The organism is Erythrobacter sp. GH1-10, assembly GCF_045363165.1.
Lineage (GTDB): Bacteria > Pseudomonadota > Alphaproteobacteria > Sphingomonadales > Sphingomonadaceae > Erythrobacter.
On record NZ_JBJFLP010000001.1, the window covers coordinates 2,010,298 to 2,065,252 of the forward strand.

At 63.0% G+C, this 54,955-nt stretch carries 51 protein-coding genes, 3 tRNA genes, 1 other RNA gene and 1 pseudogene (2 of these 56 running past the window's edge); 22 read left to right on the top strand and 34 right to left on the bottom strand.

Going from position 1 to position 54,955, the window contains the following annotated elements:
* The 5 genes in view from ACI5KX_RS09975 to tkt are tightly spaced (at most 16 nt apart) and all read right to left on the bottom strand, a layout consistent with a single transcriptional unit that may run on beyond the window.
* Positions 1-348, bottom strand: the 5' portion of a protein-coding gene (locus ACI5KX_RS09975; protein WP_406810511.1) for a nuclear transport factor 2 family protein. 78 nt of this gene lie to the left of the window's left edge; the window shows 348 of its 426 coding nt (coding positions 1-348); its start codon is at positions 346-348; its stop codon lies beyond the left edge, outside the window.
* Positions 349-351: 3 nt separating this feature from the next.
* Complete coding sequence (locus ACI5KX_RS09980; RefSeq protein WP_406810512.1) at positions 352-1,551, bottom strand: phosphoglycerate kinase; 1,200 nt, start codon at positions 1,549-1,551, stop codon at positions 352-354.
* A gap of 16 nt (positions 1,552-1,567) precedes the next feature.
* Complete coding sequence (locus ACI5KX_RS09985; protein ID WP_406810513.1) at positions 1,568-1,897, bottom strand: hypothetical protein; 330 nt, start codon at positions 1,895-1,897, stop codon at positions 1,568-1,570.
* A gap of 16 nt (positions 1,898-1,913) precedes the next feature.
* On the bottom strand, positions 1,914-2,921 hold the full coding sequence (gap, locus tag ACI5KX_RS09990; RefSeq protein WP_406810514.1) for a type I glyceraldehyde-3-phosphate dehydrogenase: 1,008 nt from the start codon (positions 2,919-2,921) through the stop codon (positions 1,914-1,916).
* A gap of 15 nt (positions 2,922-2,936) precedes the next feature.
* Positions 2,937-4,913: a transketolase gene (tkt, locus tag ACI5KX_RS09995; protein WP_406810515.1), complete on the bottom strand. Its 1,977-nt coding sequence runs from the start codon at positions 4,911-4,913 to the stop codon at positions 2,937-2,939.
* 248 nt (positions 4,914-5,161) lie between these two features.
* Here tkt and ACI5KX_RS10000 point away from each other — a divergent pair, with 248 nt between their 5' ends.
* The 5 genes from ACI5KX_RS10000 (at position 5,162) to ACI5KX_RS10020 (ending at position 6,985) form a co-directional block, all read left to right on the top strand.
* Complete coding sequence (locus ACI5KX_RS10000) at positions 5,162-5,374, top strand: hypothetical protein (RefSeq protein ID WP_406810516.1); 213 nt, start codon at positions 5,162-5,164, stop codon at positions 5,372-5,374.
* Between the two features lie 10 nt (positions 5,375-5,384).
* Positions 5,385-5,876: a cell division protein ZapA gene (locus tag ACI5KX_RS10005; protein ID WP_406810517.1), complete on the top strand. Its 492-nt coding sequence runs from the start codon at positions 5,385-5,387 to the stop codon at positions 5,874-5,876.
* 11 nt (positions 5,877-5,887) lie between these two features.
* Positions 5,888-6,057: non-coding RNA, 6S RNA (ssrS, locus tag ACI5KX_RS10010), on the top strand.
* Positions 6,058-6,176: 119 nt separating this feature from the next.
* Positions 6,177-6,752 carry a 5-formyltetrahydrofolate cyclo-ligase gene (locus ACI5KX_RS10015; RefSeq protein ID WP_406810518.1) on the top strand — a complete coding sequence of 192 codons (576 nt, stop codon included), beginning with the start codon at positions 6,177-6,179 and terminating at the stop codon, positions 6,750-6,752.
* Complete coding sequence (locus tag ACI5KX_RS10020) at positions 6,752-6,985, top strand: DUF2842 domain-containing protein (protein WP_406810519.1); 234 nt, start codon at positions 6,752-6,754, stop codon at positions 6,983-6,985. The genes ACI5KX_RS10015 and ACI5KX_RS10020 overlap by 1 nt, the downstream gene beginning before the upstream one ends.
* On the opposite strand, the gene ACI5KX_RS10025 is transcribed toward ACI5KX_RS10020, so the two are convergent.
* Together ACI5KX_RS10025 and ACI5KX_RS10030 are read right to left on the bottom strand one after the other, a co-directional pair.
* Positions 6,982-7,509: an SRPBCC family protein gene (locus ACI5KX_RS10025; RefSeq protein ID WP_406810520.1), complete on the bottom strand. Its 528-nt coding sequence runs from the start codon at positions 7,507-7,509 to the stop codon at positions 6,982-6,984. The genes ACI5KX_RS10020 and ACI5KX_RS10025 overlap by 4 nt on opposite strands.
* Complete coding sequence (locus ACI5KX_RS10030; protein WP_406810521.1) at positions 7,502-7,834, bottom strand: ArsR/SmtB family transcription factor; 333 nt, start codon at positions 7,832-7,834, stop codon at positions 7,502-7,504. The genes ACI5KX_RS10025 and ACI5KX_RS10030 overlap by 8 nt, the downstream gene beginning before the upstream one ends.
* A 131-nt stretch (positions 7,835-7,965) precedes the next feature.
* Between ACI5KX_RS10030 and ACI5KX_RS10035 the strand changes: the two genes are divergently transcribed.
* Positions 7,966-9,402 (top strand): MFS transporter, encoded by a 1,437-nt coding sequence (locus ACI5KX_RS10035; RefSeq protein ID WP_406810522.1) that lies wholly within the window; start codon positions 7,966-7,968, stop codon positions 9,400-9,402.
* Positions 9,403-9,434: 32 nt separating this feature from the next.
* Here ACI5KX_RS10035 and ACI5KX_RS10040 read toward each other — a convergent pair.
* The 5 genes from ACI5KX_RS10040 to thyA all read right to left on the bottom strand — a co-directional run bounded on the left by ACI5KX_RS10040 (position 9,435) and on the right by thyA (position 14,546).
* Positions 9,435-9,511: transfer RNA gene (locus ACI5KX_RS10040), tRNA-Asp, on the bottom strand.
* Positions 9,512-9,597: 86 nt separating this feature from the next.
* The gene (locus ACI5KX_RS10045) at positions 9,598-10,872 is read right to left on the bottom strand and encodes a dihydrolipoamide acetyltransferase family protein (protein ID WP_406810523.1); all 1,275 of its coding nucleotides are present in this window, start codon (positions 10,870-10,872) and stop codon (positions 9,598-9,600) included.
* Positions 10,873-11,095: 223 nt separating this feature from the next.
* Positions 11,096-12,160, bottom strand: a complete 1,065-nt coding sequence (locus ACI5KX_RS10050; RefSeq protein ID WP_406810524.1) for an alpha-ketoacid dehydrogenase subunit beta — start codon at positions 12,158-12,160, stop codon at positions 11,096-11,098.
* Positions 12,157-13,473 carry a 3-methyl-2-oxobutanoate dehydrogenase (2-methylpropanoyl-transferring) subunit alpha gene (locus ACI5KX_RS10055; RefSeq protein ID WP_406810525.1) on the bottom strand — a complete coding sequence of 439 codons (1,317 nt, stop codon included), beginning with the start codon at positions 13,471-13,473 and terminating at the stop codon, positions 12,157-12,159. Before ACI5KX_RS10055 ends, ACI5KX_RS10050 begins: the two co-directional genes overlap by 4 nt.
* A gap of 116 nt (positions 13,474-13,589) precedes the next feature.
* Positions 13,590-14,546 (bottom strand): thymidylate synthase, encoded by a 957-nt coding sequence (gene thyA / locus ACI5KX_RS10060; protein WP_406810526.1) that lies wholly within the window; start codon positions 14,544-14,546, stop codon positions 13,590-13,592.
* A gap of 110 nt (positions 14,547-14,656) precedes the next feature.
* On the opposite strand from thyA, the gene ACI5KX_RS10065 reads away from it, so the two are divergent.
* Positions 14,657-14,733: transfer RNA gene (locus tag ACI5KX_RS10065), tRNA-Pro, on the top strand.
* Between the two features lie 39 nt (positions 14,734-14,772).
* On the opposite strand, the gene ACI5KX_RS10070 is transcribed toward ACI5KX_RS10065, so the two are convergent.
* A complete protein-coding gene (locus ACI5KX_RS10070; protein WP_406810527.1) occupies positions 14,773-15,240 on the bottom strand; it encodes a DUF3429 domain-containing protein in 468 nt (155 codons plus the stop codon).
* A gap of 77 nt (positions 15,241-15,317) precedes the next feature.
* Between ACI5KX_RS10070 and ACI5KX_RS10075 the strand changes: the two genes are divergently transcribed.
* From ACI5KX_RS10075 to ACI5KX_RS10085, 3 genes are all read left to right on the top strand, one after another.
* Positions 15,318-16,091, top strand: coding sequence for an SDR family NAD(P)-dependent oxidoreductase (locus ACI5KX_RS10075; protein WP_406810528.1), 774 nt, complete (start codon positions 15,318-15,320; stop codon positions 16,089-16,091).
* Positions 16,092-16,165: 74 nt separating this feature from the next.
* Complete coding sequence (locus ACI5KX_RS10080) at positions 16,166-16,408, top strand: YqaE/Pmp3 family membrane protein (RefSeq protein WP_406810529.1); 243 nt, start codon at positions 16,166-16,168, stop codon at positions 16,406-16,408.
* 109 nt (positions 16,409-16,517) lie between these two features.
* On the top strand, positions 16,518-17,885 hold the full coding sequence (locus tag ACI5KX_RS10085; RefSeq protein ID WP_406810530.1) for an ABC1 kinase family protein: 1,368 nt from the start codon (positions 16,518-16,520) through the stop codon (positions 17,883-17,885).
* A gap of 11 nt (positions 17,886-17,896) precedes the next feature.
* On the opposite strand, the gene ACI5KX_RS10090 is transcribed toward ACI5KX_RS10085, so the two are convergent.
* Complete coding sequence (locus ACI5KX_RS10090) at positions 17,897-19,729, bottom strand: DUF885 domain-containing protein (RefSeq protein WP_406810531.1); 1,833 nt, start codon at positions 19,727-19,729, stop codon at positions 17,897-17,899.
* A 67-nt stretch (positions 19,730-19,796) separates the two neighbouring features.
* On the opposite strand from ACI5KX_RS10090, the gene ACI5KX_RS10095 reads away from it, so the two are divergent.
* Together ACI5KX_RS10095 and ACI5KX_RS10100 are read left to right on the top strand one after the other, a co-directional pair.
* Entirely contained in the window at positions 19,797-20,270 is a 474-nt protein-coding gene (locus ACI5KX_RS10095; RefSeq protein ID WP_406810532.1) for a low molecular weight protein-tyrosine-phosphatase, read from the top strand.
* Positions 20,267-21,064, top strand: a complete 798-nt coding sequence (locus ACI5KX_RS10100; RefSeq protein ID WP_406810533.1) for a fructosamine kinase family protein — start codon at positions 20,267-20,269, stop codon at positions 21,062-21,064. The genes ACI5KX_RS10095 and ACI5KX_RS10100 overlap by 4 nt, the downstream gene beginning before the upstream one ends.
* Here the strand turns inward: ACI5KX_RS10100 and ACI5KX_RS10105 are convergent.
* A complete protein-coding gene (locus ACI5KX_RS10105) occupies positions 21,019-21,759 on the bottom strand; it encodes a hypothetical protein (RefSeq protein ID WP_406810534.1) in 741 nt (246 codons plus the stop codon). The two genes, ACI5KX_RS10100 and ACI5KX_RS10105, sit on opposite strands and share 46 nt — an antisense overlap.
* Before the next feature lie 75 nt (positions 21,760-21,834).
* The gene (gene recG, locus ACI5KX_RS10110; protein ID WP_406810535.1) at positions 21,835-23,895 is read right to left on the bottom strand and encodes an ATP-dependent DNA helicase RecG; all 2,061 of its coding nucleotides are present in this window, start codon (positions 23,893-23,895) and stop codon (positions 21,835-21,837) included.
* A 164-nt stretch (positions 23,896-24,059) separates the two neighbouring features.
* On the opposite strand from recG, the gene ACI5KX_RS10115 reads away from it, so the two are divergent.
* A complete protein-coding gene (locus ACI5KX_RS10115; RefSeq protein ID WP_406810536.1) occupies positions 24,060-24,338 on the top strand; it encodes a succinate dehydrogenase assembly factor 2 in 279 nt (92 codons plus the stop codon).
* 60 nt (positions 24,339-24,398) lie between these two features.
* Positions 24,399-27,890, top strand: coding sequence for a transcription-repair coupling factor (gene mfd / locus ACI5KX_RS10120; RefSeq protein WP_406810537.1), 3,492 nt, complete (start codon positions 24,399-24,401; stop codon positions 27,888-27,890).
* Positions 27,891-28,015: 125 nt separating this feature from the next.
* Here the strand turns inward: mfd and ACI5KX_RS10125 are convergent, their stop codons facing one another.
* Positions 28,016-29,062, bottom strand: coding sequence for an acyltransferase family protein (locus ACI5KX_RS10125; protein WP_406810538.1), 1,047 nt, complete (start codon positions 29,060-29,062; stop codon positions 28,016-28,018).
* Between the two features lie 208 nt (positions 29,063-29,270).
* Entirely contained in the window at positions 29,271-30,113 is an 843-nt protein-coding gene (locus ACI5KX_RS10130) for an EAL domain-containing protein (RefSeq protein ID WP_406810539.1), read from the bottom strand.
* Between the two features lie 116 nt (positions 30,114-30,229).
* Between ACI5KX_RS10130 and ACI5KX_RS10135 the strand changes: the two genes are divergently transcribed.
* The 3 genes from ACI5KX_RS10135 to ACI5KX_RS10145 all read left to right on the top strand — a co-directional run bounded on the left by ACI5KX_RS10135 (position 30,230) and on the right by ACI5KX_RS10145 (position 31,562).
* Positions 30,230-31,024 carry an NAD kinase gene (locus tag ACI5KX_RS10135; RefSeq protein WP_406810540.1) on the top strand — a complete coding sequence of 265 codons (795 nt, stop codon included), beginning with the start codon at positions 30,230-30,232 and terminating at the stop codon, positions 31,022-31,024.
* Between the two features lie 184 nt (positions 31,025-31,208).
* Positions 31,209-31,283 (top strand) — tRNA-Asn (locus ACI5KX_RS10140).
* A 123-nt stretch (positions 31,284-31,406) separates the two neighbouring features.
* Positions 31,407-31,562 (top strand): hypothetical protein, encoded by a 156-nt coding sequence (locus ACI5KX_RS10145; protein ID WP_406810541.1) that lies wholly within the window; start codon positions 31,407-31,409, stop codon positions 31,560-31,562.
* Between the two features lie 12 nt (positions 31,563-31,574).
* Here the strand turns inward: ACI5KX_RS10145 and ACI5KX_RS10150 are convergent, their stop codons facing one another.
* From ACI5KX_RS10150 to ACI5KX_RS10160, 3 genes are all read right to left on the bottom strand, one after another.
* A complete protein-coding gene (locus ACI5KX_RS10150; RefSeq protein ID WP_406810542.1) occupies positions 31,575-32,330 on the bottom strand; it encodes a sulfite exporter TauE/SafE family protein in 756 nt (251 codons plus the stop codon).
* A gap of 23 nt (positions 32,331-32,353) precedes the next feature.
* A complete protein-coding gene (gene secA / locus ACI5KX_RS10155; RefSeq protein ID WP_406810543.1) occupies positions 32,354-35,125 on the bottom strand; it encodes a preprotein translocase subunit SecA in 2,772 nt (923 codons plus the stop codon).
* Between the two features lie 122 nt (positions 35,126-35,247).
* Positions 35,248-35,523 (bottom strand): hypothetical protein, encoded by a 276-nt coding sequence (locus ACI5KX_RS10160; protein WP_406810544.1) that lies wholly within the window; start codon positions 35,521-35,523, stop codon positions 35,248-35,250.
* 99 nt (positions 35,524-35,622) lie between these two features.
* Between ACI5KX_RS10160 and argJ the strand changes: the two genes are divergently transcribed.
* Both argJ and ACI5KX_RS10170 read left to right on the top strand, forming a co-directional pair.
* Positions 35,623-36,849 (top strand): bifunctional glutamate N-acetyltransferase/amino-acid acetyltransferase ArgJ, encoded by a 1,227-nt coding sequence (argJ, locus tag ACI5KX_RS10165; protein WP_406810545.1) that lies wholly within the window; start codon positions 35,623-35,625, stop codon positions 36,847-36,849.
* Positions 36,850-36,859: 10 nt separating this feature from the next.
* A complete protein-coding gene (locus ACI5KX_RS10170) occupies positions 36,860-37,663 on the top strand; it encodes an inositol monophosphatase family protein (protein ID WP_406810546.1) in 804 nt (267 codons plus the stop codon).
* Here the strand turns inward: ACI5KX_RS10170 and trxA are convergent, their stop codons facing one another.
* The 8 genes from trxA to ahcY form a co-directional block, all read right to left on the bottom strand.
* Entirely contained in the window at positions 37,664-37,984 is a 321-nt protein-coding gene (gene trxA / locus ACI5KX_RS10175) for a thioredoxin (protein ID WP_406810547.1), read from the bottom strand.
* A 48-nt stretch (positions 37,985-38,032) separates the two neighbouring features.
* Entirely contained in the window at positions 38,033-41,533 is a 3,501-nt protein-coding gene (addA, locus tag ACI5KX_RS10180) for a double-strand break repair helicase AddA (protein WP_406810548.1), read from the bottom strand.
* Positions 41,530-44,553 carry a PD-(D/E)XK nuclease family protein gene (locus tag ACI5KX_RS10185; RefSeq protein WP_406810549.1) on the bottom strand — a complete coding sequence of 1,008 codons (3,024 nt, stop codon included), beginning with the start codon at positions 44,551-44,553 and terminating at the stop codon, positions 41,530-41,532. Before ACI5KX_RS10185 ends, addA begins: the two co-directional genes overlap by 4 nt.
* On the bottom strand, positions 44,546-45,262 hold the full coding sequence (locus ACI5KX_RS10190; RefSeq protein WP_406810550.1) for a nucleotidyltransferase family protein: 717 nt from the start codon (positions 45,260-45,262) through the stop codon (positions 44,546-44,548). The genes ACI5KX_RS10185 and ACI5KX_RS10190 overlap by 8 nt, the downstream gene beginning before the upstream one ends.
* On the bottom strand, positions 45,259-46,257 hold the full coding sequence (locus ACI5KX_RS10195; protein WP_406810551.1) for an aminoglycoside phosphotransferase family protein: 999 nt from the start codon (positions 46,255-46,257) through the stop codon (positions 45,259-45,261). Before ACI5KX_RS10195 ends, ACI5KX_RS10190 begins: the two co-directional genes overlap by 4 nt.
* The gene (gene tsaE, locus ACI5KX_RS10200) at positions 46,254-46,709 is read right to left on the bottom strand and encodes a tRNA (adenosine(37)-N6)-threonylcarbamoyltransferase complex ATPase subunit type 1 TsaE (RefSeq protein ID WP_406810552.1); all 456 of its coding nucleotides are present in this window, start codon (positions 46,707-46,709) and stop codon (positions 46,254-46,256) included. Before tsaE ends, ACI5KX_RS10195 begins: the two co-directional genes overlap by 4 nt.
* On the bottom strand, positions 46,706-49,063 hold the full coding sequence (locus ACI5KX_RS10205; RefSeq protein ID WP_406810553.1) for a PAS-domain containing protein: 2,358 nt from the start codon (positions 49,061-49,063) through the stop codon (positions 46,706-46,708). Before ACI5KX_RS10205 ends, tsaE begins: the two co-directional genes overlap by 4 nt.
* 110 nt (positions 49,064-49,173) lie before the next feature.
* Positions 49,174-50,592: an adenosylhomocysteinase gene (gene ahcY, locus ACI5KX_RS10210; protein ID WP_406810554.1), complete on the bottom strand. Its 1,419-nt coding sequence runs from the start codon at positions 50,590-50,592 to the stop codon at positions 49,174-49,176.
* Between the two features lie 173 nt (positions 50,593-50,765).
* Between ahcY and ACI5KX_RS10215 the strand changes: the two genes are divergently transcribed.
* From ACI5KX_RS10215 to ACI5KX_RS10225, 3 genes are all read left to right on the top strand, one after another.
* On the top strand, positions 50,766-51,245 hold the full coding sequence (locus ACI5KX_RS10215; RefSeq protein ID WP_406810555.1) for a peroxiredoxin: 480 nt from the start codon (positions 50,766-50,768) through the stop codon (positions 51,243-51,245).
* Between the two features lie 95 nt (positions 51,246-51,340).
* Positions 51,341-51,736: a hypothetical protein gene (locus ACI5KX_RS10220; protein WP_406810556.1), complete on the top strand. Its 396-nt coding sequence runs from the start codon at positions 51,341-51,343 to the stop codon at positions 51,734-51,736.
* On the top strand, positions 51,733-52,281 hold the full coding sequence (locus ACI5KX_RS10225; protein ID WP_406810557.1) for a hypothetical protein: 549 nt from the start codon (positions 51,733-51,735) through the stop codon (positions 52,279-52,281). The genes ACI5KX_RS10220 and ACI5KX_RS10225 overlap by 4 nt, the downstream gene beginning before the upstream one ends.
* Before the next feature lie 13 nt (positions 52,282-52,294).
* Here the strand turns inward: ACI5KX_RS10225 and ACI5KX_RS10230 are convergent.
* The 5 genes and pseudogenes from ACI5KX_RS10230 to folE all read right to left on the bottom strand — a co-directional run.
* Positions 52,295-52,447, bottom strand: a pseudogene (locus ACI5KX_RS10230) (GTP cyclohydrolase I); the annotation flags it as partial.
* A 98-nt stretch (positions 52,448-52,545) separates the two neighbouring features.
* Positions 52,546-53,787: a serine hydrolase domain-containing protein gene (locus tag ACI5KX_RS10235; RefSeq protein ID WP_406810558.1), complete on the bottom strand. Its 1,242-nt coding sequence runs from the start codon at positions 53,785-53,787 to the stop codon at positions 52,546-52,548.
* Complete coding sequence (locus ACI5KX_RS10240; protein ID WP_406810559.1) at positions 53,784-54,080, bottom strand: winged helix-turn-helix domain-containing protein; 297 nt, start codon at positions 54,078-54,080, stop codon at positions 53,784-53,786. Before ACI5KX_RS10240 ends, ACI5KX_RS10235 begins: the two co-directional genes overlap by 4 nt.
* Complete coding sequence (locus ACI5KX_RS10245) at positions 54,077-54,670, bottom strand: hypothetical protein (RefSeq protein WP_406810560.1); 594 nt, start codon at positions 54,668-54,670, stop codon at positions 54,077-54,079. The genes ACI5KX_RS10240 and ACI5KX_RS10245 overlap by 4 nt, the downstream gene beginning before the upstream one ends.
* Positions 54,671-54,810: 140 nt before the next feature.
* On the bottom strand, positions 54,811-54,955 hold the 3' portion of the coding sequence (folE, locus tag ACI5KX_RS10250) for a GTP cyclohydrolase I FolE (RefSeq protein ID WP_406810561.1). Its footprint extends 479 nt past the window's final position; the window shows 145 of its 624 coding nt (coding positions 480-624); its start codon lies beyond the right edge, outside the window — the gene reads right to left on this strand; it ends in the stop codon at positions 54,811-54,813.

Below are 54,955 nucleotides of genomic sequence, written 5' to 3' on the forward strand. Positions count from 1 at the left end.
CAGTTTCCATCCTCCGATTCGGAATTTGCGCCACAGGCCGGTGAGCAGGAAGCGGCCCGACCAGTCTTTCGCACCCAGCGATACTTCAAGCTCGGCCCCGGCGGTGAACCACGCTGTGCGGCCGTGCTGGCGGACGAGGTTTTCGCCAAGGCGAAAGCCGCTGCACCGCAAATCGCGTTCGATCGCCGCGACGAAGCTCGGACGGTCGAGAAGTTCGGGGGGGTTGGTGCCGAGGATCATCATGAAATCGCGTGCGGCAAGCTTGCGTATCGTCCCGGCGTCACGGTGCATCCACGCCTGCATCAGGCGCAATTCGCTGGCCTCGATGATTGGCGCGATTTCCGCCATGGATCAGGCTTCCAGCGCGGCGACGCCGGGCAGGACCTTGCCTTCCATCCATTCCAGAAACGCGCCCCCCGCAGTCGAAATGTAGGTCACATCCCCGGTCACACCCGCCTGCGCCAGCGCGGCAACGGTGTCCCCGCCCCCGGCGACGCTGATCAGCGAGCCTTCCTGCGTCAGCGCGGCGACATGGCGCGCGAAGGCCATGGTGGCGGTGTCGAACGGCTCGGTCTCGAACGCGCCGAGCGGGCCGTTCCACACCAGTGTGCGGCAGGTCTTGAGCACATCGGCGAGCGCCTCGGTCGCGCCGGGGCCGATGTCGAGGATCATCTCGTCCTCAGCGACTTCGTGGACATTGCAGGTGCGCAGCGACGGCGGATTGGGCGCAAATTCCTTCGAAACCACCACGTCATACGGCAGGTGGACGGTGCACCCCGCATGATCGGCCTCGTCCATGATCTTCGATGCGGTGCCGGTCAGGTCGTGCTCGCACAGCGATTTTCCGACATCGACCCCGCGCGCGGCAAGGAAGGTGTTCGCCATCCCGCCGCCGATGATAAGGTGCTGGACCTTGCCGACGAGGTTTTCGAGCACGGCAAGCTTGGTCGAAACCTTGGCCCCGCCGACCACCGCCGCGACCGGCTGTTCGGGGCTGCCCAGCGCTGCGTCGAGTGCTTTAAGCTCCTTCTCCATCGCGCGGCCCGCATAGGCCGGGAGGAAATGCGCGATGCCTTCGGTCGTCGCATGCGCACGGTGTGCCGCGCTGAACGCGTCGTTGACGTAGAAATCGCCATTCGCCGCGATAGCCTGAGCGAAATTCGGGTCGTTCGCCTCTTCGCCCGTCCAGAAACGGGTGTTTTCCAGCAAGCCGATATCGCCGTTGCGCAGGATCCCGATCGACTGTTCGACCACCGGACCGGCGACTTCGGGGATGAACATCAGTTCCTTGTCGATCACGCCTTCGACGTCGCCAACGACCATACTCGTCGAAAGCACGCTGGAACGCTTTCCGCCCGGACGCCCGAAATGCGCGAGCAGCAGGACCTTCGCGCCCTTCTCGCTGAGTTCGAGAATGGTCGGCTTGACCGCCTCGACGCGGGTGACGTCCGTCGCCGAACCGTCCTTCATCGGCAGATTGAGGTCTACGCGGACCAGCGCAACCTTGCCGGTCAAGTCGCCGAGATCGTCGAGGGTTTTGAAAGCGGCCATGGCCGTTTACTCCGAGCTAAATGGGCGATTTGCTGCAGGCGATGGTGGCTTCGAAACTTGAGGCTTCTGCGCGGCAGGTGCGCTTAGCACGTTCCCGTTCGAGTGCTTCGCCAACCGTCTCAGACGCGACTTCGGGCCTTTGCGAAAGGACCGTGTGCAGCTTGATGCGCTCCCACACTACCTTGTCATCACCCTCGAGGCGCCCTTCAATAACTTCCATCGCCTGCACATCATCGATGTCAGGCATCGCTTCATCACAGATGCTTTGCGGCCCGTTCTCACCGCATGCGAACACGGCCAGCGAAAGCGCGGTTATCAGGGCCAGTCGTGAGAGCTTGGACATCATGTCTTATGTCATTCGCTCAAAGGAACTTCGCCATCACGCCTGCAGTGTCGATCATGCGATTGGAGAAGCCCCATTCGTTGTCATACCACGAAACGACCCGGGCGAGCTTGCCTTCCATCACGCTGGTTTCGAGACTGTCGACGGTCGAGCTGGCCGGATGGTGGTTGAAGTCCGAGGAGACCAGCGGCTCGTCGGTGTAATCGAGCACGCCCTTCATCGCGCCGTCGGCAGCGGCCTTCAGCGCGGCGTTGAGCTCATCCGCGCTGGTGTCGCGCTTGGGCTGGAAGACGAGATCGACGAGGCTGACATTGGGGGTCGGCACCCGCACGCTCGACCCGTCGAGCTTGCCAGCCAGTTCGGGCAAAACCAGGCCGACGGCGCGCGCCGCGCCGGTCGTCGTCGGGATCATGTTCTGCGCCCCGCCGCGCGCACGGCGCATGTCGCTGTGCATCTGGTCAAGCATGCGCTGGTCGTTGGTGTAGGAATGGATCGTGGTCATGAAGCCGCGCTCGATACCGACGGTGTCGTTCAGCACCTTGGCCACCGGCGACAGGCAGTTTGTGGTGCAGCTGGCGTTCGAGACGATCACGTCTTCCGCAGTCAGCACGTCATGATTGACCCCATACACGATCGTGGCCGAAACATTCTTCGCCGGGGCCGAGATCAGCACGCGCTTGGCACCCGCCTTGAGATGCGGCTCGGCGGCTTCGTGGCTCTGGAAGAAGCCGGTGCATTCCATCACGATATCGATGCCCTGCGCGGCGTGCGGCAGATTGCCCGGATCGCGTTCCGAGGTCACCGCGATCGTCTTGCCGTTGACCACCATCGATCCGTCGGTCGCTTCGACCGTTCCCGGGAAGCGTCCATGGGTGGAATCGTATTTGAACAGCAGTGCGTTCGCCTTGGTGTCGGCGAGATCGTTGATCGAAACGAGTTCGAGATCGTGATCGTCGCGCTCGAGGATTGCACGAGCGACGAGGCGTCCGATGCGTCCGAAACCGTTGATCGCGACTTTGGTAGCCATGAAAGAAACTCCTGCTTAGCTGTTCAATTTGTTCTGGATTTTGGGGACGATCGCGTCCGTCGTAAAGCCGAAATGGGCGAACAGGTCCTTCGCGGGGGCCGAGGCGCCGAAGCTGTCGATGCCGATAGTGAGCCCGCCCTTTCCGGTGTAGCGTTCCCAGCCGAAGGTGCTGCCCGCTTCGATCGAAACGATGAGCGCATCCTCCGGGATAAGATCGGCGCGGTATTCGTCTTCCTGTTCTTCGAAGAGTTCGGTGCAGACCATGGAAACGACATCGGTACCGATACCATCGGCCTCGAGCGCTTTCGCGCAATCCATTGCGAGACCGATTTCGGACCCGGTGGCGAGGATAACAACCTTGCGGGTGCCTTCGGCGGCTTTGAGGCGATAAGCGCCCTTCGCCGACAGATTCTCCTCGGCCGCTTCGAGCCGGACCTGCGGCAGGCCCTGACGCGAGAGCGCAAGGATCGTCGGGCGGTCCTTTTGCTTGAGCGCGACTTCCCAGCATTCGGCCGTTTCGACCGCGTCCGCCGGGCGCATCACCAGTACATTCGGCATCGCCCGCAGCGACGCGAGGTGCTCGATCGGCTGATGGGTCGGCCCGTCTTCGCCAAGCCCGATGCTGTCATGCGTCATCACGTAGATCACGCGCGCCTTCTGCAGCGCGGACAGGCGGATCGCGCCGCGCGCATAGTCGGTAAACACAAGGAAGGTCCCGCCGTAAGGGATCACGCCGCCATGCAGCGCCATGCCGTTCATCGCCGCGGCCATGCCGAATTCGCGGATGCCGTAATAGACATAGCGACCCGAATAATTGTCGGCAGTGAAAGGCTCGATCCCGCCCGCCTTGGTGTTGTTCGAGCCGGTCAAGTCGGCACTGCCGCCGATAGTGTCGGGCAGGCGCGGATTGATCTCGGCCAGCGCCATCTCGCTTGCCTTGCGGGTCGCGACGCTTTGCGGGTCGGCAATGAGATTGGCGATATGCTGCTGCGCGGCGTCGCCGTGCGGAAGCTCGCCTGCCATCCGCCGCTCGAATTCGTCCTTGTGATCCGATCCCGCGAGCGCGGACTCCCATTGCGCCGACAGGTCACGCCCGGCATCGCCGGTCTTGCGCCAATCCATGAGGATTTCCTCGGGAACGACGAACGGCTCCGCTTCCCAACCGAGCATCTCGCGTGCACCGGCGACTTCGTCCGGGCCAAGCGGCGATCCGTGAGTGGAAGCCGTTCCCTGCTTGGTCGGCGCGCCCTTTCCGATCACGGTCCGGCAGGCGACCAGCGAGGGACGAAGCGCCTCCTTGGCCTCTTTGATCGCGCGTTCGATGTCGTCGAAATCGTGGCCGTCGCATTCGCACACGTGCCAACCCGTTGCCTCGTAACGTGCCTTGACGTCTTCGCTGGTCGAAAGGTCGGCGCTGCCGTCGATGGTGATGTTGTTGTCATCCCATAGAACGATCAGGCGACCGAGGTGGAGGTGGCCGGCAAGCCCGATCGCCTCGTGGTTGATCCCTTCCATCAGGCAGCCGTCGCCGGCGATCACCCAGGTCCGATGATCGACCAGATCGTCACCGAAGACCGCGTTGAGGTGCCGTTCGGCCATCGCCATGCCGACCGCCATCGCCAGGCCCTGACCCAGCGGACCGGTGGTGCATTCGACACCTTCGAGAAGGAAATTTTCCGGGTGACCGGCGCAGGGGCTGCCCAGCTGGCGGAAGTTGCGGATGTCTTCCATCGTCGGGCGCGCGTAGCCGGTGAGATGCAGCAGGCTGTAGATCAACATCGATCCGTGACCGGCAGACAAGACAAAGCGATCGCGGTCGGCCCAGTCCGGTCGTGCAGGATCGAACTTGAGGTGGTTCCTGAACAATACCGTCGCCACGTCGGCCATGCCCATCGGCATTCCCGGATGGCCTGAATTGGCGGCCTGCACCGCATCCATCGAAAGCGCGCGAATGGCGTTTGCCATGTTCTGCAAGCGGGCGGTGTCAGTCATGCGGGTCAAGTGCCTCCTGCTGGCGCGTGGCTCGATTGTTATATTGCCGTGCGCGCTGCCGACCTCAAGCGCGGTCGATTCGATCCGTATGCGATGCCATTGCCGAGCGGTATGGGGAGGTCAAGCGGTCCGCGCGCGTGCGCGAGCTTTGCTCCCCAGCGACCCGTCCGCCGCATAGCCCACACCACTTATCAACAGGAGCGCCCAAAGCTTTGCGTGCGAAGGGCAATCTTTATATAAATCTATCCATGGGCGAGAGCCGGATCGTAGAAGCGATGACGCGTATCGAAACCGCGATGGAGCGGATCGCCGCTGCGCGCGCCTCCGCTCCGGCGAAGACAGACGACACGGCAGGCTCGGCCAAGGTCATGGCGCTGGTCAACGCGCATGAGAAACTCCGCGAGGAAGTCGCTGAAACCATGCGGGAACTCGACGCGGTGATCGAGGAGCTGGAAAATTGAAAGCACATCGATGAGCCAGGTCACCCTTACCATCGGCCCCAAATCCTATGTGGTGAACTGCGCCGATGGCGAGGAAGAGCATATTGGCAAACTCGCCGCCATGATCGACGAGAAATACGCGCAACTCGGCGCCGCGCGCGCGCCGCAAGAGGCGCAGAACATGCTGTTCGCTGCGCTTTTCCTCGCGGACGAGCTTGCCGAGGCACGCAGGGCGACAGAGAGCTGCGAGCAGAACGCCGAGCACGAAAAGGTCCGGTCGGGCGGCAAGAAAGCCGAGTTGCGCGCCGAGATCGAGGTGCTGACCAAGGCAGAGGCGCGTGCGCGCGAGGAAGTGACGACGCTCAAGGCCGAACTGGCCAAAATGCGCGAAGCTGCCAGTCACCAGCACGACCTGTTCGGAGCGCCCGGTGTCAGCGATGCAGTGATCGAAAGGCTCGAAGCGCTCGCGGTTCGGGCCGAAGCGACCGCCGACACGCTTGAAGCGCAGGCTCCGGCCTCCTAAGTCCGTTCGCGGCGGGACTGCCCGGCACGAGCCGTTCGAATATCCCTGAGGCTATAAGCAATCCTAGGGAGCTGTCCCTGTCCCGGAGCACGGGTTCGTCCCGGGCTTCAGGATATACGGCGCCCACCTGACGTTTTGGCGTCAGAGGATTTCACTGGCAACGACCCATGGTGGTTCCGTCACTGTTTTTGCGCACGCCATCAGGCGCGCGATTTCCTCGCTCATGCGGCTTTCAGCCGCGTCGCTGCGGGCGGGCGGTCGCCCTTGCGGCCCTGCAGGCCGAAGACTACTTCGTCGTTGATGTCGCAATCGAAACCAGAACTGCGCAAGGCGCTGCGCAAGGCCCGGCGCGAGCATGTCGCGGAGCAGCCTGAGGCTATCCGCGCGCTATTGTTCCATCGCCCGCCTGCCCCGCTGCTGGCCAAGATCGGTGCCGACGCGGTGATCGGCGTGTATCGCGCGAACCGGAACGAAGCCCCGGCCGCCGGATATGCGAGGTACTTCCACGAACACGGCCACACCATCGCTCTGCCTCATTTCGCCGATGAGAGGGCTGCGATGACCTTCCGCGCCCACACCGATCCGTTCGGCGAGAGCGACCTCGAGCCGGGCCCGTTCGGGATCGCCCAGCCGAAAGCGGATGCGCCGGAAATCACTCCGGACGTCCTGTTCGTGCCGCTGATCGGCTTTACCGCCGAATGCGAGCGGCTCGGGCAAGGCGGCGGGCATTACGATCGCTGGTTGGCGGAACATCCGGGCCGCATGGCGATTGGTCTCGCGTGGGACGTGCAGCTTTGCGACACGCTCCCGTCCGAACCGCACGACATCGCTCTCGATGCGGTGATCACGCCCAGCCGGATGTACGGGATACATTGATGAGAGAAACACCCACCTGGCGAATTCCGATCGGGATCATCGGCCTGCTTATCGGGCTGACGGTCTACGGGGTGGTGATCGCCCGCTACGCGCCCGACATTATCGGCGGCTGGCCCACCTGGGTGCAGACGATCATCTATCTGGTGCTTGGCCTGATCTGGCTGCTGCCGCTGAAGCGCTTCCTGATCTGGATGGAAACCGGGCGCTGGTCACCCCCCGAATCCACCGACTAAAGCCGCTCTGCGTATTCAGCCTCTAGCTGTTGATCGCGCACCCAGAAATCCGTTTCCCGGTCACCGACCAGCACTTCGGCAAGCAAGTCGAAATGGCCGTGCCATCCGGCAAAAACGCCGATCCGCATGTCGCGTCCGACGATACCGGTGTGGACGAGGTGAAGCTCGGTCGTCGTCGCATCGATTGCGGTGAGCGTTATGTCGACCGTGCTTGCCTCTCCCCCGGCTGACTCGAACCAGGTAAAGACCAGCCTTCTCGGCGGATCGAATTGCAGGATCTCACCGCGATGGGTCGCGGTTTCCTCGCTGGCATATTTCTCCGGAGGAGGAGTGTCCGCGAGGCGACGATGATCGAATTGGAATACGATCTCTTCCCCGGCGCTGTCGCCGGTCGAGCCGCCGCAAAACCACAATTTCCGCTTTTCGGGATCGACCAGGAATTGCCAGAGTTTCTCGGCACTCGCCTCGAAGCGCCGCGTGAACTGGATTTCCGCCGGTCCGGTTTGCACGCCATAGTCACTCATCGCCATCCTCCTTCAGCGCGGTCTCAAGCGCATCGAGCCGCTCGTTCCAGAATTCCGTGTAGCGCTGCACCCAGTCGCGCGCTGACAGCAGGGCTTCGGGCTGCAGACGACAAACCCGCTCGCGGCCGCGTTTCTCGCGGGTGAGCAGCCCAGCCCGTTCGAGGACGCCGACATGTTTGGAAGCTCCCGCGAGTGTCATCTTGGCCGGTTCCGCCAGCTCTCCGACGGTCCGCTCGCCGCGCGCGAGGTCTTCGATCATGCGCAAGCGGGTCGGGTCGCCGAGCGCGCGAAAGACCCTGTCGAGTGAAGTCTCATCCTCAACCATCTGGTTGATAATACCGTGCCAGCCAAAAACGTCAACTATTCGGTTGAACGTCTCGGATCACCGCCTTCGCTTGAGGAAAGATTGCCAGCGCGCGGTCTCTTGCCTAGCCTTGCCCGGGAGAGAGGAACTCTATGGCAAGCACTGTCGGCGCAGCAGTCCCACCGGCTGCGGATCGCCCCTCCATCGGCGTGAAACTCGCCCACGGCTTTGGCGCCGCCGCGTTCGGTATTAAGAACAACGGCTTCGACTATTTCCTGCTGCTGTTTTACGGCACCGTTGTCGGGTTGGAACCGGGACTTGTGGGTCTGGCGATCCTGATTGCGCTCCTGTTCGACGCGGTCAGCGATCCGCTGGTTGGCTACTGGTCGGACAATCTCGAGTCGCGCTGGGGCAGGCGTCATCCCTTCATGTATGCCGCCGCTATCCCCGTGGCGGTTACCTATTTCCTGCTGTGGAACCCGCCCGATCTGTCGCAGACGGGTCTCTTCCTGTATCTCACAGTGATAGCGGTCCTGATCCGCACGTTGATCACCTTCTACGAAACGCCCTCCAGCGCCCTGATGCCCGAGCTCACCCGGGATTACGAGGAGCGCACCAGCCTGCAGGCCTATCGCCTGTTCTTCGGCTGGGTGGGCGGAAATGTCATGAGCATCCTGATATTCGGCGTTCTGCTTACAGGTCCATTGGGGCTGCGCGACCGCGAAGGATACGAAACTTACGGGATCATTGGCGGCGTGCTGATCTTCGTCGCGATCATGATCTCGGCGCTGGGCACTCATCACAAGATCCCCTCGCTTTCGAAACCTGTGCGCGCCACCGAACAATTCAGCCTCCGCCGGCTTTTCCGCGAGATGGTCGAGACGCTGAGCGAGAAGAGCTTCATCGCATTGTTCCTTTCGACTGTGATCTTCTCGATCGCCGCGGGCCTCCACGCTGCGCTCGCCTTCCTGCTGCTCAATTATTTCTGGGGCTTCAGCGAGTTCCAGATCTTCATCTGGACCATCACGGTCATCCTTTCGGCAGCAATGGCATTCGCGATCGCACCGTGGGCCACGCGCAGGCTGGGCAAGAAGAAGGCAACGATTTCGCTGGGGCTCCTCGCCTTTACGGTGCAGCCGCTCCCGGTCATTCTGCGGCTGTTCGGCCTTATGCCCGAGAACGGCGACCCGATCCTCTTCCCGCTCGTGCTCGGGATCAACATCATCGATCTCGCGCTGATCATCGCGGTGCAGACGGTCGCCTACTCGATGATCGCGGATCTGGTTGAATCCAACCAGGTGAAGACCGGCAGGCGCACCGAAGGCGTGTACTACGCCGCCATCACCTTCTCACGAAAGACGACGCAAGGCCTTGGCGTGCTGGCGGCGGGCATGATCCTTTCGATCGTAGCCTTTCCCGAGGGCGCAGCACCGGCGGATGTGCCCGAGGACACGCTGTGGTGGCTCGGCGCGCTTTACGCCCCGCTGCTGCTGTGCCTGTGGCTGGTCTCGCTCTACATCCTGTCGCGCTACCGCATCGACAAATCTCAGCACGAGGCGAACCTCGCAGCCCTCAACGAAAGGGGCTGATTCCGGCGACTGATTTTCAGGAATGTCCCAAGTGGCGCGAGTGACGGGACTTGAACCCGCGACCTTCGGCGTGACAGGCCGACACTCTAACCAACTGAGCTACACCCGCGCAGCCACTTGGGAGCCGCGCAAATAGGGCCGCCTGCATATGCTGTCAACGGCCCTGTACGCGAAAAACGAACTTTCTTTGGCGCTTCAATCCGACAGCAGCAGGACCGGCGTTTCGATCAGTTTTTTCATCTCCTGGATGAAGCTCGCCGCGTCGTATCCGTCGACCACGCGGTGATCGCAACTGATCGATATGTTCATCAGCTTGCGCTTCTCGATCCGCTCCTGACCGTCGGGTCCGGTGACGAACATCGGGCGTTCGATTATGCGGTTCGGCCCGATGATCGCGACTTCCGGACGGTTGATGACGGGCGTGGTCGCAACCCCGCCGAGCGGGCCCAGCGAAGTGACCGTCAGCGTCGAGCCCGAGAGCTCGTCCGACTTGGCCGAGCCGTCGCGCGCAGCCTCCGCGAGCCGCACGATCTCGCGCGCCAACTGCCAGATGTTGCGGCTCTGCGCGTCCTTGATCACCGGAACCATCAGGCCGTTGTCCGTCTGGGTCGCCATGCCGAGATGCACACTGCCATGGCGGGTGACGACATTCGCCTCGTCGTCATAGCGCGCATTGATCATCGGGAAGTCGGGGATCAGCTTGCAGATGGTCGTGATGAGCAGCGGCAGCATGGTGAGCTTGGGCTTGTCGCCCCGCCCTTCGTTGAGCTGCGCGCGCATGCGCTCCATTTCGGTGACGTCGCATTCTTCGACATAGGTGAAGTGCGGGATGTTGCGCTTCGCCGCGCTCATGTTCTGGGCGATGCGCTTGCGCAGGCCGACCACCTTGATCGCCTCGTCTTCGCGCGTCTTGCCCGCGGCTGCGAAGCCGCCGCCTGCATTGTAGGCGAGGAACTGGTCGAGATCGCCGTGCCGGATACGGCCGTCTTCGGCGGGTTTCACCTGCGCGAGATCGATACCGAGGTCTTTGGCGCGCTTGCGCACCGCGGGCGATGCGAGGACCTTGGTCGCCGCGGGTGCGGGTGCCGGCGCAGGCGCAGGAGCGGGCGCCGGTTCCGGGGTTGGTTCCGGTTCGGGCTCCGGTTCGGGGGCTGGCTCTGGCGCCGGCTCGGAATCGGCATCGTCGGCTACCGCCTCGTTCGCTTCCTCGACATCGTCGGGCACTTCGCCTTCGACCTCGATCACCAGCAGCATCGACCCGACCGCGATCGTATCGCCGACCTCGCCCGCGACCTCCAGCACCTTGCCGTCGACCGGGCTTTCGATGTCGATCGTCGCCTTGTCGGTCATCACGTCGACGAGATGCTGGTCTTCCGACACGGTGTCGCCGACCTTCACCTGCCATTCGACGATCTCCGCCTCGGCCACGCCTTCGCCCACATCGGGCATGTTGAAAGTGAATTTTGCCATCGTCTCAGGTCATCCTCTGGTGCGCCGCTGCGCCGGAAAGGGAAACTGACGAAGTTGACACCGTGTCATCCTGCATTTCGCCTCCTATCCCTTTCAATTCAAACATCATTTTACCGAAATCAGAAATTGACACTTGTCCGATTTCTTTTTCCGACCCTCGTCGCCGCCGATCTGCGCTGGCATAGCGGGACACGGGTAGGAAAGTCATTTTCGAGCCGCTCCGCTACTCCTCCAGGATCTTGTCGATCGCCTCGCCGATGCGGACAGGGCCGGGGAAATAAGCCCATTCGAGGCTGTGCGGATAGGGAGTGTCGAAGCCGGTCACACGCTCGACCGGAGCTTCGAGGTGGTAGAAGCAGCGTTCGGTCACGAGCGCTGAAAGCTCCGCACCGAAGCCACTCGTGCGGGTCGCTTCATGCACGATCAGACACCTGCCGGTCTTTTTCACCGACGCCTCGATCGCCTCGATATCGAGCGGGACAAGCGTGCGCAGGTCGAGGATTTCGGCATTGACGCCCTTCTCGCGGCACACGCTTTCGGCCACGTGGACCATCGTGCCATAGGCGAGCACGGTCAGCGCATCGCCTTCGGTAACGGTGCGCGCCTTGCCGAGCGGGATCTTGTAATAGCCTTCCGGAACGATGCTCGCCTCGTGCTTCTTCCACGGCTCGACCGGCTTGTCGTAAAAACCCGAAAACGGCCCGTTATAGATGCGCTTGGGCTCGAAGAAGATCACCGGGTCGTTATCTTCGATGCAGCTGATCAGCAGGCCCTTGGCGTCGTAGGGCGTGGACGGGATCACCGTCTTGAGCCCCGAAACGTGAGTGAAGATCGATTCCGGCGACTGCGAGTGGGTCTGACCGCCGAAGATGCCGCCACCGAAGGGTGAACGTACGGTCATCGGCGCGATATACTCGGTTGCCGAGCGGTAACGCAGGCGTGCGGCCTCCGAAATCAGCTGGTCGAGCCCGGGATAGATGTAATCGGCAAACTGGATTTCGGGGACGGGACGCAACCCGTACGCCCCCATGCCCACCGCGACACCGATAATGCCGCATTCGGAGATCGGCGTGTCGAACACGCGGGTCTTGCCATGCTTTTCCTGCAGGCCCGCCGTGCAGCGGAATACCCCGCCGAAATAGCCGACATCCTCGCCCATCACGATCACGTCCGGATCGCGTTCGAGCATGATGTCGAGCGCTTCGTTGATCGCCTCGATCATGTTGACCCGGCGCTCGGTCTTCTCCTCGGCGGGAGCGTCAGTCTTGGTCTTGGTCTCAGCGCTCATTCGTAGGGCCTTTCCTTGCCGAACTTGGCGATCCGCTCCCTGGTCGCCTGCTCGGCCTGTTCCTCGAGGTGCCACGGCAGCTCTTCGAACACGTCCTCGAACATGGTGTGGAACGGGTGATGCATTCCGTGGCCGAGGATGCCGTTCTTCTCGGCTTCCTTGGTGGTCGCCTTGACCTCCTCGGCGCAGCGCTGGTCCATTTCCGCCTGACGCCCTTCGTCCCACTCGCCGATCGCGATCAGGTGGTTCTTGAGGCGCATGATCGGATCGCCCAGCGGCCAATCCTCGCGCTCCTGCGCGCTGCGATAGCCGGAGGGGTCGTCCGAGGTCGAGTGCCCCTCGGCGCGATAGGTGAAGTATTCGATCAGCGTCGGACCCTCATTGGCCCTGGCGCGGTTCGCGGCCCAGCGCTGCGCAGCGTAACAGGCGAGCGCATCGTTGCCGTCGACGCGCAGACCCGCGAGGCCATAGCCCAGCGCGCGTGCGGCGAAGGTAGTGCGCTCCGCTCCGGCAAATCCCGAGAAGCTCGAAATCGCCCACTGGTTATTGATAACATTGAGGATAACCGGTGCATTATACACCGTCGCAAAGGTGCAGGCGCTGTGGAAATCGCCTTCCGCGGTCGAGCCCTCGCCCACCCAGGTCGCCGCGATACGGCTGTCACCCTTGATCGCAGAAGCCATCGCCCAGCCCACCGCTTGCGGGGTCTGCGTGGCGAGGTTGCCAGAGATCGAAAAGAAGCTGTGCTCGCGGCTCGAATACATGATCGGCAGCTGGCGACCTTTCAGCTTGTCGCCCTTGTTCGAATAGATCTGGTTGATCATTTCGAGCATCGGATAACCGCGCGCGATCAGGATGCCCTGCTGGCGATAGGACGGAAACACCATGTCGTCGCTCGCGAGCGCCATCGACGCGGCAACGCTGGTCGCTTCTTCGCCCGTGCACTTCATGTAGAAGCTGGTCTTGCCCTGCCGCTGGCCGCGGAACATGCGCTCGTCGAAAGCCCGCACCATCGCCATATGGCCGAGCATCGTGCGCAGCGTTTCGGGATCGAGCTTGGGATCCCACGGCCCATGCGCCTTGTTGTCCTCCCCCAGTACGCGGATCAGCCCGTAGGCGAGATCGTGGATTTCGGACGGGTCGACCGCTTCATCGGGACGCGGCTGCGCACCCGCTTCGCCGATGTCGAGACCCGAGAAATCGACCGGATCGCCGGGCCGGGATTTCGGCTCGGGCACATGCAGCTGGAGCGGCGGGCGGTTGTCCCCGGCCGCCCGGCCTGAAGGTTTCGGAGTGTCGGCCGGATCGGCCATGGCAGCGCTCTCCCTCTTGGAATCCCGGTCAGGGAAACCGCAATTTCGATGATTGCGTGAATACGTATTTTTATTTCACGCTGCGGGGCCGGTCAAGGATTCCCGCGGGATCGACGTCAAACCGCAACAGGTGCCTTGATCGGCGGCTGCGGTGCGTAATCATGCACCACGAAGTCCTCTATCCGGTAGTCGAATATTGTTTCCGGCGTGCGGGTGATCTCGAGCGTCGGCGCACCCGAAGGCTCGCGCGACAGTTGCTCGGTAATGAGGTGTTCGTGGTTGAGGTAGAGATGGACGTCCCCGCCCATCCACACCAGTTCGCCCGGTTCGAAGCCGGTCTGCTGCGCCATCATCCGAGTGAGCAGCGCCGCCGACCACAAGTTGAACGGCAAGCCCAGCGCGACATCGCAGCTGCGCTGATAGAGCAGGCAGTTGATACGGTCTCCGCTGACATGAAACTGGTAGGTCTTATGGCACGGCGGCAGCGCCATCCGGTCGAGCTCAGCGACGTTCCACCCTTCGATGATATGGCGGCGGCTGCCGGGATTGGTCCTGAGGCTTTCGACCACTTGTGCGACCTGGTTGATCCCCTCGCCTTTTTCGTAAAGCCCGTCCTTGCGATAGCGGTAGGTCGGCCAATCGACCCATTGCTTGCCATAGACCGGACCGAGATCGCCCCAGCGCTGCGCGAAGGCCTCGTCATCGGCAATGCGCTGGACGAAATCCTCGAGAGTGATCTGCTCGCCCGTCTCCTTGACGTAGCGCGCGTGCGGCCACTCGTTCCAGATCTTCACGCCCTGCAGCACCAGCGGGCGGATGTTGGTCTCGCCGGTCAGGAACCACAGCATCTCGCGGGTCGCGGTTTTCCAATAAACCCGCTTGGTGGTGAGCAGCGGCATTGCGCCATCGGCGAGGTCGTACCGCAGCATCGCCCCCGCGATCGAGCGCGTTCCCACGCCCGTGCGATCGACTCGCTCGCTGCCCGATTCCCAGATGCGGCGCATGAGGTCGAGATATTGCCGCTCGGGATGCGAGGCGGTGTTGATGGAATCGGAAATCGCGCTGCTGGCCATGGAGAAATCTATACGCGGCAATTGCCCGCTTGCCACCCCGCCCATCCACACCTATAGCGCGCGCCTTGCCTCGATCCGCGCGAATGATTCACGCGCAGGACCGACACGGTCGGGGAGTAGCTCAGCCTGGTAGAGCACTGTCTTCGGGAGGCAGGGGCCGGAGGTTCGAATCCTCTCTCCCCGACCAGTTTTCCAGCCGGAAGCGCGGGAGGCGGGATACGCCTCGCTACAGGATCGCCTGCGCCACTATCCCCGTCACGATCGTCAGCACGCCGAGTCCCACCGACAGGTGGATGCGCAGCCGCATGAAATCGGGCGTAGCATAGCCGAGCGCCCGGTCGACCAGCGGCGAGGCGAGGATGAAAGCGCCGAGATACATCATCGCAGGACCCGGCCATTCCCAGCCGATATTGTAGGGGATGAAGAACGCCACCGCGATCAGGCTCGGCAGCACGGCGAGGATGTAAGCCCCCGCCCCTGCATTGCCGGAGTACTTGGCGTTCTGGATCGCCTGCCCCCACCACACGCCGCCGAGAAAGCTGAAGATCGCCGCCGGATAGGCGAAGCCGAGGAACAGAGCGGTGTAGGCGTATTCGTGGCCGCTTGCGGCGAGGTACAGGCAGGCGATCTGCGGCAGCAGGCCGGCATAGCCGAGCCAGCGCGCTGCAGGTGTGAGTGTCGTCGGTCCATCCATACCGACCAAGCGTGCAAGCCTTGGCGCGGTTCCCGCGGAGCTTGCCCGTGGCCCGTGTTTGCGCCACCTAGCGGCGCATGGACCTGTTCGATCTTTCCGGCCGCGTGGCGGTCATCACCGGCGGCAATGGCGGCCTCGGCCTCGGCATGGCGCGCGGGCTTGTTAAATCGGGCGCGAATGTCGCGATCTGGGCGCGTAACGAGGCAAAGAACGCCAAGGCGCTGCTCGAAGTGCGCTCGTTCGGCACAGCGGAAGCGGTGGCGATCCCTTGCGACGTGGCCGAAGAAGCCGATGTCGAAGCGGCAATGGCGAAGACGCTCGAGATTTTCGGGCGGGTCGACGTGTGTTTTGCCAATGCGGGCATCTCAGGCGCAGGCACCGCCATCCCCGACATGACGGTGGAAGGCTGGGACCGGACGCTGGCGGTCAACGCGCGCGGCCCCGCCCTTACCTACAAGTACGTCACGCGCCACATGATCGAGCGCGCCAGGAACGGCGATCCCGGCGGGAAGCTGATCGTCACCTCCTCGGGCCAGTCGATCATGGGCGTGAACCGTTCGTCCGATTACGCCGCATCCAAAGCCGCCGTGAACGGCCTGACGCGCGGCGCGGCGTTCGAACTCGCGCGCTACCAGATCACCGCGAACGCACTGCTGTTCGGCTATTACGAGACCGACATCACCGCCAAGGCCGATCCCAAATTCGCCGCGTGGATGGAAAAGCGCATCCCGCTGCGCCGACCGGGCGATCACGAGGGGCTGGAAGGTCTCGCGGTGTTCTTCGCCTCGCCCCACAGCGACTACATCACGGGGCAATGCCTTCCCGTCGATGGCGGGCTGTGCATCAGCTGATCGCAGGCTGAGTGAATATCAACCTATTGGTTCCTGGACATATTTCGGAACGATCCACTCCGCCCACTCGTTGAATGAGCATATATCGGCGCGCTTCCGCGTCGCTGTCGCATCCCTCTCCGGAGACCGAAACCATGCTCGAACTTCTTACCCTCATCGCCACCGTCCTCCTGCCGCCGCTCGGCGTCGCACTGAAGAAGGGACTAGGGACCGATTTCATCATCAACCTGATCCTGACACTGATCTTCTTCGTGCCGGGACTGATCCACGCGATCTACGTCAACTATGTCGCCGGTGGGACGCGCGCGATCGCGTAAACCGAAACAACATTCTCTCGACGATTATCGAGCGGCCGGGCCCGGGGATATTTCCCGGGCCCGCGTCGTTTGTATGTTACGAGAAGCCGAAACGGACCAACGAGGAAAAATGCCAGACGACAATGACAACCGCGCAGACCGGGGACGCGAACGTTCGGTTCCATCCGGGCGGGTCTCGCGTTTTGCCAGTTTCGGCAGGCTCGCCAGCGGCGTCGCCGGCGGAATGATGGCCGAGGGAGCGCGGCGCCTCTCGCGCGGCGAGGGTATTAACACGCGCGACCTCATCCTTACCCCCGGCAATGCGCGGCGCATGGCCGACCGCCTCTCGCACCTGCGCGGCGCGGCGATGAAGATGGGTCAGATGATCAGCCTCGACGCGGGCGACTACCTGCCGCGCGAGCTTTCCGACATCCTCGCCACCTTGCGCGACCAGGCGAACTTCATGCCCGCACGCCAGCTCGACAAGGTGCTGAAGGAAGGATGGGGACCCGACTGGCGCAAGCGGTTCCGCTGGTTCAACCCGCGGCCGATCGCCGCCGCAAGCATCGGGCAGGTGCACAAGGCGCTGACCCGCGATGGCGAGGAACTGGCGATCAAGGTGCAATATCCCGGGATCGCCGGCAGCATCGACAGCGATGTCGACAACGTCATGACCTTGCTGCGCGTGGCGGGCTTCGCTCCGCCCGAGCTCGAAATCGACAAGCTGCTGGCCGAAGCCAAGAAACAGCTTCACGAGGAGGCCGATTATCGCCGCGAAGGCGAGCAGATGGAAATGTATCGGGAAAAGCTGGCCGACACTCCGGGCTTCGTTGTCCCGAAACTGTATGAGCCGCTGACGACGGACCGCATCCTCGCAATGAGTTTCGAAGAAGGAACGGGGATCGAGGAACTCGAGAACGAGCCCGACGAGCGGCGTGACGAAATCTACGCCCGATTGCTCCGGCTGGTCGCGCGCGAACTGTTCGAATTCGGGGTGATGCAGACCGATCCGAACTTTGCGAACTTTCGCTACCGGAAGGATAGCGGCGACATCGTACTGCTCGATTTCGGCGCGTGCCGCGAAGTCGATCCCGCGGTCTCCAATGCCTATCGCGCGATGCTCGAAGCCGGGATGGCGGGCGACCGTGAAAAGGTGAAGGAAGAAACCATTCGCGCCGGTTTCATGATGCCGATCGTGGTCGAGAAGCACGGCGAGCGGGTCGACCGGATGATCGATATCGTCATCAACGAAATGCGCGAGGACAAGCTCTTCGACTTCGGCGATCGCGCGTTCGTGCCGCTGCTGCGCGACGAAGGCTGGGAGATCGCGCAAGACAAGGACACCTGGGCCTTCCCCCCGATCGAAACGCTGTTCGTGCAGCGTAAAGTTTCAGGCACCGCGCTATTGGGCGCACGGTTGAAGGCGAAGGCCAATGTGCGGCGGATCACCGAGGAGGTGCTGGCCAGCACCGAGCCGATGGCGGCGAAGGCGGCTTAGCTCGCGTCGCTCTAGGGCGCCTCGGCTTCCTCGATAGCCGCGTAATGGTCCTGCTGCGCGGCAATCCACCGGTCGACATGCTCTTCGAGAACGTTGAGCGGAACCGCACCGTTTTCCAGCACCGTATCGTGGAATGTGCGCAGGTCGAAATTCGCACCCAGCGCTTCCTCGGCCCTCGTGCGCAACTCGCGGATCTTGAGCTCACCGATCTTGTAGGCGAGCGCCTGACCCGGCCAGGTCATGTAGCGATTGACCTCGGCGTCGATATTGGCGGGTGAAAGCGCGGTGTTATCGAGCATGTAGTCGACCGCCCGTTGCTTGCTCCATCCTTTCGAATGCAGCCCGGTATCGACCACCAGCCGCGTCGCGCGCCACATTTCGTAGGACAGGCGGCCCATTTCCTTCGCCGGCGTATCGTAAAGCCCCATCTCGATGCCGAGCCGCTCCGAATAGAGCCCCCAGCCTTCGACGAAGGCGGTGAAGAAGGTCCCGTTGGCGCGCAGCGGGTGGATGTCGAGTTCCTGCTGCAGCGCGATCTGGAGGTGGTGGCCGGGCACCGCCTCATGCACGCCGAGCGCAGGCAGCTCCCACAACGGGCGCTGGTCGAGCTCGGTCAGGTTGAGCCGATAGATCCCCGCCTGTCCGGTCTCGAGCGAACCCGGTTCGTAATAGGCGGTGGTGTTGCCCGGTGCGTTGGCAGCCGGAATCGGCAGCACGGTGTAAGGCTGGCGCGGAAGCGTGCCGAACAGCTTGGGCAGGAAACCGTCGATGTGCTTCGCAAGCGCCTGGGTGTAGCGCAGGTATTCCTGCTCGTCGGTCATGTAATATTGCGGATCGGTGCGCAGGTGCTCGATGAACGCCTCGCGCGTGTCGAAGCCCGCCTCGGCCGCGACCTCTTCCATTTCCGCACGGATGCGCGCGACCTCGGAAAGGCCGAGATTGTGGACCTCGTCGGGCGTCATGTCTGTGGTCGTGAACAGCTTCACCCGGTAGGCGTAGTATTCCTCCCCGCCCGGCGTCGCGAGAATACCCGGCGTGCCGGTACGGCAGTTGGGCGCGTATTCGTCCTCGTAGAAGGCGAGGAATTCCCGATAGGCGGGGAACACTTGCTGCTCGATAGCGACCCGCGCGGCCTGCCTGAGCGTATCCCACTCGGCTTCGTCGATCGCCGCCGGGCGCTCGCCCGCAAACGGCTGCCAAAATGGCGACTGCGTATAGTCGTCGACCAGCTGCTGTTCGATCCTGCCTTCGAAGCCCTGCATCGGTTCGCACGGCTGTGTCAGCCCCAGCTCCACGGCCTTGCGGCTGCGCGCGATGCCTTGCGCGTTCAATTCCCTGAAGGCGGCGAGGCGGGACACATAGCTCTCGTAATCCGCCTTGGTGAAGAACGGCGAGCGGTAGGGAAGCGAGGCGAAGCCGTTGAACCAGCCGCCGCGATTGGTGAACAGAATGTAGCGATTGTGTTCGAAATCCGCGCCTGCAACCGTATCTTCGAAGCCGCGCTTGAGGATCGCGTAATCGACCCGCAATTGGGTGGTCAGTTGTGCAGGATCGATCGCTTCAAGCCGCGCCAGGAACTCGCGCGCTTCGGCGATCGAGCGTTCGTATTCCGCCATGCTCAGATCGCCCAGCTTGCCGTCGCCGCGCCGGTCGCCGACGCTGGTCGCCAGCTGCGGCGAGGAATCGAGCGTGGCCTGCCAGATCTCTTCGCGCAGATCGGTGTAGGCCTGCACTGCCGGGCTTTCGGATTGCTGAGCGTGATCGTCATGCCCGTCTGCCAACGCGGGTGCGATCGGGACCATAGCGGCGGTGGCCAGCAGGGTAGCGGCAAGCAGCTTGTGCATCGTGAACTCTCCTTTTCGCGCCGCTTCCTATTGCGCGCGCCCTTCGAGGTCCAGTATCGAGCCGCAAATGAGCCACACTGCATCCATCCTGTTCGTCTGCCTCGGCAATATCTGCCGCTCCCCGCTTGCCGAAGCCGCGTTTCGCGCGGCGGCGGACGAGGCGGGGCTGCCGGTCCATGTCGATAGCGTCGGGACAGCAGGCTACCACGTCGGCGAACCGCCCGATCCGCGCAGCATCCGTACCGCCGCAGCGCGAGGGATCGACATCCGGCACTATCGCGGGCGACAACTGGCGGTGAGCGATTATCGCGAATTCACGCACATCTTCGCGATGGATCACGAGAACCTGCGCAATATCGAGGCCCGCGCGCCCGAGGGCGCGACCGCCGAAATCGCGCTGCTGCTCGACCTGCTGCCGCATCGCGAAGGAGACGCGGTCGGCGATCCCTATTACGGCGGCGATGACGGATTCGAGCGGACCTGGGCCGAGGTCAGCGAAGCGGCCCAGGCGCTGGTCGAGCGGCTGAGCGGGCAAGGGTGACCCTCGACACCGCCGCGATTGCCGAGGCACTGGGTTCTCCCATCACCGAAACGCACCCGCTTGCTGGCGGCGACATATCCGGAGCGAGCAGGCTCGTGCTCGACGATGGGCGGCAGGTCGTGGCCAAGGCCGGATCCCTGGTCGATGTGGAAGCGCGCATGCTTGAAGCTATCGCCCAAACGGGTGCGCCCTGCCCAGCTGTCCTGGCGCAGAATGACGACTGGTTCGCGATGGAATGGATCGCGCCCGATCTAAGAGGCGATCGCTGGGCAGCCCTCGCCGATACACTGGAACGCCTGCATCGCCCAACAGAAGAGCACTATGGCTGGGACGAGGACTATGCATTCGGCCCCGTCCCCATCGTCAACAGCCGCACGAATGACTGGGCGCAATTCTGGGCAGACAACCGCCTGCTGTGCCATGTGCCGCATGTCGATCCGGCGCTGGGCAAAAGGCTAGAGCACCTCGCTGTCCGGGCACCGGACATACTTCCTCCCGATCCTCCCCCTGCGCTCCTGCACGGCGACCTCTGGGGCGGAAACGTGATCTGGTCCGCCGACAAGGCGTGGCTCATCGACCCGGCCAGCTATCATGGCCACCGCGAAATCGATTGGGCGATGCTCACCCTGTTCGACCATCCGCCCGAAAGCTTTTTCGCGAGGCTCGAACCCGAAACCGGTTGGCGAGAACGGCAACCGCTGTACCGACTCTGGCCGTATCTCGTGCATCTCCGACTGTTCGGCGACGGCTACCGCGCTGCGGTCGAACGGGAGCTTTCAACCATCGGTTTCTGAGCGCGCGGTTTCGCCGCGGAATAGCGACGCTGGAAATAGACCAGCATCACCACCCCAAGCAGCACTGGACCGGCGACAAGCAGCGGATCGGGAATGTCATAGAAGCCCGCAGTCTCGAATTCGACGAGCGGCGCTCGCAGGACGATCACGAAAGCCCAGACCATTCGCGCCAGATGTCGTCGCACGCGCAGTTTCGATCGCTGTGAAGGCCGTGCGTAGAAGTTCACGTCTCCTGCGAGGAGGATCAACGGCACCAGAACGACGATACCAGGTCCGATCAGCGGGACGGTTCCATTGAGTACGTTCGGCAGAGCGAGAGCGAGAAAGAGCGCGAGCGCCGCAATCTCCAGTGCCGTCAGCGCGTATTCGGCAGCCCTCACCTTCGAGGTCGCGGGCTTCAGCGCGAGCCATGCCGTGATCACCGCATAGGACGATGTTACGGCATTGAGCGCCAGCGGCGGGACCATCTCCACCGCCAGCATGACTATCGCTGTAACTGCGACAATCAGCACGGTGACGATGCAAACCTGCCCTGCGCGGATGTGCAGCGGACTGCCCTTACGCGCATAAAAGGCGATAAGAGCAGCCACGAACCAGATAGTCCCGACGATCATATGTCCTTGGTATTCGATCAGCGAATAGGGCGCCGGATCGAAGAAATCGATCGGATCGGGCGCAAACAGCCTTGCATTCATCTCGCAAGTCCCCCCTGGCGATGCAGGCCATTGATAACATGGATTTCCTGACAGTCCCAGAGCGGCAGGGTCGCCTTACCCCCCTCGCAGCAACTGCACGCCCCAGTCGCGCTCGAAGAGGTAGAGCAGGATCCGCGCTGCTTCTCCGCGTTCGCTGGTCAGGCCGCCGTCACGCTCCATCAGCAGCCGCGCATCGGCATGGGCGGCGGGAAGCATTTTTTGCACCTGTTCAAGATTGGCGATGGAAAACGCCGCTTCGCCCGATTGCCGCGTCCCGAGCAGTTCGCCGCCGCCGCGCAACTCGAGGTCCTCCTCGGCGATCCGGAACCCGTCCTGCGTCTCGCGCATCAGCGCGAGGCGTTTCTTGCCGGTCTCGGAGAGTTCGTTTCCGCGTAGCAGCACGCACACCGATTTTTCCGACCCGCGCCCGACGCGGCCGCGCAACTGGTGCAATTGCGCGAGACCGAAGCGTTCGGCTTGTTCGATCACCATCAGAGTGGCGGCGGGCACATCCACGCCCACCTCGATCACCGTGGTCGCGACGAGCAGCTTTGCATCGCCGCCGGCGAAGCGCTCCATGTTGGCATCCTTGACCTCGGGCGCGAGCTGGCCGTGGACCATCACCACGTCGTCGCCGAACCGCTCCTTGAGCGAGGCGTAGCGCGCCTCGGCAGCGGCGATGTCGTCGGTCTCGCTATCGCGCACCATCGGGCAGACCCAATAGGCCTGCTGCCCGCTAGCGAGGTGGCGCTCGACCCCGGCGACCATCTCGTCGATCCGGTCCTGCGAAATGACCCTCGTGTCGATCGCCTGCCTGCCCGGCGGCAGCTCGTCGAGGCGGCTCACATCCATCTCGCCATACTGCGCCAGCGTGAGGCTGCGCGGGATCGGCGTCGCGGTCATCGCCAGCGTATGCGGCGCGCGCTTGCCCTTGGCCGCCAGCGCGAGCCGCTGCTGCACCCCGAAACGGTGCTGCTCGTCGATTACGACCAGCGCGAGGTCCTTGTAGTTCACCGTGTCCTGGAAGATCGAATGCGTGCCGACGAGGATATCGATCGAACCGTCGAGCAGGCCCATAAGGATGCCTTCGCGCTCCCTGCCCTTGGCGCGGCCCGTCAGGATCGCAACCTCGGCCCCGGTTGGCGCAGCCATTGTGCGCAAGGTCTCGAAATGCTGGCGAGCAAGAATTTCGGTGGGCGCGAGCAGCGCGGCCTGCTTGCCCGCCTCGACCGCGATCAGCATCGCCGCAAGCGCGACCACGGTCTTGCCCGCCCCGACATCGCCCTGCAGCAACCGCAGCATTGGCGCTTCCTGCTGCATGTCGCCTTCGATCTCTGCAATCGAGCGCTTCTGCGCGCCAGTCATCTCGAACGGCAGTTGCAGTTTGTCGCGCAAGTGCCCGTCGCCCTTCAGCGCCTGCCCCTTGCGGCGGCGGCTGTCGGCTTTGACCAGCAGCAGCGCGAGGCTGTTTGCGAGCAACTCGTCGTAAGCGAGCCGGTCGCGTGCTGTCTCGTGCGTGCCCTTGTGCGCGAGGTGAAGCGCATCGCGCCAAGTCGGCCAGCCCTCCCGCTCGAACTGACCCGGTTCGATCCATTCGGGCAATTCGGGCAGCTTTTCGAGAGCCTGCGCCACCAATCCGGCAACGCGCGGCTGGGTCAGCCCTTCGGACAGGCGATAGACCGGCTCGTTGAGCCGCGCGAGATTGGCCGCGCTTTCCTTCTCGACGTGATCCGGATGGACGATCTGGAGCATGTCGCCGTAGCGGTCGAGCCTCCCCGCCACCCAGCGCTTCTCGCCCACCGGAAGCTGCTTTTTCGCAGTATAAGACGCGCGCCCGAAATAGGTCAGCGCGCAAATATTGCCTATCTCGTCCTGCGCCAGCACGCGGTAGGGCCCGCGCGGCGAGCGGCTGCTCCGGTGCTCGGTCGGGGTCAGCGCGACGATTATCTGCTCGCCCTCCCCGCCCTCATCGAGATTCGTGATCGCGCGCCGAGTCACGAAACGTTCGGGCAAGTGATAGGCGAGATCCTTCACCCGCGTCAGACCGAGCTTTTCCAGCGGCTTCATCAGCTTCGGTCCGACGCCTTCGAACGCGTCGGTCTCGACAAACAGCGGATTGAGGATGTCTGGACGCATCGGAATTCGCTACCATCCATTCTTCGTCATTGCGAGGAGCCGAAGGCGACGCGGCAATCCATCATCCACCGTTGCGACCGGATGCGAAGTCACACGATGGATTGCTTCGCTTTGCTCGCAAAGACGAGTTGATAGAAAAGCGCGAAACCCCTACCTCGCCCGGCATGACGGATATGCCCACATTCGAACAGCGCCTCGCCCGCGCCCGCTTCCGCGCATGGCATCGCGGAACGCGCGAGGCCGATTACATGATCGGCGGTTTCTTCGATCGCTATTCCGCCGGATGGGGCTCGTCCGAGATGGACTGGTTCGAAGACCTGCTCGCCGAAGACGACGTCGACGTGATGGCATGGGCCCTGAAGACCCAGCCGGTCCCCGAGCGTTTCCAGGGCGCGCTGATCGAGAAGATGCAGGCGCTCGACTACGTCGATATCCCGCGCTAAGCGGCGCATCCTTCGGCACCCGGGGAACCCACGCGCTCCCCGTCCTTTGACTGAGCACAGATGCCCGACCTGAACCGCATCCTCGCGGCGGAAACCCCGTTCACCCTTTCGTCGCTGCCGCGCGGCGCGATCCCGCTTGTCATGGGCGACCTCGCACGGGCAGCGAAACAGCGCGCGGTGTTCATCGCGCCCGACGATGCCGCGATGAAGGCTGTCACCGAGGCCGCTCGGTTCTTCGCGCCCGAAGTCGAAGTGCTCGAATTTCCGGCGTGGGACTGCCTGCCCTACGACCGCGCCTCGCCTGCACTCTCGGTCAGCGCGGCGCGTTTGTCGGCGCTGTTCAAGCTGCAGCATCCCGCCAGCGGCTCGCAGCTCCTCGTGACCACCGCAAACGCGGTGCTCCAGCGGGTGCTCACGCCGTTCCGGATCCGCGAGAGCGTGCGCGAATTCAAGCCGGGCACCACGATCGGGCATGACAGCTTCGCCGCGCTGCTCACCCGGCAGGGCTACACCCGCACCGACACCGTGGTCGACCACGGCGAGTTCGCTGTGCGAGGGTCGATCGTCGACATCTTTCCCTCCTCGCTCGACGAGGGACTGCGGCTCGATTTCTTCGGCGACGAGCTGGAAAGCCTGCGGCTGTTCGATCCCAGCACGCAGCGATCGACAGGTACGCTCAAATCGCACCTGCTGTTGCCCGCCTCGGAAGCGCTGATCGACGATGCAAGCATCAAGCGCTTCCGTTCGCGCTATCGCGAGATGTTCGGAGCCGCGGCGACGCAGGACCCGCTTTACGAGGCCGTCAGCGACGGTCGACGGCTCGCCGGGATGGAGCACTGGCTGCCCTTGTTCGAGGATCGGCTGGCAACCCTGTTCGACCATCTCGCCGACGAAGATCTCGTCGTGATCGACCAGGCGGCGATCGGCGCAGCTGATGAGCGCTTCAAGGACATCGCCGATTATCGCGAACAACGCGCCAAGGTCGCCTCCGACAAGACCGGCAGCTACCGCCCGCTCGAGACGCAGGCACTATACCTCGGCAAGGACGAATTTGGCGACGCACTCGATGCCGCCCCCGCCCACCGCGCCAGCGTCTTCGCTGCGCCGGAGAGCGACGTCAACATCGATTTCGGCTTCAAGGCCGCGCGCGATTTCACCCCTGAACGCGGTCGCGGCGACAATGTCTATGAGGCCGCAGCCAAGCACTTCAGCGCCATCGCCAAATCGGGCCGCAAGCCGCTGTTCGCCGCCTACTCAACCGGCAGCCGCTCGCGCATCGCCTCGATCCTGTCCGAAGCTGGGTGCGAGACAACCAAGGCCGACAGCTGGCAGGAGGCGCTCGGCCTCGCCGCCAAGGGCAAGACCGCGACGATGGTCCTGCCGCTCGAAACCGGCTTCGCGAACGACGAGCTGGAAATCCTGACCGAGCAGGACGTGCTCGGCGATCGGCTGGTTCGGCGCAAGAAGAAGCGCAAGGATTCCGACGCCTTCCTCGCCGAATTGCAGGCACTCTCGCGCGGCGATCTCGTCGTCCACGTCGAACACGGCATCGGCAAGTATCTGGGTCTCGAACCGATCGCGGTCGGCAAGAGCCAGCACGATTGCGTCGCGCTCGAATATGCGGGCGGCGACAAGCTCTTCATCCCGGTCGAGAACATCGACGTGCTCAGCCGCTACGGCTCGAGCGAACAGGGTGTGCCGCTCGACCGGCTCGGCGGCGAGGCATGGCAGAAACGCAGGGCGCGGCTGAAGGAACGCATCACTGCCATCGCTGGCGAATTGATGAAGGTCGCCGCCGAGCGCGCGCTCAAGAAGGCGCCGGTGCTCGAGGCCGAAGAGGCGAGCTACAACCAGTTCGTCGATCGCTTCCCATGGGAGGAAACCGACGACCAGGACGCGGCCATCGCCGATGTCTTGCGCGATCTCGAAAGCGGCAAGCCGATGGACCGGCTCGTGTGCGGCGATGTCGGCTTCGGCAAGACCGAAGTCGCGCTGCGCGCCGCCTTCGTCGCGGCGATGAGCGGGCAGCAGGTCGCCGTGGTCGCCCCCACCACCCTGCTTGCGCGCCAGCATTTCGAGAATTTTTCCGAACGCTTTGCCGGTTTCCCGCTCAAGATCGGGCGCCTCTCGCGGCTCGTATCCTCCAAGGAAATGAGCGAAACGCGCGAAGGGCTCGCCAGCGGGCAGATCGATATCGTGATCGGCACCCACGCGATCCTCTCCAAGTCGACGAGTTTTGCCAATCTCGGCCTTGTGATCGTCGACGAGGAGCAGCGCTTCGGAGTCACCCACAAGGAGAAGCTAAAGCAACTTCGCGCCGACGTCCACATGCTTACGCTCACCGCCACGCCGATCCCGCGCACGCTGCAGATGGCGATGACCGGCCTGCGCGAGCTTTCGACCATCCAGACACCCCCGGTCGACCGGCTTGCGGTGCGCACCTACGTGATGGAATGGGACGACATGGTGATGCGCGAAGCCTTGCTGCGCGAGCACCATCGCGGCGGGCAGAGCTTCATCGTCGTGCCGCGCATTTCCGACATGGCCGAGGTCGAGGAATGGCTGCACGAGAACGTGCCCGAAGTGAAGGCGATCACCGCCCACGGCCAGATGGGCGCGGGCGAGATCGAAGAGCGCATGAGCGCGTTCTACGACAAGAAATACGAAGTGCTGCTATCGACCACGATCGTCGAATCCGGCCTCGATCTGCCCAGCGCCAACACGATCATCATCCACCGCGCCGACCGTTTCGGCCTCGCCCAATTGTACCAGCTGCGCGGGCGCGTCGGTCGGGCGAAGCTGCGCGCCTATGCCTATCTCACCTACGAGAAGGACGTGCAGCTTTCCGAAGTTGCGGAGAAGCGCCTTAAAGTGCTCGGCGATCTCGACAGCCTCGGCGCGGGCTTCCAGCTGGCCTCGCATGACCTCGACATTCGCGGTGCGGGCAACCTGCTTGGCGACGAGCAATCGGGCCATATCCGCGAGGTCGGGTTCGAGCTTTACCAGTCGATGCTCGAAGACGCGATCCTCGCCGCCAAGGCGGGCGAAATGGGGCTGGAGAAAGCACCCGACACGATCTCGCCGCAAATCACCGTTGATGCGCCGATCATGATCCCCGAGGATTACGTGCCCGACCTCGCAGTGCGCATGGCGCTCTACCGCCGCCTCAACCAGGCGCAGGACAAGGCCGAGATCGAAAGCCTCGCTGCCGAAATGATCGACCGTTTCGGCGATCTGCCGCAACCGACCAAGAACCTGATCCGCCTGATCGAAATCAAGCACCAGGCGATCGAGGCGAACATCGCCAAGATCGACGTCGGCGCTCGCGGATCGCTCGTAACCTTCCACAAGGACGATTTCCCCGACGGGCCGGGCCTCGTCGCCTATGTCGACCGGCTGCAGGGCACGGCCAAGCTGCGCCCGGACATGAAGCTGGTGATCAACCGCGCATGGGGCGATCCGGAAAGCCGATTGAACGGCCTTTTCCAGCTGACCAAGGGGTTGAGCGGGATTGTGCGCAAGGCGAGGAAGAAAGCGAAGCAGGCGGCATAGCGGCCGCTTCGCTGCTTAGCTGCTTCAAAGGGCGAATGCGGGCGTAATGCAAACGGCCCGATGCGGGCCCGCGGCATCGATCCGATGGTGTGCCCTCGATATACACCGTGCCCAAGTCACAGACATCACGCAAAGCTCGTTCGTTGCCGGTCCCTCGAAAAGTAGGCGCGCAGCATTTTCTGGGTGGGGCGCTCAAAGCCGTAGAACGACGCCGCTGCCAGAATTGTCCCGATACCCAGCACAATTGGGAAACCAAGTTCGGTCGGAAAGGCTCCTCTGCTCGCCAACCCAGTGGCGCCATCGATGACAAAGGCATGGAGAAGATAGAGCGAGTATGAGATCGTCCCGAACCAACGGAGGATGGGGTGCTTGAAAAACCCAAATGGCCCCAAAGAAAATACTGCGCAGGCAAATAATAGCATCGGATATCCCACAGTGATGGGATCAAGGTAATTCACCATGGTCGGAAATCCGAAATCCCGGCGTAATTGCGGAGGTGCGACCACAGCCAGCAAGAGGACCAACCAAGCGAATACGGAAAGGAGCGCAGAGAACCTGGAATTCTCGATAGAGCGCTTCAACGGTTCGTAGTAATACCCGATCAAACTTCCAAACAGAAAAACGTGGAGCCAGGAGAACAGGATCGGCCCATAGTCAATTCCATTCACGTACAGAATGATCAGGCTGGACAATTGAAGAGTCGCCAGCAAGACAAGCGACTTCAAGAAATTCCGGGATGCTGAGGCGAACCACAGAGCGACGAAGACCACGTAAAAGTGGACTTCGACAGGGATAGTCCAGAGGACTGATGAGCCTTTGAGCAGCAACATATTTCCTGCGATGTCCTTCCAGGAAAAGACCTTCAGCAAGGAATAATCGAGAGTTATGAAGCACAGCGCTACGAACGAAGCTACGATGAAGTATAACGGCAGCACTCGCGTGGCGCGGTTGATGGCATACTCTCGAAGGTTCGCGCGATTCAGTGTCTTTCCCGAGTAGAGATAGGCCATCAGGAACCCGCTCAATCCGAAGAAGAGCATGACGCCCATCTGACCAAGGCCCGCACCAAGAAACTTCGGCAAGAACCCAAATGCGGCGCAGTGCGAGACGACAACCACCAAGGCCGCAAATCCGCGCAGTCCGTCCAGTGCGAACAAGTGATCAGATTTCACTGCCGTCCCCCCGAGACATCCAGCACGACCGGGGCTGCCTGAGCAAGCGGCGCGCTGGCGGCTGGCAGAATGTGACAGAAACCGGTCGAACACAAGGCGGCGGTGCGAGCATCTGGATTCCTCCGCATCGAACGAACTCCGATGTCCGCTCCCGAACCAGACTTCGACAATCGCGGATGTTGCCGTCCCGCGACAGCCGATCCCTCGCTCAACCGTGGCCCCGCCCGCGCGCGGTTCTCGCCAGCGCCAGCACGTCCTCGCTTTTCATCGGCTGCGCGCGCAGGAAGCCCTGCCAGTACTGGCAGCCTTCGGAGATGATCGCCGCGCGCTGGACGTCGCTTTCTATTCCCTCGGCATAGATGTCGAGTTCGAGCGCCTTGGCGAGCGCGATGATCGCCCGCAGTACAGCGAGTGCCTTGGCATCGCCCGGCACACCTTCGACCATCACCTTGTCGAGCTTGATCGCATCGAGAGGCAGTTCGCGCAGGTAGCGGAAATTGCAGAACCCCGCGCCGAAATCGTCGAGCGCGGTGCGAAAACCAAGCTTGCGGAGCGCGCCGAGGGCCTCGCTCGCCTGCTTCAGGTTCCTTAGCAGCATATCCTCGGTAATCTCGAGCATCAGGCGTGCGGGTGCGATTTCGCTGGTCTCGATCAGCTCGGCGAAATCGGCGGCAAAGCGCGGGTCGCCCATTTCCTCCGGCGTGATATTGAGCGACAGGGTGAGATGCTCGGGCCAGCCTGCCGCGTCCCGCAGCGCACAGGCAACGACATGGCGTGAGAGCGGCGCGACCAGCGCGGCGCGTTCGGCAATCGCGAACAGGTCGCGCGCGCCGATCTCTCCCAGGGTGGGATGGCGCCAGCGCGCCAGCGCCTCCGCCCCGACGACCGCCCCCGATTCCCCAGAGAATTGCGGCTGGAACAGGACCTCGATCTCGCCCCGGTCGAGCGCACGCAGGAGATCACTCTCCAGCGCCGACGGCTTCACCCCGGGAAACGCGCCGCGCGACGGTTCCCGCAGGGAATGTGGCAATTTCGACCGGTTGCTATCCATCGGCTCTCCCTAGCCGCACATATCGCCGAAAGGTTACTTCAATTGCAATCCGCCCGAATTTGGAACATCAGGGCAAGTCACTAGGAACGCTGCGGCTGTAAGGGGCCCGAAGGACAATGACCGCGCCGACCAATCCATACAGTCGCATCGCCCTGCTCGCCTCCGATACCGAGCGCGCGCAGGAAGCGTATGACGCGCTCTATCCGCAGCAGGAATGGGCGCCGCTGGACGAGGCCGATTGCGCGGTGGTCCTAGGCGGGGACGGATTCATGCTGCAGACGCTCCACGCGATGATCGATGCCGGGCGGATCATTCCCGCATACGGGATGAATCTCGGCACGGTCGGGTTCCTGATGAACAAGTACGACAAGCGTGCCTCCATCGCCAAGCGGCTGGCCAGAGCGCACCGCAAGGCGATTGCGCCGCTGCGCATGCATGCTGTCACCCAGAGCGGTGAAGAGACAACCGTTTGCGCGATCAACGAGGTTTCGCTGCTGCGCGAAACCCGCCAGACCGCGTGGATCGAGGTGACCGTCGGCGACCGTGTGCGGATCGCCAAGCTGATTTGCGACGGGGTGCTCGTCTCCACTCCGGCCGGATCGACGGCCTACAACCTCTCGGCCAACGGCCCGATCCTGCCGCTCGACAGCGAAGTGCTCGCGCTGACCCCGATCAGCCCGTTCCGCCCGCGCCGCTGGAAGGGTGCGATCCTGCCCGACCGGATGCGGATCGTGCTGCGCGTGCTCGACCCCGACAAGCGCCCGGTTGCCGCGGTCGCCGACCAGAAGGAACTGCGCGACATCGCCGAGGTGACGCTCGAAATCGCGCACGATACCGAGCTCGAATTGTTGTTCGATCCGGGCCAGTCGCTCGAGGAGCGGATCGTCGCCGAACAGTTCGTGGTGGATTGAGGCGCCCTTTTTTGCGCAGGTCATCCGGCGTGCGATTTCCTCGCTCACACGGCCAGACGGACGCGTCGCTGCGCGCGGCCGGTCGGCCTGGCGGCGGCTCAAGCCGGCGATTGCGAATTCTCTCCAAAACCCCCTTGCAAAGCCCTGCGAGCGCCCATATACGCGCCCCCTGCCTTCGGGCTGCTCCCCGATAGCTCAGCGGTAGAGTAGGTGACTGTTAATCACTTGGTCGTTGGTTCGAATCCAACTCGGGGAGCCATTTCAACCTTTTGTTAACTTTTGGCGCGGCTCCGATCCCGATTTGGGACTGGGGATATCGGTCGCTGTCGTTAACGCGCGTCGCTCGCCACATTCGGAGCTCTCTTTCAGAAAGGAGCCCGTTATGTCGAAATATTCGTTTCACGGAAGCGGTCCCGACCAGTGGAGCAGCCCGCGCCCGTACCGCGATCCTTCGCTGCGCCGCTATCACTATGGCAAGATCCAGCCGATGGAAGACGATCGTCCGGGGCTTCTGGCGAGGCTGCTGCGGGCGGGGTAATCCTCGCCGCACCTAACCCCACGCGAGCAACCGCACACCCACAACCAGCACCAGCGCGGCGGTAAGCCACCGGATCCAACGTTTCGGAAGCACCTTCACCGCCATCAGGCTGCCGATCTGGCCGCCGATCGCGACCGCGATCAGCAGCGGCAGAGCCGCGCCCACTGCACCGCCGAACGCGCCCGGTCCTTGCTTGAGCAATTGACCGACGAGTCCGAACATCGAATTGACGAGGATGAAAATGCTCGCGGTCGCGGCGATCGCGCGCGCGTCCTTCCAGCGGGCCAGGTGCAGCAGCGGGGCGAGGAAAATGCCGCCACCGATACCGACCAATCCCGCGAGATATCCGAGTGGTGCGGCGGCGACCGGCATGAAACGCGCAAACCTGGTCGGCTGACCGTCTCCCTGCCCGTCGACCGGGATCAGCATGGTCGCCGCAGTCAGGACGAGACTCGCGCCGAGCAATGCCATGAAACTCGCCTCGCCGATCGGTGTGAGCCCGCCCAGCAGCGCCGCCGGAGCTGCGAGCGCGGTCATCACGACGGCGCCGCGCCACGGCGTCACTCCGGCGCGTGCGAACCGAACGGTGCCCCCGGCAACGACCACGATGTTGCAGGCCAGCGCCACCATCGGCAGCAGCCGGTAATCGAGCCCCGATATCGCCAGCAGCGCGGCGTAGGTCGACCCGCCGCCGAAGCCGACGCTGGCATAGAGCAGCGCGGTGACGAGGAACGCGAGCGCCAACAGCGCCGGGACCGCTCCGATCATTGCCCCGCCTCTCTATCTGCAGGTCAGGCGTTCAGCTTTGCGCCGGCCGAACTCGCCGCTCCGTGGCAATGCTTGTACTTGTTGCCGCTGCCGCACGGGCACGGCGCGTTGCGGCTGATGTTCTGGTTGGCCCATGGGTTATCGGTGTTCGCCCCGCCCGGCCCCGAGGCCGCGCGCGAGGAGCCGGCAAGCGCGCCGAACAATTCGGGGCGTGTTTCCGATCCGTCACCGTCGGCCGAATTGTCCAGACCGGTGAGCGGATCGATGTGGCCCGTAAGGAAGTCGGGCAGGTCCGGCAGCGCCTGCGGTTCGGGCTGGGCGATCCGCAGTTCGGACTTGAACAACAGCTTGGTCACTTCCTCGCGCAGACCTTCCAACATGGTCTCGAACAGGCCGAAGGCTTCCTGCTTGTATTCGTTGATCGGCTGCTTCTGCGCGATGCCGCGCATCCAGATCACCTGCCGCAGCGCGTCGAGCGTCGCGAGGTGCTCTTTCCAGTGGAAATCGAGCTGGCGCAGCAGGATGTCCTTTTCGACCATGCGCCAGATCGAAGGATCGTTCTTGGCGATCTTGGCTTCCATCATCTCGTCGGTCTGCGAACGCAGACGCTCCTCGATGATCTCGGGCTCGACCTGGTCTTCCTCGAGCCACTCGTCGATCGGCGGGGTGAGACCGAACACTTCCTCGATCTTGGTCTTGAGGCCGTCGATATCCCACTGCTCGGGATAGGAGCCGGGAGGGCACGCGGTTCCGACCATGGCGTTGATCGTGTCGTGGCGCATATCGACCACGACATCGTCGACCGTTTCGGAGTCCATGATCTCTTCGCGCTGTTCGTAGATCACCTTGCGCTGGTCGTTCATCACGTCGTCGTACTGCACGACCTGCTTGCGGGTGTCGTAGTTGCGCGCCTCGACCTTCTTCTGCGCGGTCTCGATCGCCTTCGAGAGCCACTTGGAGCCGATCGCCTCGCCGTCTTCGAGGTTCGAATTCATCATCTTTGCGAACAGCGTGTCCGGCCCGAAGATACGCAGCAGGTCGTCTTCGAGGCAGAGATAGAAGCGCGACAGGCCCGGGTCGCCCTGACGGCCCGAGCGTCCACGCAGCTGGTTGTCGATCCGGCGCGATTCATGCCGCTCTGTGCCGAGCACGAAAAGGCCGCCCGCTTCGAGCACCTTGCGCTTTTCCTCGGCGACTTCTTCCTTGATCCGGGCGATGGCGGCATCCTTGTCGGGGCCGTCTTCCATTTCGCTCAGCTCGTCGCCGATGCGGAAGTCGATGTTACCGCCAAGCTGGATGTCGGTCCCGCGACCGGCCATGTTCGTGGCGATCGTCACCGCGCCGAGGCGGCCCGCCTGGGCCACGATATGCGCCTCGCGTTCGTGCTGGCGGGCGTTCAGGACCTCGTGCTTTACGCCTTCCTTGTCGAGGAAGTTGCTCAGCAGCTCGGACTTCTCGATCGAGACCGTACCGACCAGGATCGGCTGCCCCTTCTCGTTATGCTCCTTGATGGTCTTCGCGATGGCCTGGAACTTGTCCATCGTGTTCTTGTAGAATTCGTCTTCCTCGTCGATGCGCGCAATCGGCAGGTTGGTCGGGATTTCGACCACGTTGACGCTGTAGATGTCCCAGAATTCCGCCGCTTCGGTCGCAGCCGTGCCGGTCATGCCCGAAAGCTTGGGATACATGCGGAAATAATTCTGGAAGGTGATCGAAGCCATCGTCTGGTTCTCGGGCTCGATCTTGACGCCTTCCTTGGCCTCGACCGCCTGGTGCAGGCCGTTCGACCAGCGGCGCCCGTCCATCATGCGACCGGTAAACTCGTCGATGATCACGACCTTGTCGTTCTTGACGATGTAGTGATCGTCGCGGCGGAACATGTGCACCGCCTTCAATGCCTGGTCGAGGTGGTGGACGACCTGGGTATTCTCGATATCGTAGAGGTTGTCGGTTTCCAGCAGGCCTTTCTCGATCAGGATCTTCTCGACCTCGTCCAGCCCGTCCTCGTTGAGCTGGATGTTGCGGGTCTTTTCGTCCTTGTCGTACCATTCCTCGGGGATCATCTTCGCCACTTCGTCGAGCGCGACGTAGAGCTCGGACTTGTCCTCGGTCGGGCCGGAGATGATCAGCGGCGTCCGCGCCTCGTCGATCAGGATCGAATCGACCTCGTCGACGATCGCGAAATTGAACTTGCGCTGCACCATCTGGCTGCGCTCATGCTTCATGTTGTCGCGCAGGTAATCGAAGCCGAATTCGTTGTTGGTGCCGTAGGTAATGTCGGCGTTGTAGGCATCGCGTTTCGTGAACTCGTCCATATTGGGAACGACCACGCCGACCGTCAGGCCGAGCCATTCGTAAAGCTGGCCCATCCATTCGGCGTCGCGCTTGGCGAGATAATCGTTCACCGTGACGACGTGGACGCCCTTGCCCTCGATCGCGTTGAGGTAGACCGCGAGCGTCGCCATCAGCGTCTTGCCCTCGCCGGTCCGCATTTCCGCAATCTCGCCGCGATGAAGCACGATCCCGCCGATCAACTGGACATCGAAGTGACGCATGCCGAAGACGCGCATCGACGCCTCGCGCACGGTCGCGAACGCCTCGGGCAGGATTTCGTCGAGCGTACTGCCGCTGTCGAGCAGGCCCCGGAACTTGTCGGTCTGCGCGCGCAAGGCGTCATCCGACAGCCCCTGGATCATCGGCTCCAGCGCGTTGATCTGGTCGACGATCTTGCCGAGTGACTTGATGTAGCGATCGTTCGAGGAACCGAAGATCGATTTGACGAGGGTGTTGAACATGGATGGCGTGCCTTGAAGTGGATGCGGCCCACGATCCGGGGCCGGAAATATCAGGAATATTCTGAGGGGTGGGCCGCAACGGGCCTATCTGCCGTCAGGCAGCGAGAATTTCGGACCGACGCCTATTCGTAGGCGCGATCGATGCCCATGAGCACCGGCATGCGCAGGCTGATCGGCGTCGGTGTGCGCCGCTTGGCCTTCGGGTTCTTCGCGCTGTCGGAGGGTTTGCCCGGTCCGCGCCTGGCCTGTTCCCGCTCGCTCGATGCGGGCTTTTCCGCACTGGCGGAAACGCTGGCGTCGCAGGACGATGCGCTCATGGCGTAGGACACGCTGGTCGTGCCGCTGAATGCGGCAAGACCTGTCAGCAAGGCCAGAAAAGCGATGAGCTGGCGTGTCATGGCGCAGCAATATAGTCTTTCTGGACCTGAACGTCCACTGGCTAAGGCCCATGCTTTGCCGGATTTACTGCTGGCGGGCGCTGCACTAAGCGATCTCGCATGGATCTCGAACCATCCCCGCTCGCCCTGCCCTTCCCCGATATGCCCGCAATCGGGGGTGTGACGCTGCGTGTTGCCCGCGCGCGTTACAAGGATTGGGATCGCTGCGACCTGACCTTCGTCGAGCTTGCGGAAGGCACCTCGGTCGCGGGAGTCTTCACCCAGAGCGCCTGCGCCTCAAGCGAGGTCGAATTGGGGCGCGAGCAGGTTAGGTCCGGCTCGGCGCGCGCGCTGATCGTCAATGCCGGTAATTCGAACGCCTTTACCGGCTATCGCGGACGCGAGGCGGTCGAGGCGATCATGGCGCAGGTAAGCGCGGCGCTGGACTGCGCGAGCGAGCAGGTTTTCGTCTCCTCCACCGGGGTAATCGGCGTCCCGCTCCCGAAAGACAAAGCGCGCGCAGGGGTCGAAGCGGCGCTTGTCGCAGAACCGTGCGGCTGGGAAGACGCTGCCGACGCCATCGGAACCACCGACACCTTCGCCAAGGGTGCCCACGCTTCGGCGATGATCGGCGAGACGCGCGTGGAGCTTTGCGGTATTATCAAGGGCAGCGGCATGATCGCGCCCGATATGGCGACGATGCTCGGCTACATCTTCACCGATGCCGATGTCGCGCCGGGGTTCCTGCAGGAACTGCTGGGCAAGGCCAATAAAGCGACATTCAGTTGCATCACCGTCGATGGCGACACCTCGACCAGCGACACGGTGCTTGTGTTTGCGACCGGCAAGGCCGGTAACGCACGGATTGAAGACTGGGACAGCCCCGGTGCGGATGCCTTTGCCGCAGCGCTGACCGATGTCTGCCGCCAGCTTGCGCAGCTCGTGGTGCGCGACGGTGAAGGCGCGTCGAAATTCATCACCGTGCGCGTTTCGGGAGCAGAGAGCGACGAGAGCGCCCGCCGCGTAGCGCTCAGCATCGCCAATTCGCCGCTGGTGAAGACGGCGATTGCGGGCGAAGACGCGAACTGGGGCCGGGTCGTCATGGCGGTCGGCAAGGCAGGTGAGCCAGCGGATCGCGACCGGCTGTCGATCGCTTTCGGGGGCGTGTGGGCGGCGCGCGACGGGCTACCGGTCGAGGATTACGACGAGGCTCCGGTGGCCGAGCATCTCGAAGGCGATGAAATCGACCTCGCTGTCGAACTCGGCATGGGCGAAGGCCGGGCCACGGTATGGACCTGCGATCTCACCCACGGATACATTTCGATCAACGCGGATTATCGTTCGTGAGGAGGCGTTCATGAGTGCACTGGACGAAGAGATTCACGATCTGCTGCGTTTCGCCGCGCGCCGATCGATGTTGCCGCGTTTCCAGCAGCTGGCCGATCACGAAATCGAGATGAAAGGCGAGGATGACCCCGTCACCGTCGTAGACCAGGAGGTCGAAAACTTCCTTACCGAAGCGCTGACCAAGCTCGCCCCCGGTGTCGCGGTGGTCGGCGAGGAAGCCGCGCACAAGGACGAGAGCGTGCTCGAACACCTTTCGGGCCAGTGCTGGATTATCGACCCGCTCGACGGCACCGCGAATTTCACCGAGGGCAAGGAACCGTTCGGCATCATCGTCGCGCTTGCCGATGCCGGCAAGGCGGTCGCGGGCTGGCTCTACGATCCGGTCAAGGACCGGCTTTGCCACACCAAGGCGGGCGAAGGGGCGTTCGTAAACGGCGAGAAAGTGACGGCGCAGACGACCGGCGACACCCCGCCGGTGGCCGCGATCAGCCGCATCTTCCTGACCGAGGAGCAACGCGCGCAGGTCGATGCCAAGCTCGCGCCGCATTATTCACTGGTCGATATCCCGCGCTGTGCAGCCGAGCAATATCCGCGCCTTGCTCTGGGGGAGAACGACGTCTCGAGCTTCAAGCGCACCTACGCCTGGGATCACGCGGCAGGCGTGCTGTGGCTCAACGAGGCGGGCGGGAAGGCCGCGCGGCTCGACGGCAGCGACTATCGCGTGGACGAACAGGGAAAGCCGGGCCTGGTCGGAGCCAGCAGCCCGGCGATCTGGGACGAATTTATCGGGCGGGTGCTCAACCCGCCCGGATGATCAAAGCTCGCCTTCGATCCATTCCTTGAGCTGGCTCTTCGGAGCCGCGCCGACCTTGCGCGCGACCGCCTCGCCGTTCTTGAAGAGAACCATCAGCGGGATCGATTGGACCCCCATTTCGGCGGGAATGCCGGTGTTTTCCATGATGTCCATTTTGGCGATCGTGACCTTTTCGCCGAGCTCGTTGCTGATTTCCTCGAGCGCCGGAGCGATCATTTTGCACGGGCCGCACCAGTCGGCCCAGAAATCGACCAGCACGGGCTTGTCGCTTTCGAGCACATCGGATTTGAAGCTTTCATCGGTCACATTGACGGTGGACATCGGGAATCTCCTGTTTCGGGTTGCCCTCTATCTAGGGGTTTCTGACGCTCACTCAATATCGAGCGGGACATAGCTTTCCTGCGCCTCGCCCAATCGATCCTTTTGCGACCGAAGCGTGTCGGCTGCGATTTCGAAAAGCTGCGGCGTGTGGGTGTAGAGCACGGCGGCACGCACATTGCGCCCGGGATAGATCGTCTCGAGCGCAGCGACATAGGCCGCCATCTGGCGCTGCGTGGCGAGTGGCACCGTCGCCACACTTTCGGGTGGACGCCGGGTGGTCTTGAAATCGACCACGATCACGCTGTCTTCCGTCACGAGCAGGCGATCGGCCGTGCCCGCGATCACCTGTTTCCCGACGGTGGCCGCAAGCGGCACTTCGGCAAGCGCCCGGGTCGAGAAGATGTCGGCGAACTCGGGAGTTTCGAGCACGTCCATGGCACTGGCGAGCATCTCGTCACGGGTTGCCGTATCGAGATCGCTCCCCTGCCGCTCCAGCCATGCCCTCCCCGCCTGGCTTCGCTGCTCCCGAGCAATATCGGGCAGGCGTTCGAGCAAGCGGTGGATCAGCACGCCGCGCCGCGCTGCGATCTTGAGCGCATCGGGCGGCAGTGGCGGGTCGGCGCCCTGCTCTTCCCCCGCAGTGCTCGGCGCAAGCGGGCGCGGCGGAGAGGGTTCGGGACCGATCGGCGTGGTCGCCCAATCGGGCAGGGGTCCTCCAGCTGCGATCTTGCTTTCGGTTTCCGCGGTGACCAGCGGCGGCGGGGATTCTCCCCATTGGCGCACCCCTCCCCAAAGCCCGTGTTCGAGACAGTCTCCCTCGAAAACCGGCTCCAGCCGCGCATACCAGCTGTCCTCGTGCGGTCCCTTTTTCTCATCGCGCGGGCCCAGCGACCCGCCCACGAACAGCGCTTCCTCGGCCCGGGTCATCGCGACGTAGAGCAGCCTCCAGTGCTCCTCCATGCTCACCGCTTCGGCCTTCTCCGCCGCATCGGCGATCGGCCCTTTCTGGTGCTCCTGCGCCAGCGGGGGTAGCGGAACGGTGATCCCGTTCGGCTCTCCTGCCGGAGACTCCTCCAGCTCGAGGTCCCCGATCGATCCGGGCTTTCCGGTGGCGTCGGCGAGAATAACGATCGGCGCCTGCAAACCCTTCGAGCCGTGCACCGTCATCACCCGTACCTGCCCGCCCGCGCTATCGGATTCGCGCTTGAGATCGGCGTCCGAAGCATCGAACCATTCGATGAAGCCGGCAAGGCTCGGCACATGCGCGCTTTCATAGGCAAAGGCGGCGTTGACCAGCTCGTCGATCGGGTCGTTGGCCTCGCGACCGAGCCGCGCCACCAGATTGCGCCGGCCTTGCCATGGCCCGGTAAGAAGCCATGCGAGCAGCGTTTGCGGGGTTTCGTAATCGGCGCGGGCGAGCAGCTGCCTCAGCTTGTCGCAGCTCGCGCTTACGAAAGCATCGTCGCTGTCGCGCAAATGCCGCCACAGGTCCCTGTCCTTGGGACGCGGAAGGTGGACCAGCAGGTCCTCCTGAGACCAGCCCATCAAGGGCGAGGACAGGAGGTTGGCGAGCGAAAGATCGTCGAGCGGCTGCGATGCAAAACGCAGCGCCGCCATCAAATCCTTGACCGCCAAAGGCGCTCCAAGACGAAGCCGGTCGACCCCCGCGACTGCAACACCCTTGGCATGCAGCTTCGCGACGATCTGCCGCGCGAGTTCGCCGCGCTTGCGCAGCAGGATCATGATGTCGCCGGGGGTCGCGCGGCGATGCGGCTTCGCCTTGGCGAGCACGTAGGGATCTTCGCCGCTGACCCAGCGCCGGACCTGTTCGGCGATTTTGTCCGCGAGCAGCGTGTCGTGTGCGGGGAGCCAATCCTGTTCGCCCTCGTCGGCTTCCTCAAGCGCGGTGACCGAAGTGACGGGCTTCCACATCGTGACCGTGCCGGGGCGAACCTCGCCGACATGATCGGGAACCCGCTTGTCGAGCCCGAAGGCGTCGAAGCCGATATGGTCGATTGCGCGGTTGACGAAATCGAGGACCGGCTTCGAAGTGCGGAAGGAACGCCCGAGGTCGAGATCCTTCCAGCCGGGCTTTCGACGATTGTCGCGCAACTCGTCGATGTGCTGGCGCGCTTCCCTAATTCGCTTTTCGATCTTGCGCTTGGCCCGCGCGAAGTTTTCCGGACTGGTGCCCTGAAAGCCGAAAATCGCCTGTTTGTAGTCACCCACCGTGAAGATCGTGCGCAGCCGATCGCCGCTCGCGCCCTCGCCGGTGAAGAAATCGTCGATCAACGCGTCGACAATCTTCCATTGATCCTCGTTGGTGTCCTGTGCCTCGTCGATCAGGATATGATCGAATTGCCGGTCGAGCTTGTAGCGGATCCAGTCCGCCGGAACGCTGTGCTTGAGCAGATGCGCGGCGCGGCGAATGAGGTCGTCGAAATCGAGCAGCCCTTCGCGGCGCTTCGCCTCCTGCCAGCGGAGCGCGAAAGCGCGGCCGATTTCGAGGGCTGCGGTGAGGAGTTCGGCGAGCGAAAGGAGCGCGCTGCGTTCGAAATACAAGGCAAGCGTAGCCGCAACTTCGCGCTGACGTTCGACGAATTGCGGATCGTGTTTCTCGGCAAAGCGGATTTTTCCATTTGGCAGGCAATCTGCGTTCAGGAGCTTTCCGATGAGAAGGCTCAACGACTTACTCCGGTCCTCCGCTCCCAATTGCAGCCATGCCTCGATTCCGCTGATTGCAGGCTCCCCAGACGGCTTGCCCCAATCCCGCAACGCCTGCTTGCAATGCTGAAGCTGCGCGTCCGGAAAGGTCGAAGGATCGAGCACTTCGAATGCCCAATCCTCCGAGGCATCCGCAGGCATTCCGAGCAGCGAATGCACCCGCGCATTCATCGGCGGCATCCAGCCGCCGGCGCCTTCCCACATCGCTTCGGCCTTGGCGCAGCGCATCAACCAGTTGTGAAGCGCGCCCGGGTCCTTGGTTGTGGTGAAGTACTCGATCGCATCGAGCAGGCGTCGGTCCCCTGCCTTCTCGGCTTCGACCAGCATGTCGGCGAGCACTTCGCGGGCGAGCAGTTCGCGGGTGCGATCCTCCATCGGCTGGGCGCCGGGCGGCAGATCGGCTTCTTCGGGGAAGTTGGCGAGTAGCCATTGCGAAAAGGCGTGGATCGTGTCGATCCGGAGGCCGCCGCCCGGGCAGTCGAGAACGCGCGCGAACAGGGTGCGGGCGCGCTGGCGCGATTCCGTCGAGGTATCCGCGCCGAGCGCTTCGAGTTCGCTGAAAAGCTTCGTGTCCTCCAACCGCACCCAGCGCGCCAACACGGCATTGATGCGCGTCGCCATCTCCGCCGCGCCCGCCTTGGTGAAAGTGAGGCACAGGATTTCCGACGGATCGACATCGGGCCGCAGCAACAAACGAAGCACGCGTGCAGAGAGCACCTGCGTCTTGCCCGTCCCCGCCGAAGCGGAAAGCCAGACATTGTCCTCCGGGTTTGCCGCATCGCGCTGCGCCCCGGCGAGCGGATAGACCCTGCCCTCCCCGCTCATGCGCCATCCCCATCGGGCTGCGCCAGCCGCACCACCCATTCATCGAGCCGCATCAGCTGGTCGTAATCGGTGTAGCCGGGGTAGTCCGGATTCTCCTTGGCGGTGAACGGGGCGTCGCCGCTGATATACTTGGTGATGGCCTCGCGCAGATAGCGCTCGTGTTCGGGCAGGAATTGGTCGGGCAGGAGGCCCGTTGTCTTCCGTCCGACCCTCATGGGCTTATCGATATAGCCGAACTCACCCTTCTCCTTGGCGAGCGACCAATACTCGAAGCCAGTCACTTCACCCGAGATCGTGCCGTCATCGGTCTTGAACCCGCCATGCCGCGAAATCAGGCCGAGCACACCGAGTTGCAGCGCGTATCCGGCCTCGACCTGCGCGGCCGTGGGCGGTCTGCCGGTTTTGTAGTCGACGATCGCCAGCGTTCCGTCCGCGAGCCGATCGATCCGATCGGGCTTGCCGAGCACTCGCACACCTTCGAACTGCATTTCCCCCCATGCCTCGGTTGCGATCACTGCGCGACCTTCGCGCGCCGCTTCGTCCACCCACCGCTCGAACCGCTCCAGCGCGGCGCACAGGCGCGGCCGCCACAGGCCCCAGAAAAGCGGGTGCACCTGCTTTTCCTTCATCACCTTCTCGGCGAAGGGCACGATGGCGAGCGCCGGACTGTCGACCCGCGCCTTGTGCCACTGGTCGAGAATATCGTGAACCAAGGTGCCCCGCAGCGCCGGATCGCCGAACGGATCGGCGGCGAGCGGATCGAGCTTCTTCAGCCCGAGTATCTCGCGCGCGTAGAATTGGTAAGGATCGCCGAGCAACCGGTCGAGCGCGGTCGCGCTGATCTTGACCTGTCGCAGTTCCCTCGAAGGCTGCGGTGCGGGCCGCGGATAGGGTTCGACCGCGACATCGGGCGCACGGTCGAGCTGCGGCAGCATCGCGGGGATTGCGCTTTCGCGGTGTTGATCGGCGAGCTTTTCTCCCAACAGCGCCTCTACCCGCAGCCAGAAGCGCGAAGCGAGCGTCGGACCTTCGGTGTCCCGCTGCGCCCTGCTGAGCACCACTTGTGGCGCGCCCATCGCCCCGGCGAGATCGTGCGCCGACAGTCCGATGCGGAATTCTGCCCCCGGCACGCCGAGCGCCCGAAGAACTCCCGGCGCGAGCAAGGGATCGGGGCCGGGGCGCTGCGGCCAGCTGCCCTCGTTGAGCCCGCCGCAAATTACGAGATCGGCCCGCGCCATACGGCTTTCGAGCAGGCCGTAGATCGAGACGCGCGGATGACCGCCATACGAAGGGCGCACGGCAATCTCGTCCATGCAATCGCGCAGGATCGGCGCGACGTCTGCAGGCGCAATGGCCGTCCCCAGTGCACTCGAATGCAGCCGCAGATCGTCGACCATCGCCGAGAGCGCACGGCCGTCCTCGCGCGACCATATCTTTTCACCGGCCAGCGCTTCGGAAGCGGTAACGAGCAGGTCGAGCGCTTCGGTGAGCCCCAGTTCGTCGCGCGGCGCGACAAGCTGTTCGAGCACCTGTTCGACGCCCGACCACCATTCGGCGGCTTTCGCTTCCCCCGCCACCTCACGCAGCGGCTCGAACCCCGGCGCTGGCGATGGCCCGCGCAATTCGTATTCGAACTTGCGCAGCGAACGCAGCCATTGGCGCCGTTCGTCCTCATCCGCCGAATGCACGAGCGGATGTGCGAGAGCGCCGATCAACAGCGCGGGTTTCAGACCGTCGGACACGATCTGCGCGAGCAGGCCGAACAACCGGCCCGCCGGGGTCAACGAGAGCGGTCGCCCTGCCGTGTCGTCGGCGAAAATGTTCCAGCGTTCGAGGTGCTGCACGACCCTTCGCGCCAGCGAGCGGTCGGCAGTGATGACGGCAATGCGCCTCTCCGGTTCCTCCAGAGCCTCGCGTACCAGCAGCGCTATCGACTGCGCCTCTTCCTCGCTGGTTGCGCTCGTCATCAGCCGCACGCCGGAAAGCCGCCGCTTTTCGGCATCGAGATCGATCCAAGACTGGCTCGCTTTCGGCGGGAGGAACAGCGAGCTGATCGCGTGGCTGCGCTCGGGCGGACCGGCGGCGTCGCCCTTGCGGTGCCATGGGCGCACTTCGGCGCGGGCGATGCCCATCCGCTGGAGCAGCAGCTTGAGATGATATTGCGGGTGGGTGAGCGCATCGCCTTTACCGAATACCGGCCCGCCCGGCTCTGGCGACGCTCCGGCGCGGCCCAGCTCGTGCCACGCGTCATCGCTCATCGACAGGTCGAGGTCGGGGAGGATAACCGCGCCGTTGGGCAGGTCGGCGATGACGCGAAGCATCCCGGCCAGCGCAGGTGCGGCGCTGGTAACCCCGGCGGCGACGGTCGGGTGTTCGGGCGGCTGGTCGCGCCAGCGCTTTGCCGCACGTTCGAACAGGAGGTTGCGCCGGGTCGCGGCGTCTACTCGGCCCAGTTCCCTGAGCCGTTCGAGCCAGTTGTCCTGCACGCCGAGGAAGAGGTGCAACGCGCGCAGCAAATGCGCCGACAGGCTCCCGAGCATGTCCTTGATCGGATCGCCGATGAGCGCTGCGGGCGGCACGTCCTCGACCAGAACCCGGTCCATCGTCCGGGCGAGCTCGCGCGCCAGCCGCAGCCGCGACGCCCCGGTCAGCGGCGCCCTGCCCGCCTTCGCGTATTCGACTTCGACGAGATCGGCGAGCTCCAACCAGCGCTGGGTGGGCTCGATCGCAGGCGGAATATCGTCGGCTCCCAGCGGATCGAGCAGGCTCCCGAGCGCCTCGTCTAGATCGAGATCGCCGACGGTCACCATGCGCGGCATCAGCAGGCCGCTATCGCCGGAATGGCGGACAAACGCCTCGGATATCGTCCGCGCCGCGCGCGAACTCGGGACCAGCAGCGTCAGCCGTGCAAGGCCGACGTCGGGTTCGGCATAACGCGGGACCAGCCCGGCTACGAGCGCATCGGCAAACCCGCGGTGCGCCGCGATCGAATAGACCTCTGGCGCGCCCTTTTCACCCACGCTTGAGCATGTTTTCGGTGGGCGCGATGGCTTGCGGCGTGCCGACTTCGAACCACAGGCCGGTGAAGGCGAGGCCGAACAGGCGTCCTTCCTCGATCGCGCGATTCCAGAGGATATTGGTCGAGAACCTTCCCTCGGGTGCCTCGCGCAGCAGACGGTGCGAAACCAGTTGGATGCCGGTGTAGATGAACGGCGCGATCCGGCCCGGTTTGCGGCGCGAGAGCTTGCCGGCTCCGTCCATGTAGAAATCGCCCTCTCCCGCAAAATTGGCGGCGCGGGCATGCGAGACGACCAGCAGCAGCGCATCCATTTCGTCAGGGTTCCAGCGCGCGGAAAGGTCGCGGAACGCGTCGCGCGGCCCGTCGAGCCAGATATTGTCGGCGTTGAGGCAGAAGAACGGATCGGGCAGGTGCCCCTGCGCCTTGATCATGCCGCCACCGGTTTCGAGCAATTCCTTGCGCTCGTCCGAGATAAGGACCTGCGGGGCCGTGCGGTCGACGACATGCGCTTCGAGCGCGTCGGCAAGGTAGTGGACATTGACCACCGCGCGCGACACCCCACTGTCGGCCAGCCGGTCGAGCGCGTAATCGATCAACGGCTTGCCCGCGACCCGCACCAGCGGTTTCGGCTGTGAAGCGGTAAGCGGGCGCATCCGCTTGCCGAGGCCGGCTGCCATGACCATGGCCGTATCGCTGGCAAGGGTGCTCACGTGATCGTCCCCCCGCCCGCCTTGCGCAACTCGTCGGGAATGTTGGCGTCGAACCAGCGAGCGACCGGTGCGAGCGCGGGATGCGCAAGATCGCGTTCCATCGCCGCCCATACGCGCGGGATCATGTCGAGATACCGCGGCTTGCCGTCGCGCTTGTAGAGCCGCGTAAAGATGCCAACGATCTTGGCGTTGCGCTGCGCCCCGAGCCGGGCGTAATCGGCGGCGAAGTGCTCATCCGCGCCCGCCTTCAGGACATAAAGGGCGAGCATCTCGGCTTCGAGTTCCTCGCTCACATCGCGCCGCGCATCCTGCAATAGCGAGACGAGATCGTAGGCCGGATGGCCGACCAGCGCGTCCTGGAAATCGATCAGCCCCTGCGATCGATTGGGCGGCGCATTCTCTCTTGGATCGCCGAGCAGCATGATGTTTTCTGCGTGGTAGTCACGCAGCACGGTCACACCGGGTTGCTGGCGCTCCAAAAGCGGATCGAGTGCCTCGCTCCAGGCTGCCTCGTAGCCTGCGGCATCGATATCGAGGCCCAATGCCGGGGCATACCATTCGGCGAGCAGAGCCGCCTCGCGCTGGTAGGTCGCCATGTCGTAAGGCGAGAACGGCCCCGGATCGTGCGTGTGGAGTTCCACCAGAGCGTCGATCGCGCCCTCGTAAGCGCTCGTTTCCCCATCGGGATTTTCATCGAGCCAGTCGCGCATCCGGTCATTGCCGAAATCCTCGGTCAGCACCCAGCCCTCGCGCGGGTTCTGCGCGAAGATTTCCGGCGCGCGCATACCGTTCGCAGACAGCCATTGCGCCACAAGCAGGAACGGCTGCGGGTCTTCGTGCGGCGGCGGCGCATGCATCAGCATGGCGCGCTTGTCGCCTTCGCGTATGCGGAAGTATCGCCGGAACGAGGCGTCGCCCGGAATCGGTTCGATTGCGGCATCGCCCCAGCCCGCCTCGGCAAGGAATTCGTGCAGACCCTGGGGCAGTTCGCTCATGGCATCCGCCCTAGCCAATCCGCGCCACCGCGGGCAATCGCAATTCGCCCCGAATCCGCAATTTCGAGCGTGATCGAAAGGCACCCGGGCTCGTGGGCGAAACCGCCGGCATGATCGGGCCATTCGGCGATCAGCGCTGCGTCCTCGCGATAGTCGTCGAGGCCGATTTCCTCGACCTCGGCCGGGTCCTCCAGACGGTAGAAATCGGCGTGCACCACAGGCACGCGCAGCGGCGGCGCATCATAGGTCTCGACGATGGTGAAGGTGGGCGAAGGGACTTCGCCTTCATACCCCAGCGCCCCAATGACGGCGCGCGCCAGCGTCGTCTTTCCCGCACCCAGCCCGCCCTCGAGCGCGACGACATCGCCCGGTTTCAGACGCTCGGCAATGGCGCTTCCGAGCCGTTCCATTGCCGCAAGGCCGGGCAAATCGTAGCGCTTTTCCTCGCTCACGGCAGGTGGATTACCGCGGTCGTTCCCACGCCTTCCTCGCTGGTAAGCTCGAGCAGTCCGCCATGAGCGGCAACAAGCTGCCGTGCGAGCGGGATACCGAGGCCGGTGCGTTTCCCGTGCTCGCCATCCTCGCCCGACCGGCCGCCGTCGAGCGCACTCGCGAGCTCCTCCTTGCTCATACCGGCCCCGTCATCGGCGATCGCGAAGCTGGTGCGCCACTCGCCGCCGGGTTCGGGCTTGAACACCTCGATCAGGATATGGCCACCCTCGGGTGTGCCGGAGATGGCGTTGTCGAGCAGATTGCCAACCGCACGGCCCAGCTGGCGCGGATCGGCATCGATCATCCGTCCGCGCTTGCCCTTGAGGTCCAGACCCAGCCCGGCCTTGACGATCGCGCTTTCGCGCTCCCTCACAAGCTTCGTGAGGAACTCGACGAGGTCGAGCTGTTCCTTGTTGATCGGAAGCAGCCCCGCTTCGCTCTGCGACAGGTCGAGCACGTTCTCGACCTGCTCGGTCAGCCGCGCCGAAGCGGAAAGGATCGCGTCGATATATTCGTTCGCTCCCTCGTCTAGCTCGCCAGCGGCTCCATTCTTGAGCAGCTCGGCATAACCGCCGATCGTCGTGAGCGGCGTGCGGAATTCATAGGACATATTGGCAAGGAAACGCGCCTTGACCGCGTCGGCTTCTTCGAGCGCGATGGCGCGCTCGCGCAGCGCCTCTTCCGCCTTTTGCGAGGCCGTGATGTCGAGCACGGTGAGCAGGCCGTTGCCATCGGGCAATGGCACGCCCGCAAATCGCAGTGTGCGCCCATCAGCGAGCCTCAACTGGCCGCCCTTCTCGCGCCGGTCGAGCGTTGCGGCGCGCACCACCGCCCCGATCTTGCTGGCTTCAACGGGCCGGTCGAGGTTCTTGCCGATCGCTTCGAGCAGGGCATCGGCGCTGGGATGGGTATCGAGAAATTCGCTCGACAACCCCCATGTTCCGGCGAAACTCCGGTTCCACAGCTGCACCGAGCCATCGGGCGCGAAGATCGCGAGCGCTTCGAACAGGCTGTCGAGTGTCGCGGTCCGGGTCCGGAGCAGTGTGTCGCGCATGGCCGACAGGGCAAGGCTTTCCGTGCGGTCCTCCGCGATCATGACCAGGCCGCCATCGGGCATCGGCTGTGCGACGATCCTGAGGTGGGTGCCGCCCGGCAATGGCCAGGCCTCCTCCTGCATATCGGCTTGGTCGAACCAGGCCGCATGCTCGCTGCGCCATTCGGGGAAGTCGCGGACTTCGGGGGTGCAGCCTTTTTCGCGAGCATCGGCAAGGAACCGCTCGAACGGGGTTGCATTGCGCACCGCGCCCTCGGGAAGTTCGAACAGTCGGCGGAACGGCTGGTTGGCAAAGATCAGGCGCTCTTCGCGATCGAATTGCGCGACCCCGACCGATAGCTGGTCGAGCATGGCACGCTGCGCCTCCCGAAAGGCGCGGAATTCGCGGCGGACCTGCTGCTGCTCCTCGATATCGATCGCGTAGCCGGTAACCCCTTCGCGTCCGAGCGGTTGTATTCTGGTCTTGAGCGTACGCCGAGCCCCGCCGATGGTCGCGGTCGTCGTCCGCTCGGCGACCTCCTGCGTTTCGAGCACTTCGCGGGCACTCTGGGCGGGAGTCTTGCCCGCTTCCGCCTCAAGCAATTCGATCTGGTCCTGCACAACGTCATTCGCCGAGGGAGCCCCGACCGCGTCGACATAGGCCTGATTGACCAATTGCAGGCGCATGTCGCGGCCGCGAAACCACATCGGGACCGGAGCAGCCTCGATCAGGCCGACAAGCGCAGCGAAATCGCCTTCCGCCTGCGCGGCCGCCTTGCGAAGACGCGACAACTCGCCTTCGCTTTCGGTGAAGTCGAACACCCAAACCAGCGCGGCGCCACCGGGCGATATTTGCGGGTCGGCGAGCATTCCCTGCATCGCAAGGCTGCGTCCCGATCCGGGCGGCGTGATCGCGAGACGGAACGGCGCGGCGCTCTTCTGAGTAAGCCGGACCTGTTCGGAAAGCTGGTTTACCTGGCTTTCGGACAGACCGGATGCGCCCTCCTCCGTCCCAGCGAGCTCGCTGAGATAGCTGGGCATCGTATCGAGACCGAGCCAGCGTGCGAGCCGCTCGGGTGCCTCGATCCTTCCATCGACACGCACCAGCATCGGGATCGCGGGCGCGCCATCCATCATCCGCTGCATCCGCTTCAGAGAGGTTTGCAGCGCCTTGGTGCGCCGTGTCTTCGAGCCCGCGCGCAAAACCATCAGCGCCGCTGCGACCGTCCAGGCGGCAAGCAGCAGTCCGATCACGGCAATGGCGAGCGGCGAAAACTCCATGCACTGCAGCTATGCCGTGGCTGCGCGCCTTGCAACGGCCCCACAAGGAAAAGCCCCCGCAAATGCGACGATTTGCGAGGGCTTCCGATGTTTCGGCGTTCAGCCGTGGCTTAGTAGCGGTAGTGATCCGGTTTGAACGGACCTTCCTGCGACACGCCGATGTAATCGGCCTGTTTCTTCGAAAGCTGCGTCAGCTGGACGCCAAGCTTTTCGAGGTGCAGCGCAGCGACCTTTTCGTCGAGGTGCTTGGGCAGGACGTAGACGTCGTTCTCATACTCGTCCGACTTGGTGAACAGTTCGATCTGCGCCAGCGTCTGGTTGGTGAAGCTCGCGCTCATCACGAAGCTCGGGTGGCCGGTGGCGCAGCCGAGGTTCACGAGGCGGCCCTTGGCGAGGATCAGCAGGTTCTTGCCGTCGGGCAGCGTCACCATGTCGGTGCCTTCCTTGATCTCCTTCCACTCGTAATTGTCGAGCGCGGAAATCTGGATCTCGCTGTCGAAGTGGCCGATGTTGCACACAATCGCCATGTTTTTCATGTTCTTCATGTGCTCGCCGGTGATGACGTCTTCGTTGCCGGTGGCGGTGACGAAGATGTCGGCGCGCTTGGTGGCTTCTTCCATCGAAACGACTTCAAAGCCGTCCATTGCGGCCTGAAGCGCGCAGATCGGGTCGATTTCGGTGACCATCACACGGGCGCCGCCGTCGCGCAGGGACGCGGCAGAGCCCTTGCCGACATCGCCGTAACCGGCGACACATGCGACCTTGCCTGCGAGCATCACGTCGGTCGCACGGCGGATCGCATCGACCAGCGATTCCTTGCATCCATACAGGTTGTCGAACTTCGACTTGGTAACGGAATCGTTGACGTTGATCGCCGGGAACGGGAGCTTGCCGGCCTTCGAGATCTGATACAGGCGCATCACGCCGGTGGTGGTCTCTTCCGAGACGCCCTTGATCGCCTTCACGCTCTTGGTGAGATAGCCCGGCTTCGCCTTCACGAAGGCCTTCAGCGCACGCTGCATTTCGATTTCTTCGGCGTTCTGCGGCGCGGGCATTTCCTCGCCCGCTTCGATGCGAGCGCCCCACAGCGCGAACATGGTCGCATCGCCGCCATCGTCGAGAATCATGTTGGCGGTGAGGTCGGGATCGGCTTCGGTCGACCAATCGAAGATACGACCGACATAGTCCCAGTAATCCGCGAGGCTCTCGCCCTTGATCGCGAACACGGGAATGCCCTGGTCGGCGATCGCCGCGGCGGCGTGGTCTTGCGTCGAGAAGATGTTGCAGGTCGCCCAGCGCACTTCAGCTCCGAGAGCCACCAGCGTCTCGATCAGGACAGCGGTCTGGATCGTCATGTGCAGCGAGCCGGTGATGCGCGCGCCCCTGAGCGGCTGCTCCGAGCCGTATTCCTCGCGCAGCGCCATGAGGCCCGGCATTTCGGTTTCGGCGATCGCGATCTCGTCGCGACCGTATTGGGCAAGGCCGATGTCCTTGATGATGTATTCTTTGTCGAGGGCTGCGGTGGCCATGGATGTCTCCTGAAAACGGTATCGGGGTATCGTGATTTCTTGCTCTGCGCCCTAGCCTCAGGGCCTGCGACAATCAAATATAAAGTTATCTTTATATGTCTAATTGTTGCTCGCGTGCGCTGAGGCTCTATATCGGGCGCGAAAGCTCCCTCTTGCGAAAGGAAATTACGGCCATGACGATATCGGTAGGCGACACGATCCCCGAAGTGACGATGGTGAAAGCCACCGCCGAGGGTCCCCAACAGGTTTCCTCGAGCGAGTATTTCGCCGGCAAGAAGGTCGCGCTCTTCTCGGTTCCGGGCGCCTTCACCCCGACCTGCTCGGCCAAGCACCTGCCCGGCTTCGTCGAGAAGGCGAGCGAGCTGAAAGCAAAGGGCGTCGACGAAATCGTCGGCACCGCAGTCAACGATGCCTTCGTCATGGGCGAATGGAACAGCGCCGCAGGTTCGGACGACATCACAATGCTCGCGGATGGCAATGCCGAATTCGTCGAGGCGATCGGACTGACCATGGACGGCAGCGGCTTCGGCATGGGCAAACGCGGCCAGCGCTTCTCGATGGTGATCGAGGACGGCACGGTAACCCAGCTGAACGTCGAGGAACCGGGCGACTTCCGCGTGTCGAGTGCGGAGCACATGCTCGGGCAAATGTAGGGATACTTCCCGCAGCCTGATTTCCGAAAAGGGCGCCCGCCGCGGTGCCCTTTTTTGTAGGCAACTCGATAGAACATTGCGCGATCGCGCGTGAAATGACTTCCGGCGCAAAAAGGTATACCATCAAGGATCGGCTTGCCATCGGGGGATCTGCAATGGGCGATTCAGAAATCGTTGAATTCGCAACGCAAAGCGACGGTTCGTTACTTGTCTCGCAATACGAAAGGCGTGAAACGACTCGCAAGCGACTGGTCCGGATTCTTCATGTCTCCGGGTCGATACTCACGATAATTTCAGTGTTCGCGATATTGGTCCAAGGTATGGTGTCAGTCTGGCCCGCAACACTCGGGATCGGAATGGCACTGATCGGCATCGCCTTGTGGCTCAATGCCGGAAGTTGGGCACGCTATGAACGTGGAAGCCTGGTCGAAGAAGCCAAAAGAGGTCCGGAGTCCAGCGAAGTCTCCAGCGGCGGCGAGGTGGCATCATGACCATCATAACGCGAAATCTCGTTCGCAAGAGCGACGGCGGACGACGCTATGAGGAGTGCATCGAAAAGCGGACCGTAGCTGAATCGCGCGTAAAGGACGTCGAGGTCACAGAAAGCGCGGGAACGGTCGAGGGCGTGCGCATGTGCCAAAAGTACATTCTGCGCGGACAGCAACAGGCACGCAGTTGCCTGGTCTTTGAATGCGCCGAATATGTCGCGGTGGCCGACAGCGGCTGGCTGACATTCCGCAATGTCCTGATCGGCCTCGGGATCATCGGCGCAATCGTCCTGACCGGAGGCGGCGCTGCTGTGGTGCTCGGAGTAGGTGGAGGAATGGCGGGCGCGGCTGGGACTGCGATCGCGGTCGGAGCCGGTGTATCTACCGTTGGCCTCGGCGGCGGCGCACTGATCGAAGACGAGGATGTCAACGATTACAAGAAGGGAGACGAGCTGGAGCGCTACGAAACCAAGAAGTGCCGCGAATTCGCCAATATCGGCCAACCGACCAGCCGCGAAGCAGTGGGTGGCCCGTTCCCCTGCGAATGAAAACGACCAGTGCTCAATAGCCCATCAGGCTCATCGCTTCCTTGCGGCTGCAATCATCGCCCAGGAAGCATCCCAGCACCCGGCTGGTGATCATGCCGACGCCGGGAATGCGCACACCGCGACCGGTTATGCAGCCATGCTCGGCCTCGATCTCCAGGAAAATGCCTGTTGCGGGGCGGCAAGCGGGATTTAGCGGCACTGGCTCCAGATGCGGTTATGGGACCGAGAACATCGAGCTCGGCATATGGACGAGGCAACGCAACACTATGGAACCGGCAATACCTCGGCGCTTTCCAACGTTTCAGAAAAAGCGCGAGTGATGGGGTATTCCAGGGCCACAAAATCCGCGAAATTTTCCAAGCGTGCGTTCGTGTTGAGGGCAACGGCGAGGCGAAGCTCTGGGTATAGATTCAGCCAGCTATAGCTACCCTTGGAAACTCCGCCGTGGTGAACGTTATGTATCGGTCTGTCCGAGCCGAACAAGGCCGTCTGCTGGTTTGATCTCCAGCCGATTGCATACCTTTGCTCATTGATCTGACCATCCGAGAGAGCTTGAGGCGTCCAAAACATCTCGCGTGTGCCCGCTGTTATGAAGCTCTCGTCGAACCAAGCACCACCCATCAAAACGAGATCTGACGATGAACCGATCAGCCCTCCTGCCGCCCATTTGTAGCTATGATTTACTGCCCTCCACCGTCTCAATCTATCGTTTTCGCGATGATAAAACTCAGCCCGGTCACGGACATCTCGATCCTGATGATCTGCTGAAATAGATAGGTTTCCCAAGGGCCGGAAGACATAACCATCGAGCACGCTGAGGAAAGGCTCTCCTGCGGCTTCTTCCATAGCCGCCGAGAGCAGGACGACATCAAAACTGGAGTAATGGAAATCGCTGCCCGGAGTGTATTTCAGGCCATTGCCGTCGAAGACCGACAGTGCATCTCGCACATTGTCGTATTGTCTTTGCTCCAGAACGGATTGAATCAGGCCACCGATATCGCGGTTCTGTTCGTAATCCACTATGCCTGCGGTGTGAGACGCCAACTGTCTTGGCGTCAAAGAGCCCCAATCGCGCCGTGGCAAATCATGCATCCAAGTTGAGATCGGCAGATCGATATCCATCACGCCTGAATCAACGAGTCTTGCAAGCGCAGTCGCCGTGACCGCCTTGGAGCTGCTTCCCAATCGATATCTAGTGCCGATCGTTGCAGGAATGAGGTTCTCTACATCGGACCAGCCGATTACGCCGGCCCACACCAATTGTCCGTTTACGCTTACTGCGGCGGACAAGGACGGCAAACCATAACGGGAGCGAGCTGTTTCAAGCTGTTCGCGAGCAGCTACAGAAGCGCTCTCGTAGCGATCATCCAACAAAAACTGGTCGTATGGAGCGGCCTGCGCGGGCGGCATTGTCGTAACAGGTCCATGGCTCGCACAGCCAGCGACCAACCACAGAACAGCCAGCAACAGCAGACCTTTGCATTGCTGGAAGGATACACCTTTCATTGATCGAGCAATGCTTGCATCGTCTTCAAATAATTCTGCATCGCGAAGCGCCCCTCTTCGGTCATCGTGATTGTCATTTGGGTTTTTCGACCAAGATAACCCTTGATCAATTTCACGTAGCCTTTGCTTTCCAACTTCTTCAGTTGCGCACCAAGATTGCCATCGGTCAGTTCGAGAACCTTCTTGAGTTCGACAAAGTCCGATTGCTTCGCGCCGTATAGGAAGGACATGATTGCCAATCGAGAACGGCCATGAATAACTTCGTCGATATTTCTGTGATCCAGCGGGCTCATGATCTGCCGATCCATTTCAAAGCCATGCCAGGAACGGCCAGGAACAAGAATGAAGAAAGGGAAAGGACCAAGAAGTCTGTCGGTACGAGCTGATCATTCGCGGCAAATAGCACCATGATCGCCCACCACCCCAGAGCGGGCAGCATCATCCAACGCATGTCCGTAACGCAAGATAAGACAAGGAATGCTGACGCCAAAAGCGAGGGGACCAAAATGGCAGCGGTTTGCGGTTCTGGCCGAGAGCCCAATCCATTCACGACCAGAAATGATCCAATCAGAATGCCGGCTGCGCAGAACACGGAAACATAAGCCCGTGAAACGGGATTTCCGAGCCTGCGGCCAGCTCCTGATCTTTCCACAAAGATAGAGACAAGGAAGCATGCGATCAAAAGCGGTTGCCATAGCCACAGCAGGCTGCTCGCAGCCCAATCATAGACCTCTGCCAAATATTGAAAGCTGAGCGCCAAAGAGCAGACGCATCCCCATAGAATCAGGTGGTTGCCGTCCAGCGCGGCGGCTTGTCGGCCTCTTTCGATAAGTTGCCGCGCCATCTCAAGCTCTTCGGTCGCGACCGATTGTTCACTAGCCATGGCAATCACGTAGAGCGCTCTACACTTTAGAGTCAATGCTCACCGTTATGTTCAAATCTTCTTATCTGCATTTTTCAAAGTTGATCGTCGAAACCGAAATCCTGAACGCCGCCGATTGCGTCCTAGGTTTCCGTCCGTTCTCAATAGCCCATCAGGCTCATCACTTCCTTGCGGCTGCGATCATCGTCGAGGAAGCATCCCAGCACCCGGCTGGTGATCATGCCGACGCCCGGCGTGCGCACCCCGCGACCGGTCATGCAACCGTGCTCGGCCTCGATCACGACT

Bases quoted from the DNA above. Each gene is read 5' to 3' on its own strand.
- ACI5KX_RS09980 (WP_406810512.1), bottom strand. From the start codon at position 1,551: ATGGCCGCTTTCAAAACCCTCGACGATCTCGGCGACTTGACCGGCAAG.
- ACI5KX_RS09985 (WP_406810513.1), bottom strand. From the start codon at position 1,897: ATGATGTCCAAGCTCTCACGACTGGCCCTGATAACCGCGCTTTCGCTG.
- gap (WP_406810514.1), bottom strand. From the start codon at position 2,921: ATGGCTACCAAAGTCGCGATCAACGGTTTCGGACGCATCGGACGCCTC.
- tkt (WP_406810515.1), bottom strand. From the start codon at position 4,913: ATGACTGACACCGCCCGCTTGCAGAACATGGCAAACGCCATTCGCGCG.
- ACI5KX_RS10000 (WP_406810516.1), top strand. From the start codon at position 5,162: ATGGGCGAGAGCCGGATCGTAGAAGCGATGACGCGTATCGAAACCGCG.
- ACI5KX_RS10005 (WP_406810517.1), top strand. From the start codon at position 5,385: ATGAGCCAGGTCACCCTTACCATCGGCCCCAAATCCTATGTGGTGAAC.
- ACI5KX_RS10015 (WP_406810518.1), top strand. From the start codon at position 6,177: ATGTCGCAATCGAAACCAGAACTGCGCAAGGCGCTGCGCAAGGCCCGG.
- ACI5KX_RS10020 (WP_406810519.1), top strand. From the start codon at position 6,752: ATGAGAGAAACACCCACCTGGCGAATTCCGATCGGGATCATCGGCCTG.
- ACI5KX_RS10025 (WP_406810520.1), bottom strand. From the start codon at position 7,509: ATGAGTGACTATGGCGTGCAAACCGGACCGGCGGAAATCCAGTTCACG.
- ACI5KX_RS10030 (WP_406810521.1), bottom strand. From the start codon at position 7,834: ATGGTTGAGGATGAGACTTCACTCGACAGGGTCTTTCGCGCGCTCGGC.
- ACI5KX_RS10035 (WP_406810522.1), top strand. From the start codon at position 7,966: ATGGCAAGCACTGTCGGCGCAGCAGTCCCACCGGCTGCGGATCGCCCC.
- ACI5KX_RS10045 (WP_406810523.1), bottom strand. From the start codon at position 10,872: ATGGCAAAATTCACTTTCAACATGCCCGATGTGGGCGAAGGCGTGGCC.
- ACI5KX_RS10050 (WP_406810524.1), bottom strand. From the start codon at position 12,160: ATGAGCGCTGAGACCAAGACCAAGACTGACGCTCCCGCCGAGGAGAAG.
- ACI5KX_RS10055 (WP_406810525.1), bottom strand. From the start codon at position 13,473: ATGGCCGATCCGGCCGACACTCCGAAACCTTCAGGCCGGGCGGCCGGG.
- thyA (WP_406810526.1), bottom strand. From the start codon at position 14,546: ATGGCCAGCAGCGCGATTTCCGATTCCATCAACACCGCCTCGCATCCC.
- ACI5KX_RS10070 (WP_406810527.1), bottom strand. From the start codon at position 15,240: ATGGATGGACCGACGACACTCACACCTGCAGCGCGCTGGCTCGGCTAT.
- ACI5KX_RS10075 (WP_406810528.1), top strand. From the start codon at position 15,318: ATGGACCTGTTCGATCTTTCCGGCCGCGTGGCGGTCATCACCGGCGGC.
- ACI5KX_RS10080 (WP_406810529.1), top strand. From the start codon at position 16,166: ATGAGCATATATCGGCGCGCTTCCGCGTCGCTGTCGCATCCCTCTCCG.
- ACI5KX_RS10085 (WP_406810530.1), top strand. From the start codon at position 16,518: ATGCCAGACGACAATGACAACCGCGCAGACCGGGGACGCGAACGTTCG.
- ACI5KX_RS10090 (WP_406810531.1), bottom strand. From the start codon at position 19,729: ATGCACAAGCTGCTTGCCGCTACCCTGCTGGCCACCGCCGCTATGGTC.
- ACI5KX_RS10095 (WP_406810532.1), top strand. From the start codon at position 19,797: ATGAGCCACACTGCATCCATCCTGTTCGTCTGCCTCGGCAATATCTGC.
- ACI5KX_RS10105 (WP_406810534.1), bottom strand. From the start codon at position 21,759: ATGAATGCAAGGCTGTTTGCGCCCGATCCGATCGATTTCTTCGATCCG.
- recG (WP_406810535.1), bottom strand. From the start codon at position 23,895: ATGCGTCCAGACATCCTCAATCCGCTGTTTGTCGAGACCGACGCGTTC.
- ACI5KX_RS10115 (WP_406810536.1), top strand. From the start codon at position 24,060: ATGACGGATATGCCCACATTCGAACAGCGCCTCGCCCGCGCCCGCTTC.
- mfd (WP_406810537.1), top strand. From the start codon at position 24,399: ATGCCCGACCTGAACCGCATCCTCGCGGCGGAAACCCCGTTCACCCTT.
- ACI5KX_RS10130 (WP_406810539.1), bottom strand. From the start codon at position 30,113: ATGGATAGCAACCGGTCGAAATTGCCACATTCCCTGCGGGAACCGTCG.
- ACI5KX_RS10135 (WP_406810540.1), top strand. From the start codon at position 30,230: ATGACCGCGCCGACCAATCCATACAGTCGCATCGCCCTGCTCGCCTCC.
- ACI5KX_RS10145 (WP_406810541.1), top strand. From the start codon at position 31,407: ATGTCGAAATATTCGTTTCACGGAAGCGGTCCCGACCAGTGGAGCAGC.
- ACI5KX_RS10150 (WP_406810542.1), bottom strand. From the start codon at position 32,330: ATGATCGGAGCGGTCCCGGCGCTGTTGGCGCTCGCGTTCCTCGTCACC.
- secA (WP_406810543.1), bottom strand. From the start codon at position 35,125: ATGTTCAACACCCTCGTCAAATCGATCTTCGGTTCCTCGAACGATCGC.
- ACI5KX_RS10160 (WP_406810544.1), bottom strand. From the start codon at position 35,523: ATGACACGCCAGCTCATCGCTTTTCTGGCCTTGCTGACAGGTCTTGCC.
- argJ (WP_406810545.1), top strand. From the start codon at position 35,623: ATGGATCTCGAACCATCCCCGCTCGCCCTGCCCTTCCCCGATATGCCC.
- ACI5KX_RS10170 (WP_406810546.1), top strand. From the start codon at position 36,860: ATGAGTGCACTGGACGAAGAGATTCACGATCTGCTGCGTTTCGCCGCG.
- trxA (WP_406810547.1), bottom strand. From the start codon at position 37,984: ATGTCCACCGTCAATGTGACCGATGAAAGCTTCAAATCCGATGTGCTC.
- addA (WP_406810548.1), bottom strand. From the start codon at position 41,533: ATGAGCGGGGAGGGCAGGGTCTATCCGCTCGCCGGGGCGCAGCGCGAT.
- ACI5KX_RS10195 (WP_406810551.1), bottom strand. From the start codon at position 46,257: ATGAGCGAACTGCCCCAGGGTCTGCACGAATTCCTTGCCGAGGCGGGC.
- ACI5KX_RS10205 (WP_406810553.1), bottom strand. From the start codon at position 49,063: ATGGAGTTTTCGCCGCTCGCCATTGCCGTGATCGGACTGCTGCTTGCC.
- ahcY (WP_406810554.1), bottom strand. From the start codon at position 50,592: ATGGCCACCGCAGCCCTCGACAAAGAATACATCATCAAGGACATCGGC.
- ACI5KX_RS10215 (WP_406810555.1), top strand. From the start codon at position 50,766: ATGACGATATCGGTAGGCGACACGATCCCCGAAGTGACGATGGTGAAA.
- ACI5KX_RS10220 (WP_406810556.1), top strand. From the start codon at position 51,341: ATGACTTCCGGCGCAAAAAGGTATACCATCAAGGATCGGCTTGCCATC.
- ACI5KX_RS10225 (WP_406810557.1), top strand. From the start codon at position 51,733: ATGACCATCATAACGCGAAATCTCGTTCGCAAGAGCGACGGCGGACGA.
- ACI5KX_RS10235 (WP_406810558.1), bottom strand. From the start codon at position 53,787: ATGAAAGGTGTATCCTTCCAGCAATGCAAAGGTCTGCTGTTGCTGGCT.
- ACI5KX_RS10240 (WP_406810559.1), bottom strand. From the start codon at position 54,080: ATGAGCCCGCTGGATCACAGAAATATCGACGAAGTTATTCATGGCCGT.
- ACI5KX_RS10245 (WP_406810560.1), bottom strand. From the start codon at position 54,670: ATGGCTAGTGAACAATCGGTCGCGACCGAAGAGCTTGAGATGGCGCGG.